General features: G+C 71.0%; 48 protein-coding genes and 4 pseudogenes. 31 read left to right on the top strand and 21 right to left on the bottom strand.

The window, feature by feature from the left end; all coding sequences use genetic code 11:
• Positions 1–288: 288 nt before the first annotated feature.
• On the bottom strand, positions 289–459 hold the full coding sequence (locus ABZV31_RS06640) for a hypothetical protein (RefSeq protein WP_355888985.1): 171 nt from the start codon (positions 457–459) through the stop codon (positions 289–291).
• 55 nt (positions 460–514) lie between these two features.
• Positions 515–940, bottom strand: coding sequence for an Hsp20/alpha crystallin family protein (locus ABZV31_RS06635; RefSeq protein WP_355888982.1), 426 nt, complete (start codon positions 938–940; stop codon positions 515–517).
• 235 nt (positions 941–1,175) lie between these two features.
• Here ABZV31_RS06635 and ABZV31_RS06630 point away from each other — a divergent pair, with 235 nt between their 5' ends.
• The 3 genes from ABZV31_RS06630 to ABZV31_RS06620 all read left to right on the top strand — a co-directional run bounded on the left by ABZV31_RS06630 (position 1,176) and on the right by ABZV31_RS06620 (position 2,772).
• On the top strand, positions 1,176–1,766 hold the full coding sequence (locus tag ABZV31_RS06630; RefSeq protein ID WP_355888979.1) for an HdeD family acid-resistance protein: 591 nt from the start codon (positions 1,176–1,178) through the stop codon (positions 1,764–1,766).
• A gap of 88 nt (positions 1,767–1,854) precedes the next feature.
• Entirely contained in the window at positions 1,855–2,265 is a 411-nt protein-coding gene (locus ABZV31_RS06625) for a hypothetical protein (protein WP_355888976.1), read from the top strand.
• Between the two features lie 84 nt (positions 2,266–2,349).
• On the top strand, positions 2,350–2,772 hold the full coding sequence (locus ABZV31_RS06620; protein ID WP_355888974.1) for an Hsp20/alpha crystallin family protein: 423 nt from the start codon (positions 2,350–2,352) through the stop codon (positions 2,770–2,772).
• A gap of 415 nt (positions 2,773–3,187) precedes the next feature.
• Here the strand turns inward: ABZV31_RS06620 and ABZV31_RS06615 are convergent.
• Positions 3,188–3,304, bottom strand: a pseudogene (locus ABZV31_RS06615) (MarR family transcriptional regulator); the annotation flags it as partial.
• 39 nt (positions 3,305–3,343) lie between these two features.
• Positions 3,344–5,023 (bottom strand): hypothetical protein, encoded by a 1,680-nt coding sequence (locus ABZV31_RS06610; RefSeq protein ID WP_355889040.1) that lies wholly within the window; start codon positions 5,021–5,023, stop codon positions 3,344–3,346.
• A 370-nt stretch (positions 5,024–5,393) separates the two neighbouring features.
• Between ABZV31_RS06610 and ABZV31_RS06605 the strand changes: the two genes are divergently transcribed.
• The 4 genes from ABZV31_RS06605 to ABZV31_RS06590 all read left to right on the top strand — a co-directional run bounded on the left by ABZV31_RS06605 (position 5,394) and on the right by ABZV31_RS06590 (position 8,213).
• Positions 5,394–5,783, top strand: coding sequence for a cell division protein SepF (locus ABZV31_RS06605; protein ID WP_355888971.1), 390 nt, complete (start codon positions 5,394–5,396; stop codon positions 5,781–5,783).
• A gap of 102 nt (positions 5,784–5,885) precedes the next feature.
• The gene (locus ABZV31_RS06600) at positions 5,886–7,136 is read left to right on the top strand and encodes an ATP-binding protein (RefSeq protein ID WP_355888968.1); all 1,251 of its coding nucleotides are present in this window, start codon (positions 5,886–5,888) and stop codon (positions 7,134–7,136) included.
• Entirely contained in the window at positions 7,133–7,525 is a 393-nt protein-coding gene (locus ABZV31_RS06595) for a nucleotide pyrophosphohydrolase (RefSeq protein WP_355888965.1), read from the top strand. The genes ABZV31_RS06600 and ABZV31_RS06595 overlap by 4 nt, the downstream gene beginning before the upstream one ends.
• Before the next feature lie 217 nt (positions 7,526–7,742).
• Positions 7,743–8,213 (top strand): DUF6099 family protein, encoded by a 471-nt coding sequence (locus ABZV31_RS06590; protein ID WP_355888962.1) that lies wholly within the window; start codon positions 7,743–7,745, stop codon positions 8,211–8,213.
• Here ABZV31_RS06590 and ABZV31_RS06585 read toward each other — a convergent pair.
• Entirely contained in the window at positions 8,210–8,332 is a 123-nt protein-coding gene (locus tag ABZV31_RS06585) for a hypothetical protein (protein ID WP_355889060.1), read from the bottom strand. The genes ABZV31_RS06590 and ABZV31_RS06585 overlap by 4 nt on opposite strands.
• Positions 8,333–8,637: 305 nt before the next feature.
• On the opposite strand from ABZV31_RS06585, the gene ABZV31_RS06580 reads away from it, so the two are divergent.
• The 4 genes from ABZV31_RS06580 to ABZV31_RS06565 all read left to right on the top strand — a co-directional run bounded on the left by ABZV31_RS06580 (position 8,638) and on the right by ABZV31_RS06565 (position 15,386).
• Positions 8,638–9,561, top strand: coding sequence for an LLM class F420-dependent oxidoreductase (locus tag ABZV31_RS06580; RefSeq protein WP_355888959.1), 924 nt, complete (start codon positions 8,638–8,640; stop codon positions 9,559–9,561).
• Between the two features lie 292 nt (positions 9,562–9,853).
• Complete coding sequence (locus ABZV31_RS06575; protein WP_355888957.1) at positions 9,854–10,798, top strand: hypothetical protein; 945 nt, start codon at positions 9,854–9,856, stop codon at positions 10,796–10,798.
• Between the two features lie 536 nt (positions 10,799–11,334).
• Complete coding sequence (locus tag ABZV31_RS06570; RefSeq protein ID WP_355888956.1) at positions 11,335–12,807, top strand: 3' terminal RNA ribose 2'-O-methyltransferase Hen1; 1,473 nt, start codon at positions 11,335–11,337, stop codon at positions 12,805–12,807.
• Complete coding sequence (locus tag ABZV31_RS06565; protein WP_355888954.1) at positions 12,804–15,386, top strand: polynucleotide kinase-phosphatase; 2,583 nt, start codon at positions 12,804–12,806, stop codon at positions 15,384–15,386. Before ABZV31_RS06570 ends, ABZV31_RS06565 begins: the two co-directional genes overlap by 4 nt.
• A 209-nt stretch (positions 15,387–15,595) precedes the next feature.
• Here ABZV31_RS06565 and ABZV31_RS06560 read toward each other — a convergent pair whose 3' ends face one another.
• Together ABZV31_RS06560 and ABZV31_RS06555 are read right to left on the bottom strand one after the other, a co-directional pair.
• On the bottom strand, positions 15,596–16,495 hold the full coding sequence (locus ABZV31_RS06560) for a hypothetical protein (RefSeq protein WP_355888951.1): 900 nt from the start codon (positions 16,493–16,495) through the stop codon (positions 15,596–15,598).
• Positions 16,492–17,713: pseudogene (locus tag ABZV31_RS06555) on the bottom strand (SPFH domain-containing protein). The gene ABZV31_RS06560 and the pseudogene ABZV31_RS06555 overlap by 4 nt, the downstream one beginning before the upstream one ends.
• Positions 17,714–17,844: 131 nt before the next feature.
• Between ABZV31_RS06555 and ABZV31_RS06550 the strand changes: the two are divergent.
• From ABZV31_RS06550 to ABZV31_RS06540, 3 genes are all read left to right on the top strand, one after another.
• Positions 17,845–19,074 carry an arginine deiminase gene (locus tag ABZV31_RS06550; protein WP_355888948.1) on the top strand — a complete coding sequence of 410 codons (1,230 nt, stop codon included), beginning with the start codon at positions 17,845–17,847 and terminating at the stop codon, positions 19,072–19,074.
• Between the two features lie 74 nt (positions 19,075–19,148).
• Positions 19,149–20,156, top strand: a complete 1,008-nt coding sequence (argF, locus tag ABZV31_RS06545) for an ornithine carbamoyltransferase (RefSeq protein ID WP_355888946.1) — start codon at positions 19,149–19,151, stop codon at positions 20,154–20,156.
• A 231-nt stretch (positions 20,157–20,387) separates the two neighbouring features.
• Positions 20,388–21,905 carry an amino acid permease gene (locus tag ABZV31_RS06540; RefSeq protein WP_355888944.1) on the top strand — a complete coding sequence of 506 codons (1,518 nt, stop codon included), beginning with the start codon at positions 20,388–20,390 and terminating at the stop codon, positions 21,903–21,905.
• Here ABZV31_RS06540 and ABZV31_RS06535 read toward each other — a convergent pair.
• Complete coding sequence (locus ABZV31_RS06535; protein WP_355888941.1) at positions 21,865–22,317, bottom strand: ATP-binding protein; 453 nt, start codon at positions 22,315–22,317, stop codon at positions 21,865–21,867. The genes ABZV31_RS06540 and ABZV31_RS06535 overlap by 41 nt on opposite strands.
• A 324-nt stretch (positions 22,318–22,641) precedes the next feature.
• On the opposite strand from ABZV31_RS06535, the gene ABZV31_RS06530 reads away from it, so the two are divergent.
• Both ABZV31_RS06530 and ABZV31_RS06525 read left to right on the top strand, forming a co-directional pair.
• Positions 22,642–23,469, top strand: a complete 828-nt coding sequence (locus tag ABZV31_RS06530) for an enoyl-CoA hydratase family protein (protein ID WP_355888939.1) — start codon at positions 22,642–22,644, stop codon at positions 23,467–23,469.
• 2 nt (positions 23,470–23,471) lie between these two features.
• Entirely contained in the window at positions 23,472–25,739 is a 2,268-nt protein-coding gene (locus tag ABZV31_RS06525) for a bifunctional salicylyl-CoA 5-hydroxylase/oxidoreductase (RefSeq protein WP_355888937.1), read from the top strand.
• 12 nt (positions 25,740–25,751) lie between these two features.
• On the opposite strand, the gene ABZV31_RS06520 is transcribed toward ABZV31_RS06525, so the two are convergent.
• Both ABZV31_RS06520 and ABZV31_RS06515 read right to left on the bottom strand, forming a co-directional pair.
• Complete coding sequence (locus ABZV31_RS06520) at positions 25,752–26,573, bottom strand: PaaX family transcriptional regulator C-terminal domain-containing protein (RefSeq protein ID WP_355888934.1); 822 nt, start codon at positions 26,571–26,573, stop codon at positions 25,752–25,754.
• A 15-nt stretch (positions 26,574–26,588) separates the two neighbouring features.
• Positions 26,589–28,211, bottom strand: a complete 1,623-nt coding sequence (locus tag ABZV31_RS06515) for an AMP-binding protein (RefSeq protein WP_355888931.1) — start codon at positions 28,209–28,211, stop codon at positions 26,589–26,591.
• A 161-nt stretch (positions 28,212–28,372) separates the two neighbouring features.
• On the opposite strand from ABZV31_RS06515, the gene ABZV31_RS06510 reads away from it, so the two are divergent.
• Together ABZV31_RS06510 and ABZV31_RS06505 are read left to right on the top strand one after the other, a co-directional pair.
• Positions 28,373–29,512 carry an acyl-CoA dehydrogenase gene (locus ABZV31_RS06510; RefSeq protein ID WP_355888928.1) on the top strand — a complete coding sequence of 380 codons (1,140 nt, stop codon included), beginning with the start codon at positions 28,373–28,375 and terminating at the stop codon, positions 29,510–29,512.
• Positions 29,509–29,907, top strand: a complete 399-nt coding sequence (locus ABZV31_RS06505) for a RidA family protein (protein ID WP_355888925.1) — start codon at positions 29,509–29,511, stop codon at positions 29,905–29,907. The genes ABZV31_RS06510 and ABZV31_RS06505 overlap by 4 nt, the downstream gene beginning before the upstream one ends.
• A 52-nt stretch (positions 29,908–29,959) precedes the next feature.
• Here the strand turns inward: ABZV31_RS06505 and ABZV31_RS06500 are convergent, their stop codons facing one another.
• On the bottom strand, positions 29,960–30,154 hold the full coding sequence (locus tag ABZV31_RS06500) for a DUF5999 family protein (RefSeq protein ID WP_355888922.1): 195 nt from the start codon (positions 30,152–30,154) through the stop codon (positions 29,960–29,962).
• 320 nt (positions 30,155–30,474) lie between these two features.
• Between ABZV31_RS06500 and ABZV31_RS06495 the strand changes: the two are divergent.
• A pseudogene (locus ABZV31_RS06495) lies at positions 30,475–30,863 on the top strand (DUF6299 family protein).
• 260 nt (positions 30,864–31,123) lie between these two features.
• Here ABZV31_RS06495 and ABZV31_RS06490 read toward each other — a convergent pair.
• Both ABZV31_RS06490 and ABZV31_RS06485 read right to left on the bottom strand, forming a co-directional pair.
• On the bottom strand, positions 31,124–31,459 hold the full coding sequence (locus ABZV31_RS06490) for a hypothetical protein (protein ID WP_355888920.1): 336 nt from the start codon (positions 31,457–31,459) through the stop codon (positions 31,124–31,126).
• 68 nt (positions 31,460–31,527) lie between these two features.
• Positions 31,528–32,058: pseudogene (locus ABZV31_RS06485) on the bottom strand (transposase); the annotation flags it as partial.
• 154 nt (positions 32,059–32,212) lie between these two features.
• Between ABZV31_RS06485 and ABZV31_RS06480 the strand changes: the two are divergent.
• Positions 32,213–32,554, top strand: a complete 342-nt coding sequence (locus ABZV31_RS06480; RefSeq protein ID WP_355888917.1) for a hypothetical protein — start codon at positions 32,213–32,215, stop codon at positions 32,552–32,554.
• Complete coding sequence (locus tag ABZV31_RS06475; RefSeq protein ID WP_355888914.1) at positions 32,544–33,032, top strand: GNAT family N-acetyltransferase; 489 nt, start codon at positions 32,544–32,546, stop codon at positions 33,030–33,032. Before ABZV31_RS06480 ends, ABZV31_RS06475 begins: the two co-directional genes overlap by 11 nt.
• A gap of 49 nt (positions 33,033–33,081) precedes the next feature.
• On the opposite strand, the gene ABZV31_RS06470 is transcribed toward ABZV31_RS06475, so the two are convergent.
• The 3 genes from ABZV31_RS06470 to ABZV31_RS06460 all read right to left on the bottom strand — a co-directional run bounded on the left by ABZV31_RS06470 (position 33,082) and on the right by ABZV31_RS06460 (position 35,428).
• Positions 33,082–33,339, bottom strand: coding sequence for a hypothetical protein (locus tag ABZV31_RS06470; protein ID WP_355888911.1), 258 nt, complete (start codon positions 33,337–33,339; stop codon positions 33,082–33,084).
• A gap of 339 nt (positions 33,340–33,678) precedes the next feature.
• Entirely contained in the window at positions 33,679–35,208 is a 1,530-nt protein-coding gene (locus ABZV31_RS06465) for a UDP-N-acetylglucosamine 1-carboxyvinyltransferase (RefSeq protein WP_355888908.1), read from the bottom strand.
• A gap of 64 nt (positions 35,209–35,272) precedes the next feature.
• Complete coding sequence (locus ABZV31_RS06460) at positions 35,273–35,428, bottom strand: DUF4236 domain-containing protein (protein WP_355888906.1); 156 nt, start codon at positions 35,426–35,428, stop codon at positions 35,273–35,275.
• Between the two features lie 254 nt (positions 35,429–35,682).
• On the opposite strand from ABZV31_RS06460, the gene ABZV31_RS06455 reads away from it, so the two are divergent.
• The 10 genes from ABZV31_RS06455 (at position 35,683) to ABZV31_RS06410 (ending at position 43,057) form a co-directional block, all read left to right on the top strand.
• Entirely contained in the window at positions 35,683–35,844 is a 162-nt protein-coding gene (locus ABZV31_RS06455) for a hypothetical protein (protein ID WP_355888904.1), read from the top strand.
• A gap of 490 nt (positions 35,845–36,334) precedes the next feature.
• On the top strand, positions 36,335–36,466 hold the full coding sequence (locus ABZV31_RS06450; RefSeq protein WP_355888901.1) for a hypothetical protein: 132 nt from the start codon (positions 36,335–36,337) through the stop codon (positions 36,464–36,466).
• 31 nt (positions 36,467–36,497) lie between these two features.
• Positions 36,498–36,776, top strand: a complete 279-nt coding sequence (locus ABZV31_RS06445; protein ID WP_351031713.1) for a hypothetical protein — start codon at positions 36,498–36,500, stop codon at positions 36,774–36,776.
• Positions 36,769–37,218 carry a hypothetical protein gene (locus ABZV31_RS06440; protein ID WP_355888898.1) on the top strand — a complete coding sequence of 150 codons (450 nt, stop codon included), beginning with the start codon at positions 36,769–36,771 and terminating at the stop codon, positions 37,216–37,218. The genes ABZV31_RS06445 and ABZV31_RS06440 overlap by 8 nt, the downstream gene beginning before the upstream one ends.
• On the top strand, positions 37,215–38,339 hold the full coding sequence (locus tag ABZV31_RS06435; RefSeq protein ID WP_355888896.1) for an acyl-CoA dehydrogenase family protein: 1,125 nt from the start codon (positions 37,215–37,217) through the stop codon (positions 38,337–38,339). Before ABZV31_RS06440 ends, ABZV31_RS06435 begins: the two co-directional genes overlap by 4 nt.
• Positions 38,340–38,582, top strand: coding sequence for a phosphopantetheine-binding protein (locus ABZV31_RS06430; protein WP_355888893.1), 243 nt, complete (start codon positions 38,340–38,342; stop codon positions 38,580–38,582). It begins immediately after the preceding gene.
• A complete protein-coding gene (locus ABZV31_RS06425) occupies positions 38,582–40,141 on the top strand; it encodes an amino acid adenylation domain-containing protein (RefSeq protein ID WP_355888890.1) in 1,560 nt (519 codons plus the stop codon). The genes ABZV31_RS06430 and ABZV31_RS06425 overlap by 1 nt, the downstream gene beginning before the upstream one ends.
• Before the next feature lie 14 nt (positions 40,142–40,155).
• Positions 40,156–41,442 (top strand): MFS transporter, encoded by a 1,287-nt coding sequence (locus ABZV31_RS06420; protein WP_355888888.1) that lies wholly within the window; start codon positions 40,156–40,158, stop codon positions 41,440–41,442.
• Positions 41,443–41,488: 46 nt separating this feature from the next.
• Positions 41,489–42,385, top strand: coding sequence for a phytanoyl-CoA dioxygenase family protein (locus ABZV31_RS06415; protein WP_355888885.1), 897 nt, complete (start codon positions 41,489–41,491; stop codon positions 42,383–42,385).
• 78 nt (positions 42,386–42,463) lie between these two features.
• Positions 42,464–43,057, top strand: a complete 594-nt coding sequence (locus ABZV31_RS06410) for a hypothetical protein (RefSeq protein ID WP_355888882.1) — start codon at positions 42,464–42,466, stop codon at positions 43,055–43,057.
• A 143-nt stretch (positions 43,058–43,200) separates the two neighbouring features.
• On the opposite strand, the gene ABZV31_RS06405 is transcribed toward ABZV31_RS06410, so the two are convergent.
• The 5 genes from ABZV31_RS06405 to ABZV31_RS06385 are packed head-to-tail and all read right to left on the bottom strand — an operon-like array spanning position 43,201 to position 48,500.
• Entirely contained in the window at positions 43,201–43,995 is a 795-nt protein-coding gene (locus tag ABZV31_RS06405) for a hypothetical protein (RefSeq protein ID WP_355888879.1), read from the bottom strand.
• 12 nt (positions 43,996–44,007) lie between these two features.
• Positions 44,008–44,646, bottom strand: coding sequence for a hypothetical protein (locus tag ABZV31_RS06400; protein WP_355888876.1), 639 nt, complete (start codon positions 44,644–44,646; stop codon positions 44,008–44,010).
• 28 nt (positions 44,647–44,674) lie between these two features.
• On the bottom strand, positions 44,675–45,652 hold the full coding sequence (locus ABZV31_RS06395) for an ATP-binding protein (RefSeq protein ID WP_355888873.1): 978 nt from the start codon (positions 45,650–45,652) through the stop codon (positions 44,675–44,677).
• On the bottom strand, positions 45,649–47,115 hold the full coding sequence (locus ABZV31_RS06390) for a Mu transposase C-terminal domain-containing protein (RefSeq protein WP_355889037.1): 1,467 nt from the start codon (positions 47,113–47,115) through the stop codon (positions 45,649–45,651). The genes ABZV31_RS06395 and ABZV31_RS06390 overlap by 4 nt, the downstream gene beginning before the upstream one ends.
• Positions 47,025–48,500 carry a TnsA-like heteromeric transposase endonuclease subunit gene (locus ABZV31_RS06385; RefSeq protein ID WP_355889035.1) on the bottom strand — a complete coding sequence of 492 codons (1,476 nt, stop codon included), beginning with the start codon at positions 48,498–48,500 and terminating at the stop codon, positions 47,025–47,027. The genes ABZV31_RS06390 and ABZV31_RS06385 overlap by 91 nt, the downstream gene beginning before the upstream one ends.
• Between the last annotated feature and the right edge of the window lie 286 nt (positions 48,501–48,786).

Raw genomic sequence — 48,786 nt, 5'->3', positions numbered from 1 at the left:
CAGCTACCTCGCCGGCCTCCACCTGCGCGCCTCAATGATCTGGATCAAGGACCTCACCCGGACCACCAATTGATCACGACTCAATACGCGCCCTAAAAGACCCTGTGCAGGCGGCGGTTGCCAGCGAGCCGCGCGGACATCACCCACGCCCCAGCCAGTAAGGGCTGGTCAGGCCTCTTGCCGACGGTCCCGCGGTGGAGATCCTTGCCGATGCCGGCTACCAGGGGCTGGGCGCCGCGCAGACCGGCGGCGTCGCGGCCGGACGGCGGGCCGCTCGGAGCCGCCGCCTCAGTGGCGCACCGTGCCGCTCATTGCTGCCTGCAGCCGCTGGTAGCGGTCGAGGTCCTGCCAGGTGTCATGGTCGGGCGGGCTGGGGTTGCGGCGTCCGGTGCTCCAGGCCCAGACGCTCGCGCTGATGCCGGTGCAGAGAGGGATGAGCAGCCACAGCAGGGCGCTCACGATCCAACTCCTTTCGTCGTCGGTGACCTGCCTTGCGTGCTGGACCAGGCGGCTGTCAGGCCGTGAGCTGCTTGCGCTCGCCGCCGGAGATGGCGATCTTGCGGGGCTTGGCGTGGGCGGCAACGGGGATGCGCAGGGTGAGGACGCCGTTGTCGTAGCGGGCGTCGACGGCGTCGGTGTCCAGAGCGTCGGACAGGGTCAGACTGCGGGTGAAGCGGCCGGTGAGGCGCTCGCTCAGCACGGGCCGGGCGCCTTCGGGGATCGGGGAGGGCCGTTCGGCGGTCAGGGTCAGCGTGCCGCGTTCGATGGTCAGGTCGATGCCCGCAGGGTCGATGCCGGGCAGGTCGAACTGCAGGTAGAGGGCCTCATCGTCGCGCCAGGCATCCGCCGGGATGACGGCACCGGCCGAGGAGGCGGTGGTGTGCGCGAGCTGATGCGTGAGGCGGTCGAGATCGCCGAGGGCACCGGTGCGCGCGAGCATGTCCCACTTCTCCCTTCACATTGCGGACGTCGGGCCCCAATCGGATGGGCCCGGCGGACAAGTTTCCGCCTCTTCATATAGTCGCTCGCAAAAGGATTGACAAGTGGCGACTAGGTGAAGTTGACAGTAGGAGGCTCAATCTCCTATCACGGAGAGTGAGTGAGTAGTCGCGCCGGCTCGCCGGGCGCGGAGGCGCCACGCGGTCGGTGCGAGAGGGCTCGAAGGGAGGTTGCTGGTGACGGAGAGCAGAAGGCTGGTCTTGCTGCTGGGCGCCCGGGGGGCTGCGGCGGTGGTGTTCGGCGTGCTGACGCTGGTGTGGCCGCAGCTGACGGTGTTGGCGCTGGCCTGGGTCTTCGGTGCGTATGCCCTGGTGGACGGTGCGGTGCTGACCGGCGCGGCGTGGCGGCACCGCCGGGAGCGGTGGCACGGCCTGGCGTATGCGGCGGCCGGTGTTCTGGGCATCGTGGTCGGCCTGATGACGGCATGGTGGCCGGGCGTGACGGCGCTGGCCCTGATGATCATGATCGGCGCCTGGGCGGTGCTCACCGGGGGTGCGGAACTGTGGGCCGCGGTGCGTCTGCGCCATCAGCTGCGGCACGCCTGGTTCCTGCAAGCCTCCGGTGCGGTGTCGGTGGTGGCGGGCGCGCTGCTGTGGCTGCGCCCGGATGCCGGGGCGGTGGCCATCGCGCTGGTCCTGGGCGTGTACGCGCTGATCACGGGCGGGATCTGGCTGGCCGCAGCCTGGCGGGAGTACCGCAAGCAGGGCGCGCGCCAGTCGCAGTCGTGGACGCGGCCGACGACGCCCGGGGCGCGCGTCGCCCACTGACACCGCTTCGCAGGGTTGCTCGGTCCGGCGCGCCGCAGGCCGCGCTGCCTGCGGGTGCGCCATGGGACCTGAAGGCAGGTGAGCATCGGTGACACGGCTGCACATCGACGGCGGTGATCTGGTGGTGCGTCTGCCCTGGCGGTGGGTTTTGGCGGCGCGGCGCCGCACGGTGCGTCTGCCGTTGAGATTCGTGGACGAGGTGCGGGTGGAGCCGTACTGGTGGCGGGCGGTGCGCCCGCGGCCCGGGCGCCGCTACCGGTTCCGCCCGGGACGCTGGTGCGTGGGCGAGCTGGAGCACGCCCGGGGTCGGGATGTCGTCGCCCTGCGCGCGAAGGGCCCCGTGCTGGTGGTGAGCACCTTCGGCCGCGACGCGCCCTACGCCCGCCTGGCGCTGTCGACCGACGACGCGGAAGCCGCCGCCGCATGGCTGCACCGCATCGCAGCCGAAAACGCGAAAACGCGAAAACGCGGAAACGCGAAAACGCGGAAAAAAAGTTGAGCCGACAGGTGTCAACTTTCCGCCTGTGAGGTATATAAGGAGTAGAGCGAGAGCAACCGAGTACGACGTGGAGGAGGGGTGCAGATGCTGATGCGTACGGATCCCTTCCGCGAGCTTGACCGGCTCGCCGAACGGGTCTGGGGCACGGTCGCCCGCCCGGTCGGCATGCCGATGGACGCCTGGCGTGAGGGTGACACGTTCTTCGTGGAGCTTGACCTGCCGGGTGTGACGCCGGAGTCGATCGATCTCGACGTAGAGCGCAACGTCCTGACCGTGAAGGCCGAACGCAAGCCGGCGTACGGCGAGGACACCGAGACGGTGATCACCGAGCGGCCCGCGGGGACGTTCAGCCGGCAGCTGTTCCTCGGCGAGACCCTGGACGTCGAGCGGATCGACGCTTCCTACGAGGCGGGCGTGCTGAAGCTGCGGATCCCGCTCGCCGAGCACGCCAAGCCCCGCAAGATCGCCATCAGCGGCGGCAGCGAACGCAAGGAACTCAACAGCTGACCTCGAACCCACTTCCCCTTCGCAGGTCACCCTCCAGGGCCCAGGCAGCAGCCTGGGCCCTGCCGCATTCCGGCGCCGAACTCCGGCGCCTTCCGGCGCAGCGCTCCGGCAGCACCGAGCACCTCACTGCCGCGCCGGGAAGCCGGGCGGGGCGCTCCAGACAGGCGACGGTGACCGCTTCGCCGTCCTGGCCAGCGAGGCGCGAGGTCACTACGTCGGGCCAACGCCCGTGGCTGGAGGAGGCAATCGGGGTACCTGGGCTCAAAGCCGACAGCGGATCCCGTGCCGGGCACGGTGCGGAGAAGCGAGGTGACGAGGAAGTACGACCCGACGAGTTCCTCGCCCGCGTACGCGAGCGCGGCGAGTACACCAGCCGGGATGAAGCCCAGAAGATCACTGAGCAGGTGCCCGACGTCGGCTGCTCGGTGAGCAGGCACAGGACGAGGAACTCGTCGCGGGAGACGCCGAGCCGGTCCCTGACGACGGAGCGCAGCTCCAGCTCCACCGCCCCCGTCGCGGCCAGCAACTGCATCCACCGCCCCGGCCGGCCTCAGACCCGACGGCCGCGTCCTCACTCGGTCTTCCGCACCGCCAGCCGTATGTCCTGGCTCGACAGCGTCTGCGGTGTGGCCGTGAAGGCGCGCAGGCGGATGCGGACGCTGGGGCGGGGGACGGCGAACCTTCCGTCCGGCGCCCGGAGTTCGATGCGGGCCGAGGTGTGCGCGGGGATCGTGGTCGGACCCTGCACGATCGACCAGAACCTGCTCATGCCCTGGCCCGTGGTGAGCATGAAGTGAGGCGTGAGGGCACTGTCGTCGGTGTTGGTGACCTGAAGGGTCAGCCGCGTGACGACCTTGGCGGAGGCCCGCTGCACCGCCGTGACCCGCATCTCCAGCGGAGGCTTCCCCGTCGCGGCCACGGTCGCGCTCACCAGCGTGGGGAGGACCAGGAGCACGACCGCGGCGATCCGGGCCGGACGCCGGTGCGGGCCGGACAGCAGGCGCGGCCGTGGCTGCCACGCCCTGGCGAACTCCGACGCGGGCGCGGTGATCGCGGCCGCCAGCCACAGCGGGGTCATCATCAGGTAGTAGCCGTCCTGGGAGCGGGTCGCCACGAAAAAGGCGCACCAGGGCAGGACGGTCGCCGCCGGGCCGAGACGCCGTACGAAGAGTACGAACAGGGCCAGCAGGGCCGCGGCCAGCAGCAGGCTGGCGTGCGAGTACCAGTCCAGCCGGTCGCTGCCGTCGGTGAAGTACAGCGAGATGTCCACCAGGCCCTGCCCGTGCAGCACCGCGCCCTGCGTCAGCGGCAGCGCGATGCCCGACAGCCAGGTGCCCGGCTCGTGCACGATGAAGTACGTGTTGATCAGCAGCCATACGGTGACGGCGACCCCGAGGACCCGGAGCACGACCAGCGTGGCCTGCCGGGCGCCCAGTTCACCGCGGCGCACCGCGTAGAGCCCGGCGAGCAGGAACGGCGTCAGGAACCAGGGGAGCTGCTGCGCCGCGCACGCCGCGCCCAGGCACGCGGCCCGGGCGATGCCGGCCGGGCCGAGCCGCCCGCCCTGCCCGATCCGGGGCCAGCGCACCACCACCGGAATGAGCAGCGCCAGGGCGAGGATCGCCGGGTAGCCCTGCCGGCCGTACGTCGGCAGGAACCCGAAGCCGAGGCACGCCATGGTCGCCGCCGACCGCCACGGCACCGGCAGCATCCGCCACAGCACCACCGCGCCGACGACGAGCGCGCCGGTGCTCAGCGCCGTCGCGGGCGCGCCGCCGTGCCCCAGCCACAGCAGTGGCGCGGTCAGCAGCATCGCCAGCGGGGGATAGCCGTAGGTGTAGTCGTAGCTGCCGTGCACCGTCGGGGTCAGCGCGACGCCGTGGGTGTGGAAGAGCCAGGGCCACGGCTGTCCGTAGACCACGTGCCCGGCGACAAGCTCTTTCGCGGCCTGCGTGGTGAGAACCGCCTCGTCGCCGCCCCGGTGGTTCATGGCCCACGCACACAGGGCGAGCGTCACGGCCGTCACCAGCACGCACAGGTCCAGGCGCGCCAGCGACTTCGCCCGGCGGACCACCAGGATCAGCACCCCGCACACCAGGATCGAGGCGTAGCAGAGCGAGATGACCCCGGCGACCGGGAGGCGGTGCGAGGCGGCCTGCGACCACACCGCCCGGGTGCCGATGAAGAGGCTGGCGTCGGCGAGCAGGGTCAGGACGCGGTGCCACTGAGCGGGGGGTTCCGGGGCGGACACCGCCGGCTGTGTCCGCCGACCGGGTGTCACCAGCTGCTTTTCTGCCAAGCGCACGACAGGAGACGCTAATCGGGCCCGGTGAGCGGGACATGGCTGGAGGTGAAGATTCCGGTGTGAGCGCGGTAAGAAGCCTCGTTCGGGCAGGAACCGGTCCAAGGCCCCGTCGGGGATGTTCCGCACATGTCCTGCCCCCGGCCGGTGTTCCGTACATGTCCCGCCCTGGCCGGTGCACGGCTCGTCCGCAGGGCCGCGCGGCAGTGGCGGGAGGGGACGGACGAGTCTGTCGCGCACCGTGTCGCTGTTGGGCCGAACGGGTGACAGACGTAAGAATGGTGCAGGCGATGAGTGCGAGTCAGGTCGGGGGGAGCCGGTGAACAGCCACGACGTCACCGATGAACAGTGGGAGGGGCTCGCCCAGGTCGTCCCGTTGCGCGGCCGCGACGCCTGGCCGTCCGCGGTGGACCACCGCGCGCTCCCGGACGCGGAGACGGAGACGCGCCGCCGCTTCGTCGTCCTCAAGGTCAACGTGTTCGCGGACGCCCGCGAGGTCGCCGAAACGCTGATGGCGGGCGCCCCGGTCCTGCTCGACCTCACCGGTGCCGAGACGGAGGTCGCCAAACGGGTCCTGGACTTCAGCACCGGGGTCGTCTTCGGCCTGGCGAGCGGGATGCACCGCGTCGACCGCAACGTCTTCCTGCTCACGCCGCCCGGCACCGAGGTCAGCGGGCTCATGGAGGGGGCGGCGGTTCCCGGGGCGTGAGCCGGGTCGCCGCCAGTGACCGGGGGCCGGCCCGTCCCCCGATCGTAGGAACGTCCCCGGGCGGAACGCTTCGCCCCGCCGACGGCGTCCTACCGTCCGGATATGACCGTGTCACCCGCGTCGTCACCCGCGTCGTCACCCGCGTCGTCACCCGCGTCCGCCCCCTCTCCGCTGCCGTCCCCGGCGCTCCCCGGGGATCCACTGCCGTCCCCGGGGAGTGCCGGCGACGACCAGGACCACCCGGACCGGCCGCGCGTCACCGAGCTGCGGCTGTCCTCCTTCGCGGTGCACCGCGGCGCCCGCTTCCCGCTCGGACCGCTCACCCTCTTCGCCGGGCCCAGCGGCTGCGGCAAGACCAGCGCGCTCAGGGCGTACGAGGCACTCGCCCGCCTCGGCGCCGGCGCCGAACTCGGCGCGGTCTTCCCGGACCCGGTCGCCTGCGTGCCGGAACGGGCCCGGCCCGACGTCCAGCGCCGCCGCGGCTTCCGCATCGGCTGTACGGCGAACGGGCCCGAAGGCCCGGTCCGGCTGGACGTCGCCGTCCAGGCCGAGCCCGAACTGCGCATCGTGGGCGAGCGGTTGACCGCGGCCGGGCTGGTCCTGCTGGAGACCGCGCTGCGCGACCCGGGACGGCGCGCCGTGCAGGCCGCCTGGCACACGGCCGGCTCGTCGCCGGTGACCCGCGCGCCGCTGCCAGACGACCGGCTCGGCACCGCGCTGCTGCCGCTGCGGGTGGCCGGGAAGACCGACGGGCAGCGGCAGGTCCTCGCCGCCGCCGAGCAGATGCTGGTCGCCCTGCGGTCGGTGTTCGCCTGCGATCCGCTGCCCGGCCGGATGCGCGAGCCCGTGCCCGTCGGGGCCGGACGGCTGATGCGGGGGTGCGACAACCTCGCCGACGTGCTGTGGCGCACCCGCACGGAGTGCGGGCGACGGCACGCCCGGCTCGTGGAGGCGGTGCGCGCCGGATGCGCCGGGCCGGTGGCGGACGTGCTCGCCGAGCCGACGGGCGACGGGAGGGTACGGGCGGTGCTGGACCGGGGGGACGGGGTGCGCACGGGGTTCGAGCGGCTGGGCGACGGCGAACTGCGGTACGCGGCGCTGGCGCTGGTCCTGCTGACCGGGCCGGGGGTGCTGGAGGTCGATCCGGTGGGCGAGGTGCCCGCGGCCATGCAGACGCTGACGGTGCTCGCCGACGGATTCGACCGGGCGCTGGACCCCCGGCAGCGGGCCGCGCTGCTGCGGCTGGCGGCGCGGATGTGCGAGCGCGGGCACATCCGGTTCGCCGGGGCGGTGAGTGACGCGTCGTGGGCCGCAGGGGTGCGCGGAGCCAGGGTGGTAGACCTGGTGCCGTGACAAAGGACTCCGAGCATCTGGACCTGGCGAAGCTGCAGCGCCGACTGGCCGAGTTCGCGGCCGCGCGCAACTGGCAGCCGTACCACACCCCCAAGAACCTGGTCGCCGCGCTCAGTGTGGAGGCGTCCGAACTGGTCGAGATCTTCCAGTGGTTGACGCCCGAGGAGTCGGCCCGTGTCATGGCCGACCCGGACACCGCGCACCGCGTGACGGACGAGGTGGCGGACGTCCTCGCCTATCTGCTGCAGCTGTGCGAGGTGCTCGGCATCGACCCGCTGGCGGCGCTGGACGCGAAGATCGACCGGAACGAGCGGAGGTTTCCGGTGCCGGGGGACTGCGAGGCCCGGCCGGGGGACTGCGAGGCCCGGCCGGGGGACTGCGAGGCCTAAGGGAGTGACCGTCGGCTCCGCGTAAGGGAGGCGCCACTGGGGAGCCATACGCTCCGTTTTCACTCTCCGGAGTTATTCAGCTGTCCGCAACCGATTTGTCGTCCACAGATTTCGGTCTTCCTCTGGCTTTTCGCCCCACACGCCTTCACTCTGGGTAGTGGACAACGGAGTTCGGGCGGACGTGCGAAGAGCACGTCGGGAGAGACGGGGACAGCGCATGGACGCGGTACGGCTCATCCTGGCGTGCAGGCGTGCCCTGGCGGGGAGCGGTGACGCCCCCGAGATCCTGGCGGAGGTGTGGCAGGCGCAAGCCCTGGCACAGGCGATCGGCAGCCGCCTCGCGGTCTCCGGGCCGCCCGAACTGCGGGGCGAGGCCCTCGGGCTGACCGAGCTGGCGGGCCGGGGCTGCGGCGTGCTGGACGCGCCGGACCTCGACCCCGGGGACCTGCGGGCGGCCCAGCTCACCGGACTGGACGACGCCCGCCAGGCGCTGCTGTGCCTCGGCGGTCTGCTCGGCGAGGTCGGCATCGCCCTCGTCGGCATCGCCAGCTCCGCGGCCGACGAGGGCACGTACTGGCAGTGCATGGAGGCGATCGACGCGGCGGACGAGTCGCGCGACCGGGTCCGCGAGATGCTGCGGAAACTGGCGGCGCGGGCGGAGGCGTTACCGGAGCGGGAAGCGGGCTAGACCCCGCAGCCGCCGGCGTCGCCCTCCTCGCCCGGTGCCCGCCCCGCGCTGCCGGCCGACTGCAGATCCGCGTCCAGCGCGGACAGGTCCGCGTTGAGCGCCGCCATGAGCTCCTCCATCTGCTGCAGCAAGCCCTTCGGCCGGGCGGAGCCACCCTGCTGGGGGCACGCACTCTTCGGACATGACGGCCTCCTCGGCCCCCGGCCCCCGGGGAGGCCGACGCGGCTGGCGGCCCGGCGGCGGGTGGGGCCGGGTGCGGGCGCCGGGCGGTCCGGCTCCGCTCGAGCCAACGATCACCACCGGGCCGGGACACCGGCCCGGGCAGGCCCCGCGCACGGGGTTGACAATTTTCACCCGACCAGGGACGGGAGGCGCGCCGGGTACTGGTGGGGTCGACGGGCAGGTCGGCGTGCAGGATGGAGGCATGGATCTTCGCATCTTCACCGAGCCCCAGCAGGGGGCCACCTACGACACCTTGCTCGCCGTGGCGAAGGCCACCGAAGACTTGGGGTTTGACGCCTTCTTCCGCTCCGACCACTACCTCCGCATGGGCAACGTGGACGGCCTGCCCGGCCCCACCGACGCCTGGATCACCCTCGCCGGACTCGCCCGCGAGACCAAGCGCATCCGCCTCGGCACGCTGATGACGGCCGCCACCTTCCGGCTGCCCGGCGTGCTCGCCATCCAGGTCGCCCAGGTCGACCAGATGTCCGGCGGCCGGATCGAACTGGGCCTGGGCGCTGGCTGGTTCGAGGAGGAGCACAAGGCGTACGGCATCCCGTTCCCGAAGGAGAAGTTCGGCCGTCTCGAGGAGCAGCTGGCCATCATCACCGGCCTGTGGGCGACGGAGGTCGGCAAGACCTTCGACTTCCACGGGAAGTACTACGACCTCACCGGGTCGCCCGCGCTGCCGAAGCCGGCGCAGGCGAAGGTCCCGGTGCTCATCGGCGGGCACGGCGCGACCCGCACCCCGCGGCTGGCCGCCCGGTACGCCGACGAGTTCAACATGCCGTTCGCCTCCATCGAGGACAGCGAGCGCCAGTTCGGGCGGGTGCGGGCCGCGGCCGAGGAGGCCGGCCGCCGGCCCGACGACCTGAAGTACTCCAACGCCCTCGTGGTCTGCGTCGGCAGGGACGACCAGGAGGTCGCCCGCCGGGCCGCCGCGATCGGCCGCGAGGTCGACGAACTGAAGACCAACGGCCTGGCCGGCTCCCCTGCCGAGGTCGTCGACAAGATCGGCCGCTACGCCGAGATCGGCTCCCAGCGGATCTACCTCCAGGTCCTCGACCTCTCCGACCTGGACCACCTGGAGCTGATCTCCACCCAGGTGCAGTCGCAGCTGCCGTAGCCGCCCCGGCCACCACGCCCGTCCGCCTCCGGCCGGCAGGCCCGACCTCCGTCTCCGGGGACCAGGCCTGTCCGTCTCCGGGCACCAGGCCCGACCTCCGTCTCCGGAGGGCACGGCCCGTCCGTCTCCGGAGGGCACGGCCCGGACCGGAGGCGGGCGGGACCGGCTGCGTCAGGATCTGGGCCGAGCGGCTCAACTCGACTTTCCGCCAAGGGAGTTCGTGATCCGCCCGTGACCCGGAACTATGGCCTCCGTCACAGTCCGGCGGGTCGGTGCCTGGTGGGCTGGCCGGATGCGACGATCCACCCCCCTCCTCCCGGCGCTCGCCGCAGGTCTCGCGCTCACCGGATGCGGACAGCGGACCGACGGGCCCCCGGCCGGTCCGCGGCCCACGGCGGCGGACGACCCCGCTTTACAGCCGCTTGACGCCTACGACGTGTCCGACGCCGACAACCGCACGATCGGCAGGGCCCGCTGGGCCTTGGCCAAGACGTGCATGCTGCGCCTCGGGTTCGACCGTATCGGGACCCTCGACGTCGATCCGCCGCCCGCCTGGCCCCGCCCTCCGGAGCGCCCCGGGGTCGTCGGCAGCATCCTGTACCTGTCCGTAGGCCTCCGCTACGGCGTCCAGGACCCGAAGCAGACGGCCGAGTACGGGTACCGGAGCGCGGCGGCCCTGTCCGGGCGCATGCCGGACCGGACGTGGTCGCTCGATGAATACCTTGCGCTCACCGGCCAGTTCCTGGGGGAGGAGCCGAAGAGCGTCCACGGCCACAGGGTTCCCCACCGCGGCTGCCTCGGCGAGGCGAACCGCAGGATCTTCGGATCCGATCCCGAGGACCGGCGGGATCCCGTGCTGGAACTGGAGGGCCGAAGCATCACGCCGGGCATGAAGGACCCGGCCTGGAAGGAGGCGGACCGGAAGTGGTCGGCGTGCATGAAGGCCGTCGGCCACCACTACGCCACGCCGAAGGACGCCGAGGCAGGCGCGCAGGCGCCGCGGCAGGAGCTCGGGGAGCGGCGCGACCCCGACGAGCCCTCCGCCCGGGAGAGGGAGACGGCGGTCGCGGACGCACGCTGCAAGCAGCAGACGGGTTACGTTCGCAGCGTTCACGCCGTCGACGTGCGCATCCAGCGACGGCTTGTCGCCGAGCACCGGACGAAGCTGGAGGAACAGCGCCGCTGGAACCTCGACGCCGCGCGCACCGCCCGCACGATCGTCGAGCATCAGGGGTGAAGCCCATGGCATCGAGACGCGTCACGGCAGCCCTCGTCGGTGTCGCCGTCCTGTCCCCGGCGGGCTGCGGCAGCCGCACGGGCGGCCCCAGGGGGGGTGTTTCGGCGTCCCGGACCGGTCCGGGTCCGTCCGCGGCGGGCGCGGGGGGCGCGGGGGGCGTGCCGAGTCCGCAGCCCCGGCGCCTCGACGCGGCACTTCGGGAACTGGAGGACAAGGCCTGTTCCCGGCACACCCGGGCGCCTGCTCCCCTGACCGTCCGGCACGGGCCGGACGCTCCCGAGGACCGCCACACAGGAGGACCGGCGCAGTGGAGGCGGACCCTCGCACAGGCGGACCGGCACACAAGAGGACCGGCACACAAGAGGACCGGCACACAAGAGGACCGGCACACAAGAGGACCGGCACATAAAAGGAAGGCGCCGGTCGGAGCCTTGTGCCAAGGTGAGAGCGTCGTCCGAGCCCCCAGGATCACCGTCCTCGGGGGCTTTCGCGTGTACGGCACCGCAGTCGTCCGTCCAGCCGGAGAGGCCCTCCGCATGTTCCTGACCATCAGTACCACCGGCACCCCCGAACGCCCGGCGACCGACCTCGGCTTCCTGCTGCACAAGCGCCCCGACAAGGCGCAGGCGTTCTCGACCTCCTACGGCACGGCGCACGTCCTCTACCCCGAGGCGGACGCGCGGCGCTGCACGGCGGCGCTGCTGCTGGAGGTCGACGCGGTGGCACTGGTCCGGCGCGGCAAGGGCAAGGGCCGCGGCGGCGCCCCCGACGCGGCGCTCGCGCAGTACGTCAACGACCGCCCGTACGCCGCCTCCTCGCTGCTCGCCGTCGCGCTGAGCGGTGTGTTCTCCAGCGCGATACGGGGCGTGTGCCATGCCAGGCCCGAACTTTCCGCGCAGGCACGGCCGTTGCGTATCGAGGTGCCGGCATTGCCCGCCCGCGGTGGCTCCGACCTCGTACGACGTCTCTTCGAGCCGCTCGGCTGGACGGTCACCGCCGACCCCGTGGCGCTGGATCCCGAGTTCCCGGAGTGGGGCGACTCGCGGTATGTGCGCCTCGTCCTGGAATCCGAGGCGCTGACTCTGGCACAGGCCCTGCGTCACCTCTACGTCCTGCTCCCCGTCCTCGACGACGCCAAGCACTACTGGGTCTCCTCCGACGAGGTCGACAAGCTGCTGCGGGCCGGCGAGGGCTGGCTGCCCGGCCACCCGGAGCAGAAGCTGATCACCAGCCGCTACCTGTCGCGCCGCTGGTCGCTCACCCGGCAGGCGATGGACCGCCTGGAACTGGTCCGGCTGGCCGAGGCCGACGACACCGACGTCGAGGAGATCGACAACGCCGTGGAGGCGGAGACCGGGGCGGAGGAGAAGCCGACGCCGCTCGCCGTGCAGCGCCAGGACGCGATCGTCGCGGCGCTGGCGGAGTCCGGCGCCGCCCGGGTCCTCGACCTCGGCTGCGGGCAGGGCCAGTTGGTGCAGGCGTTGCTGAAGGACCCGCGGTTCACCGAGATCGTCGGCGTCGACGTGTCGGTGCGGGCGCTCACCATCGCCTCCCGGCGCCTGAAGCTGGACCGGATGGGGGAGCGGCAGGCGGCACGGGTCAAGCTCTTCCAGAGCTCGCTCGTCTACACCGACAACCGGCTCAAGGGCTACGACGCTGCCGTGCTCAGCGAGGTGATCGAGCATCTCGACCTGCCCCGGCTGCCCGCCCTGGAGTACGCGGTGTTCGGCGCGGCCCGCCCGCGGACGGTCCTCGTGACCACCCCGAACGTCGAGTACAACGTCCGTTGGGAGACCCTCCCGGCCGGGCACGTCCGGCACGGCGACCACCGCTTCGAGTGGACGCGCGCGCAGTTTTGGACCTGGGCGGAATCCGTGGCCGAACGGCATGGATACCAGGTCGAGTTCAGGCCCGTCGGGCCGGACGACCCCGAGGTGGGACCGCCCACGCAGATGGCCGTGTTCCACCTGAAGAAGACCGGCAACGACAAGGAGGCGAAGGCGGCATGACCGAGATCAAGACCCAGCGGGGGCGGGTTCTGCCCGTCACCGACCTCTCCCTCGTCGTCCTCGTCGGCGCCTCCGGCTCGGGCAAGTCCACCTTCGCCCGCCGGCACTTCAAGCCCACCGAGGTCATCTCCTCGGACTTCTGCCGAGGCCTGGTCTGCGACGACGAGAACGACCAGAGCGCCACCCGGGACGCCTTCGACGTCCTGCACTACATCGTCGGCAAGCGCCTGGCGGCCGGCCGCCGTACCGTCGTCGACGCGACCAGCGTGCAGCAGGACGCCCGCCGCCAGCTGATCGACCTGGCCAGGAAGTACGACGTGCTGCCCATAGCCATCGTGCTCGACGTGCCGGAGGAGGTGTGCGCCGAACGCAACGCGGCCCGCACCGACCGGGCGGACATGCCGCGCCGCGTGATCCAGCGGCACACCCGCGAACTGCGGCGCTCCCTCAGGCACCTGGAGCGCGAGGGCTTCCGCAAGGTGCACGTGCTCCGGGGCGTCGATGAGGTGGAGAACGCCTCGGTCGTCACCGAGAAGCGCTTCAACGACCTGACCCACCTCACCGGCCCCTTCGACATCATCGGCGACATCCACGGCTGCTCCGCCGAATTGGAGGCGCTGCTCGGCAAGTTGGGCTACGTCGACGGCGTCCACCCCGAAGGCCGTTCGGCGGTCTTCGTCGGTGACCTGGTCGACCGAGGCCCGGACACCCCGGGCGTCCTGCGCCGCGTGATGTCGATGGTGACGTCGGGCAACGCGCTGTGCGTGCCGGGCAACCACGAGAACAAGTACGGGCGTTACCTCAAGGGCCGCAAGGTCCAGCACACGCACGGCCTCGCCGAGACGATCGCACAGATGGAGGGCGAGAGCGAGGAGTTCAAGCAGCAGGTAAGGGAGTTCATTGACGGCCTCGTGAGCCACTACGTCCTGGACGGCGGCAGGCTGGTCGTCTGCCACGCCGGTCTGCCGGAGAAGTACCACGGCCGCACCTCCGGCCGGGTGCGCTCGCACGCGCTGTACGGCGACACCACCGGCGAGACCGACGAGTTCGGCCTGCCGGTGCGCTACCCGTGGGCGGAGGACTACCGGGGCCGCGCGGCCGTGGTCTACGGCCACACCCCGGTCCCGCAGGCCACCTGGCTGAACAACACCATCTGCCTGGACACGGGCGTGGTCTTCGGCGGCAGGCTGACCGCGCTGCGCTGGCCGGAGCGGGAGCTGGTCGACGTACCGGCCGAGCGGGTCTGGTACGAGCCGGCCAGGCCGCTGCGCACCGAGGCGCCCGGCGGCCACGACGGGCGTCCGTTGGACCTCGGCGACGTGCACGGCCGGCGGGTCGTGGAGACCCGGCACGCGGGCCGCGTATCGGTCCGCGAGGAGAACGCGGCCGCGGCCCTGGAGGTCATGAGCCGCTTCGCGGTGGACCCGCGGCTGCTGCCGTACCTGCCTCCCACCATGGCCCCGACGGCGACCTCGAAGGTCGACGAATACCTGGAGCACCCGGCCGAAGCGTTCGCCCAGTACCGGGAGGACGGGGTCGAGCGCGTCGTGTGCGAGGAGAAGCACATGGGTTCGCGGGCGGTGGCCCTGGTGTGCCGGGACGCGGAGGCGGCGCGCGAGCGGTTCGGGGTCGGGGGCACCTCCCGCTCGAGCGCAGTCTCGAGTGGGGGAGGCCCGACAGGCTCGCTCTACACCCGCACGGGCCGCCCTTTCTTCGACGACCCGGCGGTCACCGAGGAGATCCTCGCCCGCCTGCGCACGGCGATCACCGAGGCCGGCCTGTGGACGGAACTGGACAGCGACTGGCTGCTGCTCGACGCCGAGCTGATGCCGTGGTCGCTGAAGGCGTCCGGGCTGCTGCGGACGCAGTACGCGGCGGTGGGCGCGGCCTCCGGAGCGGCGTTCCCGGGCGCGCTGGCCGCGCTGGAGGGCGCGTCGGCCCGCGGTGTCGACGTGGCGGACCTGCTGGCCCGCCAGCGCGACCGGGCCTCGGACGCCGCCGCGTTCACGGCTGCGTACCGCCGCTACTGCTGGACCACCGACGGCCTGGACGGCGTCAGCCTGGCGCCGTTCCAGATCCTGGCGGTCCAGGGCCGCAGCCTCGCCGCCCTGCCCCACGACGAGCAGCTCGCCCTGCTCGACCGCCTGGTCGAACACGACGGCACCGGCCTGCTCCGGACGACCCGGCGCCTCTACGTCGACACGGCCGACCCGGAGTCGGTCCGAGCGGGCGTCGACTGGTGGCTGGAGATGACCGGCCGCGGCGGCGAGGGCATGGTCGTCAAGCCGCTCGGCGCCCTGGTGCGCACCGAGCAGGGCCGCCTGGTCCAGCCGGGCATCAAGTGCCGCGGCCGCGAGTACCTGCGGATCATCTACGGTCCCGAGTACACCCGTCCGGACAACCTCGCCCGGCTGCGCCAGAGGTTCCTGAACCACAAGCGGTCGCTGGCGATCCGCGAGTACGCGCTCGGCCTGGAGGCCCTGGACCGTCTGGCCGAGGGCGAGCCGCTGTGGCGGGTGCACGAGGCGGTGTTCGGGGTGCTGGCGCTGGAGTCGGAGCCGGTGGATCCACGACTGTGAGCCGGTGGATCCCCGGTGGTGAGCCTGTGCGTCCGTGGTCGTGAACCGGTGGATCCCCGGTGGTGAGCCTGTGCGTCCGTGGTTGTGGGCCGGTGGATCCCCGGTGGTGAGCCTGTGCGTCCGTGGTTGTGGGCCGGTGGATCCCCGGTGGTGAGCCTGTGCGTCCGTGGTTGTGGGCCGGCGAGCCCCCGCCTGTGACGGGGATCCCGTCAGCCCACCAGCCGCAGCCGCTCCGCGCACACCCCCACCCGGACCGTCTGCCCCCACGTCAGCTCCACGGCGTCCTGTTCCATACCGTCCCCGAAGGCGACCAGCCGTTCGGACTCGACGGTGAGGCGCAGGGACGTGGGGGCCGGCACTTCGCCCGCCACCAGTGACGTACCGGTGGCCGGTGACGGCCAGGCCTCGCGGACGAACCACAGCAGGCGGTCCTCCGTGGGACCCGGGAGCGGCGGGGCACCGCCCCGCTCCTGCCACACCGACCGGATCCAGCCCGTTGCCCCCGTGCCGGTCCCCACCAGCACTCCGGACGAGGCCTGTGCCTCGACGACACCCCTGTCGTCGTCGAGGCACAGGCGGTACCGGGCGGTCTGGTGACCGGGTGCTCCCAGATAGATCTCGTTGAGGGCGACGAGCCGCTGGGTGTCGTCGGCGACGGCCTCGACCATCGTGAGCTCCTCGACGCCGGTGCTCCCCTCGAGCGCCGCCGGCAGCAGCGCCGCCGCGTCGCGCGGCCGGTGCCGCACCAGGACCCCCGGATTCCGGCCCGGATCCGCGTCGATGCCCACCACCGGCTGCCCCGCGAGGTACTTGGCGACGTTCGCCACCAGCCCGTCCTGTCCGACCACGACCACGACGTCCTCCGGCGTGAACAGGAAGCGGTCCAGGTCCGACCGTTCCACACGGTTCTGACGCCATGTCAGGGGAACCGCCGAGGTCACCTCGGCCAGCGCCCGCCGGGTGCGGTGGTGGCGTTCGGCGACCTCCCCGATGTCGCGGCCCCGGGAGGAGAGGAAGAAGGCGGCCTGGCCGTGCGTGCCGTGCCGGGCCACCAACTCCTCGTACTCCGTGATGCGGTGGACCAGCACGACCCGCGGTGCCAGGCTCACGCCTCCGTCTCCGTCTCCGCCTCCGCCGAGGCGCCGCCCAGCTTCGCGAGCAGCCCGGTCAGCACGTCCGGCGAGATCGTCACGCTGTCGATCCGCGGGAGGTTCTCGGCCAGGCGCGTCCCGGTGAGGGCGTGCAGCGTCGCGACGTCGGTGTCCGCGTGCACCCGCAGCCACGCCGCCTGTGCCTGCGCCCGCGCCTCACCCACCTCGCGCGCGCTCTCGGCCTCCGCGCGGGCGAGCCGTACTGCCTTGGCGGCCTCCGCCACGGCCAGCCGCTCCGTGCGCGTCGCCTCGGCGTCGGCCAGCCGTACGGAGCGTGTCGCCTCCGCCGCGGCGAGCCGCTCCGTCCGTGCCGCCTCGGCCTCGGCCAGCCGTACCGTCCGTGCCGCCTCGGCCTCGGCCAGCCGTACCGTCCGTGCCGCCTCGGCCTCAGCCAGCCGTACCGTCCGTGCCGCCTCCCTCGGCCCGTACCGCGTCCGCCGCCGCGTTCTCCTCGGCCTCGCGCCGGACGTTCGTGCCGCGCTGCTCGACCAACTGCTCCTCGCGGCGGGCGAGTTCGATCCGGCTCGCCAGCTCGTTCTCGGCGATCGCCCGCTCCCGTTCGACGGCCACTGCCCGCCGCTCGTACGTGGCCCGGTCGGCCTCCTGCTGGATCTGTTCCCTGGCGGGGGTGCGCAGCGCCCGCTCGACCTCCGGTTCCGGGCGCAGCGCCACCACGCGGACGGCCACCACCTCGATGCCGGTGGCCGGGCGCCGGGACTCCGCGGCCAGACCCGCCGCGACGCGCTCACGCACCGCGGTCACCCCGTCGGCGAGCGCGGCCGACAGCGGCAAACGGGCCAGCACGGCCAGCGCGTGCTCCTGGGCCGTCTCCATGAGCAGTGTGCCCAGTTGCTCAAGGGGTGTGCCGCGCCAGACTCCGGTATCCGGGTCGATCGAGAAGTCGAGGCGGGCGGCGGCGAGAGCCGGGTCGCTGATCCGGTAGGTGACCGTCGCCTGCACCGCCACGTCCTGGAAGTCCGACGTACGGGCGTGGAAGGTCATGGCCAGCTCGCGGTCGTCGACCGGGACTTCGGACAGTGCCGCGGTCAGCGAGCGGAACCAGAAGCTCAGTCCGGGGCCGTCGTGCACCAGCCTGCCCGAGCGGTGGTGCCGGATGTGCGCCGTCGGCGCGCTGCGCAGGTGGCGCCAGCCCAGGCGCCGCGTGATGTCGGCCATATGGTCCCCTCGTCTCCCTTTTCGTCATAGAGACGATAATCGCCCGGGGTACTTGTCGTGGACGAAAACAAGAAGATGCAGAAACGGCCAAGAAGCGGGTGAACCCGGTCGCCGATGGTCAGGATGGAGGCATGGGATTCCATGTCGACTCCGAGGCCGGGCGGCTGCGCCGCGTCATCCTGCACCGGCCGGATCTCGAGCTCAAAAGGCTCACCCCCACCAACAAGAACGCCCTCCTCTTCGACGACGTGCTGTGGGTGCGCCGGGCGCGCGCCGAGCACGACGGGTTCGCCGACGTGCTGCGCGACCGGGGGGTCGCCGTACACCTCTTCGGCGACCTGCTCACCGAGACGCTGGAGATCCCGGCGGCCCGGTCGCTCGTCCTGGACCGCGTCTTCGACGAGAAGGAGTACGGGCCGCTCGCCACCGACCACCTCCGGGCCGCGTTCGAGACCCTGCCGGCGCGGGAGTTGGCGGAGGTCCTCGTGGGCGGCATGACCAAGCGTGAGTTCCTCCAGGCGCACGCGGAGCCGACGTCCGTGCGGTTCCACGTCATGGACCTGGACGACTTCCTGCTGGGCCCCCTGCCCAACCACCTCTTCACCCGGGACACGTCCGCCTGGATCTACGACGGCGTCGCCATCAACGCGATGCGCTGGCCCGCCCGGCAGCGCGAGACCGTGCACTTCGAGGCGATCTACCGCTATCACCCCCTCTTCCGTGACGAGACGTTCCACGTGTGGTCCGAGGGGCAGGCCGACTATCCGTCCACCATCGAGGGCGGGGACGTGCTCGTGATCGGCAACGGCGCGGTGCTCATCGGCATGAGCGAGCGCACCACGCCCCAGGCCGTCGAGATGCTCGCGTACAAGCTGTTCGCCGCCGGGTCGGCCCGGACGATCGTCGCGCTCGACATGCCCAAGCGGCGCGCCTTCATGCACCTCGACACCGTGATGACCATGGTCGACGGCGACACCTTCACCCAGTACGCGGGGCTCGGCATGCTCCGCTCGTACACCATCGAGCCGGGTGTCGGTGACAAGGAGCTGAAGGTCACCGACCATCCGCCGGAGCACATGCACCGCGCGATCGCCGCCGCGCTGGGGCTGAGCGAGATCCGGGTCCTGAGCGCGACCCAGGACGTGCACGCGGCCGAGCGCGAGCAGTGGGACGACGGCTGCAACGTCCTCGCCGTCGAGCCCGGTGTCGTCGTCGCCTACGAGCGCAACTCCACCACCAACACGCACCTGCGCAAGCAGGGCATCGAAGTCATCGAGATCCCGGGCAGCGAGCTCGGGCGGGGCAGGGGTGGCCCCCGCTGTATGAGCTGTCCGGTTGAGCGGGATGCCGTGGGGGCGTGAGCCGGGCCGCATAGAAATTCTGAGCATCGTATAGAATTTCAGGGTCTCTGTCCCTCACCCGTTGGAGCGCCCCCATGGCGACAGTCCCGACCGCCCTCGCCGGCCGCCACTTCCTCAAGGAACTGGACTTCACCGAGGAGGAGTTCCGCGGTCTGATCGAGCTGGCCGCCGAGCTGAAGGCCGCCAAGAAGGCCGGGACCGAGACGCCGTACCTGCGGGGGAGAAACATCGCGCTGATCTTCGAGAAGACCTCGACGCGCACGCGCTGCGCGTTCGAGGTCGCCGCCGCCGACCAGGGGGCCTCGACGACGTACCTCGACCCCTCCGGCTCGCAGATCGGGCACAAGGAGTCCGTGAAGGACACCGCCCGCGTCCTCGGCCGGATGTTCGACGCGATCGAGTACCGCGGCGACAGCCAGGCCGCCGTCGAGGAGCTGGCCGCGCACGCCGGCGTGCCCGTCTACAACGGGCTCACCGACGACTGGCACCCCACCCAGATGCTCGCCGACGTGCTCACCATGACCGAGCACAGTAGCAAGCCGCTGAAGGAGATCACCTTCTCCTACCTCGGCGACGCCCGCTTCAACATGGGCAACTCTTACCTGGTCACCGGCGCCCTGCTCGGTATGGACGTCCGCATCGTCGCCCCGAAGTCGTACTGGCCCGTCCAGGAGATCGTCGACCGGGCCCGCGAGCTCGCCGAGTCGAGCGGCGCCCGCCTCACGCTCACCGAGGACGTGGCCGAGGGCGTTCTGGGCGCCGACTTCGTCGCCACCGACGTCTGGGTCTCCATGGGCGAGCCCCAGGAGGTCTGGGACGAGCGCATCGAGGCCCTCGCGCCGTACGCCGTGACCATGGACGTGCTGCGCGGCACCGGCAACCCGGACGTGAAGTTCCTGCACTGCCTGCCCGCCTTCCACGACCTCGGCACCAAGGTCGGGCGGGAGATCCACGAGCGCCACGGCCTTGCGTCCCTCGAGGTGACGGACGAGGTCTTCGAGTCGGCCCACTCGGTCGTCTTCGACGAGGCCGAGAACCGGCTGCACACCATCAAGGCCATCCTCGTCGCGACGCTCGCCTGACCAGGGCCAGGTATTTCCCGTCTGATTTCCCGTCTGACCATTGACCAGGCATTCGACCAGGCATTCGACCAGGCATCCCGCCCGGCCAGAACCAGGCCTTGTCCTGACCGGCGGCCCGGAACCACCCCATCCGCGGCCGTCGCGCGACCCTCCCTCAAACTCTCGGCTTCGCTCGAGCAGGGGGCACCCCCATCGTCGCACCCGCACCACCAGAAACGAGCACCACCCCGTATGCCCGCTCCCGGAACCAAGCCCCGCACCACGCCCCGCACCAAGCCCCGCACCAAGCCCCGCATCAAGTCCCCGGCCCTCCTCGTCGCCGAATCCGGCGCCGACCGCGCAGGCCACGGCCTCAAGCGCACGATGGGCCTCTTCCAGCTCGTCTGCTTCGGCGTCGGCGCGATCGTCGGCACCGGCATCTTCGTCGGCCTGTCCGACTCGGTCGCCCAGGCCGGCCCGGCCGTCGTCGTCTCCTTCGTCCTTGCCGCGATCACATGCGTCTTCACGGCGTTCGCCTTCGCCGAGCTGGGCGGCGCGATCCCGGTCTCCGGATCGTCGTACTCCTTCGCCTACGCCGGTCTCGGCGAGTCCACGGCCTTCCTGGTCGGCTGGTGCCTGCTGCTCGAATACGGCGTGTCCGTCTCGGCGGTCGCGGTGGGCTGGAGCCAGTACGTCAACGAGTTGCTCGACAGCCTCGCCGGATGGCAGCTCCCGGCCGCCCTCTCCGCAGGTCCCGGCGACGGCGGGCTCGTCAACCTCCCCGCCGTGATCGTCATCGCCATGGCCTCCGTCCTGCTCGTGCGCGGAGTGCGCGAGAGCGCCCGGGCGACGGCCGCGATGGCCGTGCTCAAGCTCGCCATCCTCGTCGCGTTCTGCGCCATCGGCTTCAGCGCCTTCAAGGACGGCCACCTCACCCCGTTCTCGCCGGCCGGCCTCGGCGGCATCGGCGCGGGCACCACGGCCGCGTTCTTCTCGTACATCGGCTTCGACGCGATCACCACGGCCGGCGAGGAGGCGAAGAACCCGCGCCGGGACATCCCAGTCGCGATCCTCGTCTGCATGGGCCTGGTCACCCTGCTGTACTGCGCGGTCGCCCTCGCCGCGATCGGCGCCGTCGGCGGCGACCAGGTCGGCGGCCGGCCCGCCGCGCTGAGCCACGTCGTCAACGAGGTCACCGGCTCCTCGATCGGCGGCGCGGTGATTGCTCTCGGCGCGGTCGTCGCCATCGCCTCGGTCGTGCTCGCCGTGATGTACGGCCAGACCCGCATCCTGATGTCGATGTCCCGCGACGGGCTCGTCCCGCGCGTCTTCGAGAAGGTTTCGCCGTGCACGTCCACCCCGGTCGCCGGCACCCTGATCGTCGCGGTCGTCTTCGCGCTCCCGGCGGCCTTCGCGTCGCTGGACGCGGTGGTCAACCTGTGCACCATCGGCACCCTCGCCATCATGGCCGTCGTCAACGTCGCCGTGATCGCGCTGCGCCGCCGCGAGCCGGGCCTCGCCCGCAGCTTCCGGGTGCCGCTCTACCCCGTGGTCCCGCTGCTCGGCGTCGGCTTCTGCCTGTACCTGATGTACGAGACCGGCTGGACCACCTGGATCCAGTTCGCGGCGTTCCTCGCGGCCGGGCTGCTCGTGTACGTCGGTTACGGGCGCCGGAACTCCTGCCTCGCGGCGCGGGCGGAAGCCACGGAAGCCACCGAGGTCACGGACGTCACGCCGGACGCAGCTGAGGCGGAAGCGCAGGCAGTCTGAACCACACCGCCTTGCCCGACTCGGTGGGCCGGTGGCCGCAGGAGGAGCTGAGGGCGCGGATCAGCAGCAGGCCGCGCCCGTGCTCCTGCCAGGGGTCGGGCGCCGTGAGGCCGGGGCGGGTGAGGCCGCCGGGCGGCGCCGGGTCCGGGTCGTGCACCTCGACGTGGCAGCCGCTCGGCAGCAGCTCCACCACCAGCTCTATCGGGCCGCGGCCCGCGGTGTGCTCCACGGCGTTCGCGACCAGTTCCGCCGTGAGCAGCTCCGCGGTGTCGCAGTCGGCCGTCTGCTCCAGCTCGGCCAGCGCCGTACGGACCAGGGCGCGGGCCACCGGCACGGCGGCGGCCGTGTGCGGCAGCGCGACGCGCCAGGAGGCGGAGGCAGAGGGGTGTTCGTACAAGGTGCGTCCGTTCATGGAGCAAAGCGTCCCAGTGATCAACATCAGGCTGCCCTGCTTTCAACGAGAGGAATGGTACGGGGGCCGCCGCCAGCGGCTCTCGGCGGGTTCCGTCCGGGACCTTCGACCCCGGCACCGGCCGGTTTACCCAGGTGAACGGGCGGCCCACCGCGGCGGCGCCGGTCGTTACCTCGCTATCGACGACCCGTGACGATGTGACGGGTCTCGGCCACATCGTGACGGTGTTATCGCGGATTCATGACGACAGTCATAGATCGGTGATAACTTCATGAGGGAGAGCTCAGCGAGGCAGTCCGGCAGTCCCCCTAGGAGGCGCACGTCATGAGTCCCTTCACCGGCTCCGCCGCCCGCACCTCCGACTGGCGGCACCTGCGCGTCGAGCTCACCGACGGCGTCGCCACTGTCACCCTCGGCCGCCCCGAGAAGCTCAACGCGCTCACCTTCGGTGCCTACGCCGACCTGCGGGACCTGCTGGCCGAGCTGTCCCGCGAGCGGTCCGTCCGGGCCCTGGTGCTGGCCGGCGAGGGACGCGGCTTCTGCTCCGGCGGCGACGTCGACGAGATCATCGGCGCGACACTGGCCATGGACACGGCCCAGCTCCTCGACTTCAACCGGATGACCGGGCAGGTCGTGCGGGCCGTACGGGAGTGCCCGTTCCCGGTGATCGCGGCGGTGCACGGGGTGGCGGCGGGGGCGGGGGCCGTGCTGGCGCTGGCGGCGGACTTCCGCGTGGCGGATCCTTCGGCGAGGTTCGCGTTCCTCTTCACCCGGGTCGGCCTGTCCGGGGGCGACATGGGCGCGGCCTATCTGCTGCCCCGGGTCGTCGGGCTCGGGCACGCGACCCGGCTGCTCATGCTCGGCGAGCAGGTGCGGGCGGCCGAGGCCGAGCGGATCGGGCTGATCAGCGAGCTGGCGGAGGAGGGGCGGGCCGACGAGGCCGCGCAGGCGCTGGCCCGCCGCCTGGCCGACGGCCCCGCCCTCGCCCACGCCCAGACGAAGGCCCTCCTCACCGCCGAGCTGGACATGCCCCTGTCCGCCGCGGTCGAACTGGACGCCTCCACCCAGGCCCTGCTGATGAACGGCGAGGACTACGCCGAGTTCCACGCGGCCTTCGCGCAGAAGCGGCCGCCGAAGTGGCGCGGGAGGTAGCCATGAGGGTCGCGGTCATCGGCGGCGGACCCGGGGGACTGTACGCCGCCGCGCTGCTCAAGCGTCTCGACCCGGCCCGCGAGGTCACCGTCTGGGAGCGCAACGCGCCCGACGACACCTTCGGCTTCGGGGTCGTGCTGTCCGACGAGACCCTCGGCGGGATCGAGCACGCCGATCCGGTGGTGTACCAGGCCCTCCAGAAGGACTTCGTGCGCTGGGACGACATCGACATCGTGCACCGGGGCGCACGGCACACCTCCGGCGGCCACGGCTTCGCCGCGCTCGGCAGGCGGAGGCTCCTGGAGATCCTGCACGAGCGCTGCCGGTCGCTCGGCGTCGAGCTGCGCTTTTGCACCGAGGCGCCGTACCCGGCGTGGCTGTCGGAGACGTACGACCTCGTCGTCGCGGCCGACGGCGTGCACAGCGCCACTCGCGAGGCCTACGCCCACGCGTTCCGGCCCCGCGTGGCCACCCACCGCTGCCGCTACATCTGGCTCGCCGCCGGCTTCGCCTTCGACGCCTTCCGCTTCGAGATCGCCGAGACCGAGCACGGCGTGATGCAGCTGCACGGCTACCCCTATGCGGCCGACGCCTCCACCGTGATCGTCGAGATGCGTGAAGAAGTGTGGCGCGCGGCCGGTTTCGAGGAGCTCGACGAGCAGGAGTCGATCGAGCGCTGCGCCAAGATCTTCGCGGACGCCCTCGGCGGACGCCCGCTGCGCTCCAACAAGTCCGCGTGGACCACCTTCCGCACGGTGGTCAACGAGCGCTGGTCGTACGGCAACGTGGTCCTCCTCGGCGACGCCGCCCACACCGCCCACTTCTCCATCGGCTCCGGCACCAAGCTCGCCGTCGAGGACGCTCTCGCGTTGGCCGCCTGCATGGAGGAGCAGGACTCGCCGGAACAGGCGCTGACCGCCTACGAGGAGGAGCGCAAGCCGGTCGTCGCCTCCACCCAGCGCGCGGCCCGGGCCAGCCTTGAGTGGTTCGAGAACCTGGGCCTGTACCTCGACCAGCCGCCCCGCCAGTTCGCCTTCAACCTGCTCACCCGCAGCCGCCGCGTCACCCACGACAACCTGCGGCTGCGCGACCCCCGCTTCACCGAGGCCGTCGAGCGCGAGTTCGGCTGCCCGCCCGGCACGCCCCCGATGTTCACCCCGTTCCGGCTGCGCGGACTGACCCTGCGCAACCGGGTCGTCGTCTCGCCCATGGACATGTACTCGGCCACCGACGGCGTCCCCGGCGACTTCCACCTCGTCCACCTGGGCGCCCGCGCCCTCGGCGGCGCCGGGCTGGTGATGACCGAGATGGTGTGCGTGAGTCCCGAGGGGCGGATCACCCCGGGCTGCGCCGGCCTCTACACCGGCAGGCAGGCCGAGGCCTGGAGGCGGATCACCGGCTTCGTGCACCGGCAGGCGCCGGGCACCGCGATCGGCGTGCAGCTCGGCCACAGCGGACGCAAGGGCTCGACCAGGCTGATGTGGGAAGGCATGGACGAACCCCTCGAAGACGGCAACTGGCCGCTCGTGGCCGCCTCCCCGCTGCCGTACAAGCCGGGCAGTCAGACCCCGCGCCAGCTCTCCCGCGCCCAGCTCACCGATATCCGCGAGCAGTTCACCGCCGCCGCCTGGCGCGCCGCCCGCGCCGGCTTCGACCTGCTCGAACTGCACTGTGCCCACGGCTACCTGCTCTCCGGCTTCCTCTCCCCGCTGACCAACCACCGCACCGACGCCTACGGCGGCTCGCTGGAGAAACGGCTGCGTTTCCCGCTGGAGGTCTTCGACGCCGTACGAGCGGTGTGGCCGGAGGAGCGGCCCATGACCGTGCGCATCTCCGCCACCGACTGGGCCGAGGGAGGCACCACCGCCGAGGACGCCGTAGAGATCGCCCGCGCCTTCGCCGCGCACGGCGCCGAGGCGATCGACGTGTCGACGGGGCAGGTGGTGGCCGAGGAGCGGCCGGAGTTCGGGCGGTCGTACCAGACGCCGTTCGCGGACCGCATCCGGCATGAGGTGGGCATCCCGGTGATCGCCGTGGGCGCGATCTCCTCCTGGGACGACGTCAACTCCCTGATCCTGGCGGGGCGCACGGACCTGTGCGCGCTGGCCCGCCCCCACCTCTACGACCCGCACTGGACACTGCACGCGGCCGCCGAGCAGGGCTACGCCGGCCCGGGCGCCGTATGGCCGGCGCCCTATGGGGCCGGCAGCCGCCGCCCGCAGACCGGCCGCACGGATGCCCCCAAACCCCGGCTCACGCTGGGAGGTTGAGGGCACGGACGGTCACAGGCCGACGAACTGCGCCCCCGCGTCCCGCAGCCGCTCGTGCAGCCCCTGGAACACGGCGGCCGAGCGGGCCCCCGGCCAGCCGGCGGGCAGCAGGCGTGCGGGCAGGCCGGGGTCGGTGTAGGGGAGGTGACGCCAGGAGTCGAGGGCGAGGAGGTAGTCGCGGTAGGCCTCCTCGGGCGGGGTGTCGGCCCGGTTCTGCCAGGCGTGCAGCACGCGCGCGTGCCGGTCGAGGAACGCCTCGTGCTGCTTGGCGATCGAGGCCAGGTCCCACCAGCGCGCGACCGCTTCGGCGGTCGGCGTGAAGCCCAGGTGCTCGCCGCGGAAGAAGTCCACGTACGCATCCAGGTGCAGCCGCTGGAGGGTGTGCCGGGTCTCCTCGTACAGGCGGGCCGGGGCGATCCACACGCCGGGCGCCGCCGTGCCGAAGCCCAGTCCGGCCAGCCGCGAGCGCAGCACGTGCCGCTTCTGCCGCTCCGACTCCGGCACGGAGAACACGGCGAGCACCCAGCCCTCGTCCTCGGGCGGCACCGCGGCGTAGATGCGGCGGTCGCCGTCCTCGAGCAACTGCCGTGCCTCCGGGGACAGTTCGTACCCGGCCGCACCCTGCGCCGTCCGCGCCGGCACCAGCAGCCCGCGCCGCTTGAGCCGGGACACCGACGAGCGGACGGAGGGCGCGTCCACCCCGACCGCGGCCAGCAGCCGGATCAGCTCGGCGACGGGCACGGGGCCCGGCGCGAAGCGGCCGTACGCGCCGTAGAACGTGACGATGAGGGACCTCGGGGCGGGCTGCGCGTGCTGCTCGGACACGTTGATCATTTTAGGTCGTCGGCATCACTGCTGGTCACCAAGGCTGCGTAGCCGGAACCGCTGGAGCTTGCCGGTCGCCGTGCGCGGCAGCGCGTCCAGGTGGACGATCTCGCGCGGACACTTGTACGGCGCCAGCTCGGACTTGAGATACGCGCGCAGCGCCCCCGCGTCCTGCGGCGCGCCCTCCTTCAGGACGGCGTAGGCCACCACGACCTGACCGCGCGCCTCGTCGGGCCGCCCGACGACCGCCGCCTCGACCACGTCCGGGTGGCGCAGCAGCGCGTCCTCGACCTCGGGGCCCGCGATGTTGTACCCGGCCGAGATGATCATGTCGTCGGCGCGAGCGACGTAACGGAAGTAGCCGTCGGGCTCGCGGACATAGGTGTCGCCGGTGACGTTCCAGCCGCCGCGCACATACGCGTGCTGCCGCGGGTCGGCCAGGTAGCGGCAGCCGACGGGGCCGCGCACGGCGAGCAGTCCGGGCTCCCCGTCGGGCACGGGATCGCCGTGCTCGTCCTGCACGCGCGCGTGCCACCCCGGTACGGGCACTCCCGTGGTGCCGGGCCTGATGTCCTCGTCGGCGGCGGAGATGAAGATGTGCAGCAGCTCGGTGGCGCCGATGCCGTTGATGATGCGCAGGCCGGTGCGCTCGTGCCAGGCGTGCCAGGTGGCCGCGGGCAGGTTCTCGCCGGCCGAGACGCAGCGCCGGAGCGACGAGGTGTCGTACGCGTCCAGCTCGTCGAGCATCGCGCGGTACGCCGTCGCCGCGGTGAACAGCACCGAGACCCGGTGCTCGGCGATCGCCGGCAACAACTGCTTGGGACCGGCCTGTTCGAGCAGCAGCGCGCTGGCACCTGCGCGCATCGGGAAGATCACCAGGCCGCCGAGCCCGAAGGTGAAGCCGAGCGGAGGACTGCCCGCGAAGACGTCGTCCGCGCGGGGCTCGAGTACGTGCTGCGAGAAGGTGTCGGCGATCGCCAGCAGATCACGGTGGAAGTGCAGGCAGCCCTTGGGGCGGCCGGTGGTGCCCGAGGTGAAGGCGATCAGCGCGACGTCGTCGGCCGCGGTGTCCACGGCCGGGTACGGGGTGCCGGGCGCCGGGCGGGTCAGGAGGTCGTCGGGGGCGTCACCGCCGTACGTGGTGATCCGCAGCCCCGGTATCTCCGCCTTCGCGAGGTCGTCGACGGCCCGGATGTCGCACAGCGCGTGCCGCACCCGGGCGATCTCGCACATCGTGCTCAGCTCGTGCGGGCGCTGCTGGGCCAGCACGGTGACGGCGACGGCGCCCGCCTTGAGGACGGCCAGCCAGCAGGCGGCGAGCCACGGGGTGGTCGGGCCGCGCAGCAGGACTCGGTTGCCGGGGACGACCCCGAGGTCGCCGGTGAGGACGTGCGCGATGCGGTCGACGCGGGCACGGAGATCGCCGTACGTCCAGACGTCCCCGGAGGCCGTACGGAACACCGGGCGCCCCGGCTCGGCGTGGTCCAGGAGTTCGGCGGCGCAGTTCAGCCGGTCGGGGTAGCGCAGCTCCGGCAGGTCGAAGCGGAGCTCGGGCCACTGGTCCGGGGGCGGGAGGTGGTCGCGCGCGAAGGTGTCGACGTGGGCCGAGGTTGCCGGCCGCCCGGTGTCGTCCCTGCTGGGGTCCATGGCGGTTCGCCCCCTTGCCTGGGTGGGCGTCGTGGTGGGCTCGCACAGGGAGCGTATCGTGTTGGTGACGACAGTCAAGTGGGCGCGATATCGTCGAGGGGCGGCCGTACCCGCACGAGAGCCCGGGGAGCCCGGGGAGGCCACGGGAGAGAGGACCGGCGATGCCCGCATTCTCGCTCGAAACGGAACAGACCGCCTGGTGCGCCGAGCTGCGCACCCTGGCCGCCGACCACCTGCGCCCGCTCGCGGAGAAGGGCGAGCCGGGCCGGGTCAACCGCCCGCTCGTCGCCGAACTCGGCCGGCTCGGGCTGCTGGAGCGGCTGTTCACCTCCGGTGCCCTCGACCTCTGCCTGATGCGGGAGTCCCTCGCCCGCGCCTGCACCGAGGCCGAGACCGCCCTCGCCCTCCAGGGCCTCGGCGCCCACCCGGTCCACGCCCACGGCACCCCCGCCCAGCGGGACCGCTGGCTGCCACGGGTGAGCGAGGGCAGCGCGGTGGCCGCGTTCGCGCTGAGCGAGCCGGGAGCGGGATCGGACGCGGCGGCACTCACCCTCACGGCACGACCCGACGGGCCCTCCCGCTGGCTGCTCACCGGCGAGAAGTGCTGGATCTCCAACGCCCCCGAAGCCGACCTCTACACCGTCTTCGCGCGCACCACACCCGGCGCCGGATCCCGCGGCGTGACCGCCTTCCTCGTCCCCTCCGACCGCCCCGGTCTCACCGGCACCGCACTCGACATGCTCTCCCCACACCCCATCGGGGCCCTCCACTTCGACGCCGTCCCCGTCACAGCGGACGACGTCCTCGGCGAGGTCGACCGCGGCTTCCGGGTCGCCATGGGCACCCTCAACCTCTTCCGCCCCAGCGTCGGCGCCTTCGCGGTCGGCATGGCACAGGCGGCGCTGGACGCGACCCTCGCCCACACCGCCCGGCGGGACGCCTTCGGCGGCAAGCTGAGGGACCTTCAGGCCGTCGCCCACCAGGTCGCCGAGATGGCCCTGCGCACCGAGGCGGCCCGCCTGATGGTGTACGCGGCGGCGACGGCGTACGACGACGGCGCCCCGGACGTCCCCCAACGCGCCGCCATGGCGAAACTGCTCGCCACCGAGACCGCGCAGTACGTCGTCGACGCGGCCGTCCAACTGCACGGCGCCCGCGCCCTGCGCCGCGGCCACCTCCTCGAACACCTCTACCGAGAGGTGCGCGCACCCCGCATCTACGAGGGGGCGAGCGAGGTGCAGCGGGGGATCATCGCCAAGGAGCTGTACAAGGAGCCGGACGCCACTGGGGAGGCACGGTGACCACCGAGCGCGTCAACCCGCCCGAGCTGGCCCCGCCCACGGGCTTCTCGCACGCCGTCGTCGCCACCGGCTCCCGCGTGCTGTTCCTGGCGGGCCAGACCGCGCTGGACGCGGACGGCAAGGTGACCGGCGGGACGCTCCAGGAGCAGTTCGAGCGAGCCCTCACCAACCTCCTCACAGCCCTGCGGGCCGCCGGCGGCACGCCCGCCGACCTCGCCCGCGTCACCGTCTACGCCACGGACGTCGCCGCCTACCGCGCCCACGCCCCCGAACTGGGCCGCATCTGGCGGCGGCTGGCCGGCCGCGACTACCCGGCGATGGCGGTCGTGGAGGTCGTACGCCTGTGGGACGAACAGGCGAGGGTGGAACTCGACGGGTTCGCGGTGCTGCCCTGACGCCCGCCCCGCATGGCGACATGCCCGGAACAGTCCCGGAACGTTCCCGTGGTCAGGCGGCCGTGGCGAGCCGCTCGGCGGGCACCCGGTGCGGCGCGACGACCCGGCCGTCGGGCAGCAGCTCACCGGTGTCGTCGAAGACGATCGCCCCGTCGCACAGCAGGGTCCAGCCCTGCTCGGGGTGGGCGGCGACGACGTGCGGAGCGTGGGCGTCGGCGGCGGGGCACGAGGACTGGTGGGAACACATGGCGCACCTCCACGTCGGTGGGACCGGTCGGCAGGACCATCCCCATGGAGAGACCATGCGCCCGCCGCGCCCTCATCGGAACGGCCCGCCGCGAAGCGTGACAACACGCGGACATCACACGGACGGTTCCACGACGGTCGCAGCGGACCCGCCACCGAAGGGGTGAGGATCACGGCCGCGGACCCGAGCGCGAGGTACCTGTGAAAGCCCCCGCTTCAGGAGGTCTCCGCATGTCCTTGTGACCTGCCCTCGCCGCGGCCACGTGACCTGCCCTCGCCGCGGCCACGTGACCTGCCCTCGCCGCGGCCACCGGTGCCGCGCTGCTCCTGCTGTTCGCCCCCGCGGCGCCCGCGACCGCCGACCCGTACGACACCGTGACGGCCGACCCGACCGGCCGCATCGCCGCGGACGGCACCGTCACCCTCTCCGGCACCTACCGTTGCACCGGCAGCACCGGACCGGCGTTCCTCAGCTCCTCCGTCGCCCCCAGAACTCCTCGATGCTCCGGCACGCCCTCGGCGGCACCCGCGCCCTGCGCGACGGGTTCGACCACGCCTGGCAGAACACGGGCAGGACCTCATCGGACGCCCTCAAGCCCGGTGCGGCCCACGTCGAGGCGACCCTGATGGAACTCCGCCCCCAGGACGGCCTGCCGGTGTCCGGCTTCCACGCGGTGCAGCAGCGGGACGTCACCTCCACCGAGGGCTGAGAACCGCCGGCTCGGATGTCGTGCATGCGAAGGTGACCGAGGCGGGAAGGTGCTACCTCCGGGCACAGCCATCATCCCGACGACCTCGCGTACGCGGACAGTGGTGCGAACGGGCGGGCGCACAGCCCGATGCCGCCCAGCGAACGACCCGTCACTCGCGGGATCGCCCAGACCTCGTTGCACAGAACCGGCGGGCCCTGGGGCCCGCAAACAACTCCACTACTGCGGGCTGCCTTTCCCCGCCGACCAAATCACCACGGTCACCAGGACAGGATGCGCGGTGTCGGGTCCTTGTCGCAGTCCGCCGGGAAGCCGGCATACGTCTGCCGCGTGAGAGGAACATCGGGATACAGACCGTCGCTGTCCGGCAGGTGTGTGTTACGAGGATGGATGTGCTTCTTCATGACGCAGCCCGTGGAGTTCGTGACGAGGACGGAAGCATCGCAGCGGACCTGATCCCAGAACGAGATCTCCGGCTTCACCAGCGGCCTGAAACCGGCGAGAGCCGGGTTCTCGGCCTTGAAGTTCAGGAAGATGCCGCGATCGAACGACTCCTTCGTTCCGGTCGTGGGCTTGGTCCATGTGTTCGTCTTCACCGCGGCCGCCCAGTCTGGTCGGCGAGGCCGGGCCAGGTAACGGGCGCGTCCCACGTGCCGTCCCAACTGCCGCCCTCGCGGACCTTCTGGGTCAGTGCGTCGACCCAGACGAACGCGTAGGGCCCCTGGTCCAGCGGACGGTTGCGGAACGCGGCGACCTGCTCGTCCAGGTGCCGGGCCATCGCACTGACCTGGGACTTCGACAGCTGGGTCACGCCGAGGGACTCGGCGAGCTTTTCGACCCGGCGGGTGGAAACGCCCAGCAGGTAGGCGGTCGCGACCACCGAGATCAGGGCCTGCTCGGCCCGTCGGCGCCGCTCCAGGAGCCAGTGTGGGAAGTAACTCCCTGTCCGCAGCTTGGGGATGGCGAGTTCGACCGTCCCGGCCCGGGTGTCCCACTCCCGAGTGCGGTAGCCGTTACGGTGGTTGACTCTCTCGTCGCTGACCTGGCCGTACTCGGCCCCGCACAGGGCGTCGGCCTCCGCCGACATCAGCGCGTCGGCGAATGTCTTGATCATCGCCCGGAGCAGATCCGGACTCGCCGAGGCCAGGTTCTCCTCCGCGAGGGCGTGCAGGGGCACACTGTCAGGTGCGGTCATCGTGCTGATTCTCCTTCAAGATCTTCGTCGTTCTCGAAGGATCAGCCGGTGGCCGTTCTCATATCCGGGCCCCCACTCCGACGCCGAGGCAACCCCCCGGATCAGGCGAATCCGTACACCACTTCCCAGGACGCAACCCGGTTGAATCCACCCCGTGCCCTACGGCGACCGTGGGTTCTTCCAGGGCTGCACCGCGACGATGGTCAGCCGGGCAGCATCTCCGGCTGAGCGGCACGGCGTTGCGGAGAAGCTGAGGAACTATCTCGACGAGCTGGTCACCGCCAAGGAAAAAGCACCGGGTGACGACCTCTCCGGGAAGTTCCTGGCCTCCGCGCAGCGCTCGCAGCAACTCAAGTGGGAGATGGCAGTCGGCGTCGCGGAGGGGATCGTGCAGGCCGTGGCCTCCGCGAACTGCCACAATGAACACTTCGGCGATGCGTTCGGCATCACCGACGCGCGCGGCCGTGAGGAAGCGCGGGCAGCCCGTGACCGTTGATCTCCGTCCCTTTACCGGTGACGACATCGCGCTGCTGCTGTCCTGGGTGGGCAGCAGCAGCGCGATGCGCCTGTGGGCCGGGGACGCCTTCCGCTGGCCCTTGGACGAGGCGCAGCTTGCCGCATACCTGGCCGAGACACGCACACCGGGTCGCCGCAGTTGGACCACGTGGGACGGGCGGGGGCAGGCCGTGGGGCACGCGTCGCTCCGTGTCGACTTCCCGGCACGCAGCGGTCGGCTGGGCCGGGTGCTGATTGCGCCGCAGGCGCGCCGACGCGGGCTGGCCGGCGAGATGCTGCGACAGGTCTTGGAGGTCGCCTTCGGAGATGTGGGCCTGCGCCGGCTGGAGCTGGGGGTCTACAGCGACAACGTCGCGGCTGTCCGGCTATACGAGCGAATGGGGTTCGTCGCCGACGACCAACCCGGCGCAGACGAGTGCCGGCAGCGGGTGGTCCATATGACGCTGGACGCTCAGTGACCGGTAGGCAGGTCCCGGGCATCGGCCCACACGGCGTCGAAGGCGGTGATCAGCCGTGCGACCTCGCGCGGGCGCCGCAGGACGCGCGGCGTCCGGCCGCCCGCCGCGTCCCGTCGGCCGGCCTGACGACCACATTGCGGTCGAGGATGAGCACCCAGTCCCCCGGAGCGTCGGTTATCCCGATATGGGCTCCGCGCTGCACCAGTTCCTGCACGTAGTCCCGTGCCTCCAGGTCGTCGAGCGCCGCCGCCTGCACGATTTTCCGTACGGCGACGCCCTTGCGCAGGGCCCGGCGGCCCAGGGGCATCGCTGCCGCGATGCTCCCATGACGGGGTCGGCGAAGTCCGCCGGCCCCGGCAGGTCGCTGGCGAAGCGGACCGAACTGCGCGGCCCGAGCGCATCGTTGCCCGCGAGGCTCACGGGATTGGAGTGATAGGCGAGACCGGCCACGGGAACCAGGGCCTCGAGCCCGGCACTCTGGGCGTAGGCGAGCAGGGTGACTTCGTCCGGGTCCTCGTCGGTCGCCTTGGCCGCGGCGAACTCTGCGAAGCCCCGTGCGTGGTCGGCCGGCAGTACCAGCGTGCCGCCGCGCCCCCTCCTGACCCGCATTCTTGCAGGTCGGACAGGGTGCGGCGGCATTCGCCATTCAGATGTCCCGGAAGGTCTCGATCTGCGCCCCGATCGAGTTGAGACGCTCGGCGAGGTCCTCGTAACCGCGGTTGATGACGTACACGTTGCGCAGCACGGACGTGCCCTCGGCCGCCATCATCGCCAGCAGGACGACCACGGCGGGGCGCAGTGCGGGCGGGCACATCATCTCGGCGGCGCGCCAGCGGGTCGGGCCCTCGACCAGGACCCGGTGGGGGTCCAGCAGCTGCAGGCGCCCGCCGAGGCGGTTGAGGTCCGTCAGGTAGATGGCGCGGTTGTCGTAGACCCAGTCGTGGATGAGCGTCTTGCCCTCCGCGGAGGCCGCGATGGCCGCGAAGAACGGGACGTTGTCGATATTCAGGCCCGGGAACGGCATCGGGTGGATCTTGTCGATCGGCGCCTCCAGCTTGGAGGGCCGGACGGTGAGGTCCACCAGCCGGGTGCGGCCGTTGTCGGCGACGTACTCCGGGCTGCGGTCGTGGTCCAGGCCCATCTCCTCCAGGACCGCCAGCTCGATCTCGAGGAACTCGATGGGCACCCGACGCACCGTCAGCTCCGACTCGGTGACGACGGCGGCGGCCACCAGGCTCATCGCCTCCACCGGGTCCTCGGAGGGGGAGTAGTCCACGTCGACGTCGATGGTCGGCATGCCGTGCACGGTGAGCGTGGTGGTGCCGATGCCCTCGACCTTCACGCCCAGCGCCTCCAGGAAGAAGCACAGGTCCTGGACCATGTAGTTGGAGGACGCGTTGCGGATGACGGTGACGCCGTCGTGGCGGGCGGCCGCGAGCAGTGCGTTCTCGGTCACGGTGTCGCCGCGCTCGGTCAGCACGATCGGCCGGTCCGGGCGGACGGACCGGTCCACCTCGGCGTGGTATTGGCCCTCGGTGGCCGCGATGTCCAGCCCGAACCGGCGCAGCGCGATCATGTGCGGCTCGATGGTCCGCGTCCCGAGGTCGCAACCGCCCGCGTACGGCAGCTTGAAGCGGTCCATTCGGTGCAGCAGCGGGCCGAGGAACATGATGATGGACCGCGTGCGGCGGGCGGCGTCGGCGTCGATGGCCTCCAGGTCGAGGTCGGCCGGCGGCACGATCTCCAGGTCGGTGCCGTCGTTGATCCAGCGGGTGCGGACGCCGATCGAGCCCAGCACCTCCAGGAGGCGGTACACCTCCTCGATCCTGGCCACCCGGCGCAGCACCGTGCGCCCCTGGTTGAGCAGCGAGGCGCACAGCAGCGCCACGCACGCGTTCTTGCTCGTCTTCACGTCGATGGCGCCGGACAGCCGACGACCACCGACCACCCGCAGGTGCATCGGGCCCGCGTAGCCCAGGGAGACGATCTCACTGTCCAGGGCTTCACCGATTCGGGCGATCATCTCAAGGCTGATGTTCTGGTTGCCGCGCTCGATGCGATTGACGGCGCTCTGGCTGGTGCCGAGCGCCTCGGCCAGCTGGGCCTGTGTCCAGCCCCGGTGTTGCCGGGCGTCACGGATGAGCTTGCCGATGCGTACGAGGTAGTCGTCTGCCATGGGGTTGAGGCTATCTCAGATATGAGATGGTGCCTCCTGGGGGGTCCATTGAGGTGATGGACCGTCAGTGGCGCCTACTGCTACGGGTGCGACGCCACCCGAAAGATCCGGGCAAATCCATTGATATCGCACTACGTCCCGTACTGCTGTGCGTGTGCCGCGGGCCGTTCCTGCCGCCGGTGGTGATGGACCAGGAGCGCTTGTTGATGTTCAGCCGCACTCAGGGGAGGAACCGAAAACGCTTGCGGAACGTGAGGGGCATGCGGTGCCTCCTTCCAGGCCTCGTGGGGCATGCCAGGTCCCCTTCGGATGCCCCGAGTTGGCGGACTGATGGGTGTACGCCCCGAGTTCGCCCCTTGTTCGCCCTGATTTCGCCCCGAGTTCGCCCCTGGTTCGCCCCGTGTCCGCGTGCGAGGCGACCGGGTGGCGGCCCGGGTGCCCCGGCGTGGAACCCGTCGGGGCACCCCTCCCCGGATGCCCGCGCCCACGGGCCGCAGCTTCGAGAGCGAGGCGATCCGGATCTTCACGATCCGGATCTTCACGCCGCCGACGGCCGGGACCTCCGGGATCCGCGCGGTCGGTGACCGGCGCGGCCTCTTCCTGTGGCTCGGCCGGGACTGGCCGCAGGCCGCCTGACGTCGGGCTCTCGGCTCCCCGCAGAGTCGGCGCGCGCCACGGCAAGTGGCCCGTCGCAGTGAAGGTTGAGCGATTCTCAGCGAAGGTTGAGCGGTCCCTACGGAGCCCGCAGTGCCCAGGTGAGCGATCAGAGGCCCGGTGCGAGGACGCCGGCAAGCTCGATCGTGTGCGCGGGTGGCGCGGTGAGGCGGTCGACGTCGGCCCGACGATCCGCACGGCCGTCGGGACCGCTTCTCTCAGACGAGGTGGCGCTGGTCCAGGCTCTTGGGTGCGATGGCCGGGTACGCGAGAAGACGCCGCCGGGGAGCGGGTTGGGGCGGATCGGCGGGGGCGGGGACGAGTTCGCGCACGCCGAGATCGACGGGTCGCGCGCAGGTCGTACATCTTCGGTACGAACTCTTCCTCGCCCAGCAAGGACTCGTACTTCGCTCTCGAGCACCTGCGCCCGATCATGCGGAGCCTGAGGGGCCATGAGAGCGCCCGCGCGGCCATGCTTCGCGATGAGCGGGGCCATGGGTTCGTCAAGGACGCCGACTACGACTCCCAGCTCAGGGACGCCATCAGCCGCTGGGAGACCTACCGGGAACTGCACTCCTCCCGAAGCGTCAGCGCCTCTGAATGACGACAGGCCTTATCCGAGTGAGGAGTACGCCGTGCCCGAGGTAGAAGTCGTCCTCTCGACCCCGCTCGCCCAGTTCGCCGACGGCGAGAGCAAGTTCCGGGTGCCCGCCGGCACCTTCCAGGAGATCATCGACAAGGTCTACGAGCGGCATCCGACACTGCGCGTGCGCATGGAGGACAAGTCCGGCGCCCTTCTGCCCTTCGTCAGTGTCTACATCGGTGAGGACAATATCCGTGATCTCGGATCACTGGATGTCGCGGTGGCGCCGAACAGCACGGTGATGATCATGTCGGCGGTGGCCGGTGGCTGAAGCCAAACCGTCGCGGACCATCCGCGAGGCCACGGTCGCGGACGCCCGGGCCATCCGTGAACTCTACGGATTCGGCGACGTCGAGGAGTTCGCGGCACGACTCGCGGACCCGCCCACAGCACCCGGGACGACGCACTATGTGGCCGAGTCCGACGGTGAGATGGTCGCGGCCTTCGCACTCACCGCCCTCGGCCGACTGCGCCCCGGCGGAAGGGACCGGCTGATGCTCCACGAGATCAAGCTACGGCCGAGCGTCCGAGGGGCCGGCGTCGCGGAGGACATCCTAGCCTGGCTGGAGACCGGCCGCGCCGTGGGCACCGAGAGGGAACTGCTCGCACTGGCCCCGCTGGGGCAACGTCCCGCAGCCTTCGACCAGTTCGGGCTGTCGGAATCCCATCAGGCGTTCAAGTGGGCCGTCGTGGAAGGAGACAGGCGCACATGATGGAGCGCGCGACATCGCCACACAGCGCGGAGTTCGCCGACTGGCTGGCCGGGCTGCGGGACTGGGCCGGCAAATCACCGGAGGGTGCCACCGCCTGGCGTGAGGCGGCCGGTCAAGGGCTACTGGCCCTGCCCGTACCCGCAACGGCGGGCGGTACCGGCACCGGCTACGAGGCTGCCTGCCTCGCCCTGGAGGCGTTCGCTGAGGAGAGCGGTCGAAGCGGCCTGCCCTTCGCGATGGCGGCTCAGATGTGGGCGTGTCAGGAACCGCTGCTCGCATTCGGTACCCCAGACCAGCACTCCAGGTACCTGACGCCGCTCATCGAGGGAAGGGCCGTCGGCGCCTTCGCAGCCACGGAGTACGACTCGGGCTCGGACCTGTTGTCGCTGCAGACCCGCGCCGAGCGGGACGCCGACGGGCGGTGGCAGCTGAACGGCTCCAAGACCTTCGTCACCAACGGGCCCACCGCCGACGTCTTCGTGATCCTGGCCCGCACCGCCGAGGGCAGTGCCCTCTCCGGGCTGACCGCCTTCCTCGTCCCTCGCGGCACCCCGGGCCTGCGGATCGGCAAGGACATCGACAAGGCCGCCCTGGAAGGGGCTCAGCTCGGTTCGCTGCTCCTGGACGACTGCATGGTCGACGACAAGGACCAGCTCGGCGGAACCGGCTGCGGGTTCGCCGCGCTCATGCATGCGATGCGCCACGAGCGTGCCTTCATCCTGGCTCCGGTCCTGGGGCTCATGGCCCGGGCGCTGCGTCGCGCAGTCGAACACGCGCGGGCACGCAAGCAGTTCGGGCAGCCGCTCAGCACGTACGACACGATTCGACAGCGCCTGGTCCGGATGCACCTGAGTCTGATGAGCGCGCGCGAGGTGCTGTATGCCACAGCTCGTGCAGCGGATGAGGACTCCCTGGACCATGGCCGGTCGTCGCTGACGAAGCTACACGTGAGCACCGCGTTCAACCGGTTCTGCCACGAACTCCCCGATGTGTACGGCGGTTACGCGCTGCTGCCCGAGACAGAGGCCATGACGCTGACGGCCGACGCGGTGGCCAGCCGGTACTACTCCGGAACCTCCGACATGCAGATGAAGATCATTGCCGAAGGGCTGGGTTTGTAGATGACACAGGACACTGTGCTCGAGTCCGTCGTTGCCGCGGTGCGGGAGGTGGCGCCGGGCGCCCGGGTCTCCGAGGACACCCAGCTCATAGCTGAGCGGATCATCGATTCCCTGTCACTGCTGAGCCTGGTCGCGCTCCTCGAGAAGGAATTCCCCGTCACCATCCGGGACGCGGAGGTGGTGCCGGCCAACTTCGAGAGCCCGACCGCCATCCGCGCGTTCTTGAAGACCAAGGGCTGCTGATGGCTCCCGGACGATCCCTTGTGGACGACCTTCGCGCGACCGCCGCGCGCCACGGCGACCGTCCCGCCGACATGGACGGGACGATCACGCTCACGTACGAGGCACTGGACGCCGGCGCGGAGCACATCGCGGGGGCCCTGCGAGAGCTGGGCGTCCGGCCTGGGGACTGCGTCGTCTGGCACGGGGCGAAGAACGCCCTCGCGGTGGCGACCGTCCACGGCATCCTCCGCTCCGGGGCCGGCTACGTGCCCGTCGATCCGGACGGCCCCATCACCAGGGCCGAACTCATCGTCGGGCGCAGCCGCCCTCGGGCACTGGTGGCGGACGCCGAAGCCCGGGACCAGTGGCGTACGGTCATGCCGCAGCTCGTCTGGCAACCCCTGACCGCCAGCTTCGAAGGGGCCGACGCGCTGTGGTGCGCGATCCCGCAGGACGCACCGCGCGCGCCGGTCGCTGATCTCGCCTACGTACTGCACACCTCCGGCAGCACCGGCGTTCCCAAGGGCGTGGTGCACACCCATGCGAGCGCCTCGGCCTTCGTCGACTGGTCGGTCCAGGAACTCGGGCTCACCGCGCGTGACGTCATCATCAACTCCGCACCGTTGCACTTCGACCCCACGACGCTGCACCTCTTCGGTGCCGCCCGGGTGGGTGCCGCGGTCGCGCTGATGCCCGCGTCGGCGGCACCGTTTCCCGCCGCCTACATCGACTTCTGCCGGCAGGTCGGCGGGACCGTCTGGTACGCCGTGACGTCGACCCTGGCCTGGCTCACCCGCCGGGGCAAGGACCTGCTGCCGGAGCTCGGGACACTGCGTGCGGCGGTGGTCGGCGGCGAGGTGCTGCAGCCCGACGACGTGAACGTACTGCTGTCGGCCGTGCCCGGGCTGCGGCTGCTCAACGTGTACGGCCCCACCGAGAGCAACGTGTGCACGTTCCATGAGGTCCGCGGTATGCAGCTGGCCCATGCCGTCATCCCCATCGGGCGGGTGCTTCCCGGCGCCGAGATCGCCGTGGTGGACGAGCGACTGGAACCGGTGGAGCCGGGCTCTGCGGGCCAACTCCTGGTCCGGGGCGCCATGCTGATGGAGGGCTACCTCGATCCCGACCAGACGGCCCGGGCGTTCGTCCGGACCGCGGACGGGCGGTCATGGTACGCCAGCGGCGATCTCGTCCGGGAGACGCCGTCGGGAGAACTCGAGTTCATCGGTCGCGAGGACGCACAGATCAAGTCGCGCGGCTTCCGTGTCGAACTCGGAGAGATCGAGCGGCACCTTCGCGCGCTCGGCGGCGTCCGAGAATGCGTCGCCGTGGCGACACCGGACGCCGTCTTCTCCAACCTGATCACCGCGTTCGTCACCGCGGACCACCCCGACGACGTCAAAGAACTGCCCGACCTGCTGCGCGCCCGGCTCCCGCACTACATGATCCCGCAGCGCATCCTGCTGGTCGCGGACGAACTGCCGCGGAACTCCAACGGGAAGGTCGACCGCAAGGTGCTGGCGGAGTTGGCAGCACGACCGACGCTGGGTGAGATCCCCAGCCTTACGATCATCCGCTGACGGAGGGAAGAACCGTGACGCTCCCGCCTGCCCTCGCCGCCGACGACGACGCCACCGAGGTCCTCAAGGTCCCCAACTTCCGGCGCCTGTGGGCCGCGAACGGTTTTAGGTACGCGGCCTCCGAGGTCGCCGGGTTCGCCCTGCCCGTCACCGCGCTCCTGCTGCTGCACGCGCGTCCGCTGGTGATGAGTCTGATCTTCGTCTGCAGCCGGGCGGGATTCCTGACGGTTGGTCTGCCCGCCGGCGTCTGGATCGACCGCTGGCGCAAGAAGCCGGTGATGGTCTGGGCAGACGTCGCCTACGCCGTCGCCTTCGGCAGCATCCCGGTCGCCTATTTCCTGGACGTCCTCACCGTGGCCCAGTTGATCGTGGTGGCCCTGGTGGTCAGCATGGCCGGGGTCTTCTTCGAAGTGGCCCACAGCAGCGTGCTGCCGTACGTGCTGCCCAGACGGCGAGTGGCAGACGGCAACGCCCGGCTGCAGACCTCCCAGACCACCATTCAGGCGATCTCCCCCAGCGTCGCGGGCGTGGTGACACAGAGCATCGCCGCACCTGTTCTCTACTGCTTCGTCGGGCTCTGCCACCTGATGTCGCTCCTGCTGGTACGACGTATCCACCCGTCCGGGGACGTCGCGCGAGGCAGGACCACGCCCGAGCGCAAGTTCCGCCGTGAGATCGCGGACGGTATGGGCGTCCTGTTCAAGCAGCCCCTGCTCCGCCTGCTCCTCAACCAGGCCGCCATGAACAACATCGGCGCGGGCATCATCCTGGCCATGCTGCCGGTCTTCCTTCTCAAGGAGATCGGCATCTCGACCTGGATGTTCGGCCTGCTGTCCACGCTCGGCGCCCTGGCCGGGTTCGCTGCCTCTCTCCTGGCTCCACGACTGCGGCGCCGGTTCGGTGAGATCCGGATGACGCTCATCTTCTCCGCCCTGGCACCGTTCGCCGTGGTGGCGGCTCCCCTCGCCGGCGTCTTCCGAGGCGTCGCCGTGCCGCTCATAGCGCTGGCGGAGGTCCTCATCGGCGTCGCCATCGTGGGCCGGTCGGTGTCCACGGCCGGACTGCGGGCCCGGGTGACCCCGAACGAGTACATGGGCCGGGTCACGGCCGCATACAGCGTCGTCGTCCAAGGGGCCACACCTCTGGGGGCCCTCGCCGGCGGCCTGATCGCCAACCACTGGTCCACCGGCACGGCTCTGTGGGCGGGAGCCGTGGCCATGGGCGTGCCGCTCGTTCTGCTGCTTCTGTCCCCCATACGCCGCCACAGCAGACTCCCCGAAGAGTGGGAGGTCCGCGGCTGAAGCCCGCAAGCACACACAGAAGTACCGTGATCAACTGGAGACACGCATGACCAACGCGCTGGAACAGGCCGCTGCCGACTACGCGGAGCACGGCTTCGCCATCATTCGCAACGTCATCCCCGAGGACCTCCTCGAAGAAGCACGCGAACACGTCGACTGGCTCACGGCCAAGTACCCGCAACTACGTCCCGAGCACTTCCACCACCCGCTGATCCGCAACGACGCGTTCTGGGTCCGTCTCATATCGGACCCGCGGCTCGTGGACATCGGTGAGTACTTCCTCGGCCCCGACCTCGCCTGCTTCACCGCGCACTACATCTGCAAGCCGCCCTACGACGGCCAACCAGTGCTCTGGCACCAGGACGGCGCGTACTGGAAGCTCGCACCGATGAACGCTCTCACGGTGTGGCTGGCCGTCGACGAGAGCACCACCGAGAACGGCTGTCTGCGCATGATCCCCGGCAGCCACGAACTGCCCTTGTACGAACCGAACCTGCGCACCGACAAGCCCAACATGCTGTTCTCGGAAGCCGACGGCGGACTGGTACGCCAGTGGGCCGAGGAGCGGGGCATCGTCGACATCGAGCTGAACCCCGGGGACGTCTCGATCCACCACCCCCACCTGCTGCACTGCTCGGAGGCGAACACCTCACCGAAGCGGCGCTGCGGGCTGGACATCGGGTACATCGCCACCTCCACCCGCATCGAGAGCCAGGGGCTCTACCTGGATCCGGTCCTGGTGCGCGGCGAACCCGTCGAAGATGTGAACAACTACCGTCCGCTGCCGCGGTACTCGCCCGGCGAGACCATTGCGTTCGCCGGCCACGAGACGTGGAACGACCAACCCGGCGTTACCTCCGGCTCCGCCTCCGTCGTCGAGACCCCCATCGTCACGACCGAGCGCATGATCGCACGCCTGAAGGAAGGCACCGTCGCCCGGTGAACCCGGGACACGGGCACCGGGCGTGACCGTGCTCGGCGAGAGCGACGCCGCGGGACCTGGGAAAGGACCAAGGAGAGCATGCAGAGAGTTGTCTACCTGCGGGACCGGCCGGACGGCCAGCGGATGAAAGACGTCGTGTACGTCCATCCGCCGCGTTACAAGGGCGAGGAGTTCCAGAACCCCGCTGGACTGCCGCGCCCGGTGGTGGGCGGGCTGCCCTTTCCCTGGGTCACCCCCATGGGCGACGGCCAGCCGCTCTTCCGCGAGATCGAGCGGGTGAAGGCGGAGCTGTGCCGCCGGCTCTGGGGCTGCCAGGTGTGCGAGAACGATCTGGGCACCACGGCGTGGTTGGCCCTTCAGGAGCCGCGGGACGGGTCGGCGGTGGTGTCCTCTGCCGCCATCCATGCCGAGTGCCTCCGGATTGCGGTGGACTACTGCCCCGTGCTGGGCAACCCGAGCATGGGATACGTGTTCACGGAGGCGTACGAGGACGACATCGTCGCCGTCTCCGACACATCACCGGACCGGAACCCGCATACGCCCACGGCGCGGTGGCATCTGCGTCCGGTTGTCGAGACCTCGCGACCCAACCGGGTCCGCAGGTTCCATTCGCTTGCCGAAGTCAAAGCAGCAGGCCGGGGGTCCGCCTCCGAAGAGACGAATACCTGTTGACCTGCGCGTCCGCAAGATCCGCGACGTGGTGGTGTCTGGCCCCGCTCAAGGGTTCGCGGTGGAGCAGATGGAGCACGGTGTCCTTCGTCGGGTTCTGCGTCGTGTCGGCTTGGCGGGTTCGCCGCCCCGGCTGCTGGTGGCGGTCAGGGTTCGTGGGCCAAGTGTTCTTGGGTGAGTCGCTCCTTTTTGCGTCGGTGGTAGAGGTATGTGCGGCAGGTTGCTGAGCATGTGAGGCGTATCTGGTTCTTGCGCCCTGGCAGCAAGGGGCCCGAGCAATAGGCGCAGATCGTCGGCTGTTCTCGGGGCGGTGCCTTTGGATCGGGTGTCGGCAGTGGGGATTCGCCTCGTTCGATCCGGCGACGTAGGTAGGCCCGGTGGCTGCAGATCTTCGAGCACCAGCGTCGTCGGCTGCCGGGGCCGAGTGGGGTGTCGCACTCGTCGCAAGTGGGCTGCGTCGCCAGAGCTTCGGCCCGTTCCCGCTGCCGTTGCCTGTAGCCCCTCTGACGGCAGCTCGCCGAACACCAGCGACGCGTTTCTCCATGGACGGCGATGATCAGCTTCTTGCCACAGAACAGACACGTCACGGTCTGCTGCTTGTCCGGTTTCGGGTGCCGCCGCCGGTAGACCTTCTGTCGGCAGGCCTGTGAACAGGTCTGTTTGTGACTGCTGCCGACGGTGGACTTGCCGCACTCTGCGCAGTGCGTGCGGTCGAGGATCTCGCGCAGGGCGTCCGGGTCACGGCCAGTCACAGCGGCCAGGCGGCTCCAGCTGGGGTGGCCGCGGTGCAGTGGCGGCTCGCAGAGAAAGGTTCGCAGGTGGTCGGCCTTGAGATGGTTGACGGCGGCCAGACGCGCGATGAAGGACCTCGCGCGCTCTCCGGCGACGGGGCGGACCTGGACGGGGAGCCGGACCAGCGGACGGTAGTCGGGGGAAGGCATCAGCAGGCGGTCTCAGCAGGTCGGTGGGGTCGGGTCGCGGTAGCCGGTCCGCTGGTTGCGGACGTAGGCGTTGAGCGTGGAGAAGGAGATCGAGATGCCGTGGTCGTCCATGAGCGTCTTCCAGATCTCCTTCGCGCTCACGTTCCGCGTGATCATCGGGATGACGATGTGCCGGACCGAGGCGATGACCGGGGTCTTCCGGTAGCGGCTCGGGCGTTCACGGGCGGGCGGCATCACGGCGGTCAGGGCCGCGCGGACGATGCGCCGGCTGACGCCGTGCCGCTGGGCGAGATGCCGCAGCGAGAGACCGGCTTCCGCGTCCTTGCGGATGGCTCGATAAAGCAGGTAGGTGCCCCGGGGCAGTCGCTGGTACTGGCCGGTGACGGTGGTCCGCCGACGGGCAACAACGGCGTCCGTCAGGGCCAGGTTGAGGTGGTCGGCCGGATGGCCGGTGAGGACGGCGAGGCGGTCGAGACGGGGCTTTCCGGTCCAGTTGGGCGGACCACAGGCGATCGCGTGCAGGGCACTGGGCCGAAGGTGGTTGGCCTTGGCCAGGCGCCTGATGTAGTTCTCGGTGCTCTCGTCCAGGTGCGGACGGATACGCATGGGAAGCGGAGCCGCGGGACGTTCGTCGGCGATACCGGACGACATGGCGGGGCGATGCCTTTCTGCGCGGTGGTCAGCTGGATTCCGAACTGTGGTCAAGAGGGACCGCTTGGAGACTCGCCTTCGTGATCTTCTCGCTGCCGGTCAGGATTGCGTCTAGGGCAGCGCCTCTGATCAGGTGGGACAGGGAGCCGATCATGCCGTCGGTGCGGTCATGCAGATACCGGTCGAGAGCGGTGAGGCTGCCGGGCTGGTGGTCGTGCAACCGCAGCGAGTCTTCCAAGGTGGCCACCAACCCCTGCCATTCCGTGTTGTAGGGCAACGGCGCGGTGGGGACGAGAGTGAAACGTCCGGCGATCTGCTCGCCGCGGGTGCCGTCGAACAACCCCGCCCGCTCGACGTTGATCCCTGCGTAGACGAACGTGGCGGGAATACGCTCGGAGAAGTACTTCAAGGTGTCGGAGACCTCGGCGCCGGACCTGGTCGTCAGCGAGATGTTGTGCAGCTCGTCGACGAGGACCAGGCCCAGGATGTCGGTGATGTTCGAGCGGACGCGGACCGGCAGGCCGAGGAAACGGGCGAACTCCACCGCCACCATCCGGGCCGTCGCGGCGGGCGGGACGGTGATGTAGACGGCCGGGATGCGGTCGCTCACTCCGGGATGGCGGGCTCGGTCGAGGAGCTCGTGGGCCCGGCCGAGCTGGGTGATCGCGGTGGTCTTCCCCGTGCCGGCCGGACCGGAGACGATCAACCCGCGCCGGGCGCTGACCGCGTGCCGGTTCAGCAGGACCAGGCGGCGGCCGCAGGTGACGGTGTGCTGGACGGTTGACGTCGCCACCACCAGCAGCCGGGTGTGATGGTCCAGTCGGTCCTCGTCGTAGCGGGTCAGCTCCGCCGGGCTGAGTGCTGCCCGCTCGGCCGCACTCAGCAGCGCGGGTATGACGGGCTGATCGTCGACGAAGGACCGCCAGCCGGACAGGCTCGTCAGATGCCGCTCGGGCTCGCGCGGACCGTTGGCGAAGGGGGCGAGCGGGTCGTGCGGTGCGGTCATGAACGCTTCCAGGGATCGGCGAGAGGATCGAACAGGCCCAGCGGGATCACCTTGGCCAGCGGCGTCTCTTCCTCCGCCACGGCTTCAGGAGCCGGGTCGGGCTCGGTGACAGGCGCCGGCGTTGGAACCGGCGGGGTCGCCTTGGTGCGGGCGGCCACCTGCTTCTCCCGCCGCGTACGTTTCTTCGGCTTGCCCGCCCCACCCTGTTCCGGACCCGCATGGGCCCGCGTCAGCAGAGCTGCGGCGGCCTCCGCGATCTCCGCCTCGGTGCCCTTGGGCAGGCCCTGGGCAGCGTGGTCCCAGGCCAGTTCACCGAAGGGAACCGGGGTGTGACGCAGGTGCTTCCAGGTCGCCCCGATCCACTCGCCCTCGCCGTGGTGATTGCGTACCCAGATCCGGGAGATGTCGTAGGGGTCGTGATGGACCTCCCACAGCCCCTTCTTCTCCGCGACGCCGGAGTGCTGACGGCGGATCAGGCCCGGCCCGTCGTAGGTGCGGCGCTTGATCCTGATGCCGTAGTCGTTCACCGCCCGCCAGGTCGACGGCAGCAACTCGACGTAGTCCTCGGCGCTCAGCGCGACCGGGACGTAGCCGCAGGCCTCGACCAGCGCGGCGTACTTCTCGTTCGGCGTGAACGAGCGGCCCGGGTGCAACGGGTCACGCAGACCATCGTGTTCGCGATTTTGCCACGTCGCGACGAGCCATTCGTCGAGAAGCTCCTGCAGTTCAGGCAGCGACCACAGGGGCTGCTTGTCCAGGTTGCGGCCGCGGTGGTCGGTGCTGCGGCCGGTGTAGCCGGCGACGAACTGCGCGAAGAGCGTGCCGACGGAGTCCAGCATCTTCTCCACGTGCCCCTTCTGGAACGGGGACGCCTTGTGCGTGGGCTGGAAGTCGATCTCCAGGAAGCGGCAGGACGCCTTGAAGTTCCGGGAGATGAACACCTTCCCGTGGTCACAGACGATCATCTCCGGCACGATCACCGGCTTCGCAGCCGCGTGCTCAAGGCGCTCGTCGATGTCCAGCAGCCGACGATAGGGCAGCACCGACCTCGACATCCGCAGGGCGTCCACCCAGCCCGGCCGCATCACCTCGGGGGTGAGTGCACGGGCCAGCAGCATGCTCGCGTCAACCGACTTCGTGGTGGGCCGCAGCACCGCCGCGGGCACCGTCCTGGTCGCGACATCGACCATGCCGGTGAGCTCGATCTTGCCCACCACCCCGTCGTCCAGGCGGACCAGCACGTCCAGCGGGGTGGAGTCGATCTGCACCACCTCGCCCGGCGCGAACACCGTCCACTGCCCGAACGGCGTCTTCGCCCCGTGGGCGCGTGAGCGGCGGTTGCGGGCCGTCGCCGAGACCGGTTTGCCGTAGGTCAGCTTGGCCAGCAGCCGGTAGAGCGTTGACTGCGACGGCAGTTCCACCGCCTCGCCGTTCTCCCGCAGGATCTCGCCGGTCCTCCAGATGACGTAGGTCCCGGTGCGGGTGGAGTCGTCGACTCCCTCCTTGAGCGCCTGCCGCATGGCCTCGACCACCGCGGCGTCGACCGACCCGAACTCCGGCTTCTTGCGCACCGGTCGGCGGTCGGCGAGCCCCAGCAGCCCCTCGGCCTGGTAGCGGCGCCGGAAGTTGCCGACGTACTCACGCTGACCCGGTAGCCCGCGGCCGTCAGCTCCGCCGCCTTCGCCCGCTCCCGCGCGGTCAGCGAATGGCGGGCCGGATCGTACTCAGGCCGCGGTCCGGCATCCTCATCCCGATTCGGATCGACGCCGTGCAGAACTTCCAGGATGTGATCCTCCCACCACAGAGCCTTCTCCCGCGCGTGCTCCGGAAGCGCCTCCAGCAGCGACACCGGCGGCAGCGGCATCCGCACCGGGCTGCCGAGCACCTCGAAGCCCTCATCCCTCAGCAGCACCGCCAGCGGAACCTCCCGCAGCGGCTCGTCCTCGGCAGCCAGTTTCACCGCACGGGCGGACACCGCGAGCACCGCCCGCTCCTGACCGGCAAACCGGACCCGATCGCCCACTCCTACCGTCGCCGGCCTCGACAGCCTGCGCATCTGGCTCCCCTCACCGCGTGTGTCCCGTCTCGGACGCAGCAGACCATGCCCCCGGTCTCCCTGCTGCCGCCCGACCACAGGACCTTCAGACGTGTGCACCACCGTGCCACTACTCAGCAGAGCATCACCAAGGTCAGCGCGAAGGACCCCCGCCCAGAGCAGGTGGAACAGCGCGGGCAGGACCCGCAGGACATCTCCCACCTCCTCGGCTCCCGCCCGCAGCCCATGAGGCTGCCGGAAGACCTCCACCAGACGCTCGACGACATCGCTCTCACGGCCGCACCGCCCGTGCCGGTAGCGGGCCAGCCACCGCAGATTCGCCATGAACACCGGATCCGGGACACCGGCGTGAGCAAACTCCCAACCCACCGCCGAACAGGCCCGCTCGGTCGCGACGAACGCTTCCGCGGTCCGCTCGTCGACATCGTCCTCAGCCCGGACATCGACCACGCGGGCTCGACCGTCGGTCAGCCGTACGAAGTAATCCGGCGCGTGCCGCCGCTTCTCTTCCTCCTCGCGCCAGTGCAGCCAGAACGGCTGTGAGGCGATCCCTACCACATCCGGCGCGAAGTCCAGCAGGATCAGCTGGTCCCGCTCCAGCCACGACTCGTAGCCCACATGGCCGCCGGTCGTCACCGCGTAGTACCAGCCCGCGAAGCTGCGGTCACCCTTGTTCCACCGGAACCCGCGTACGGGCGGTACGTCCTCGAACCGGACACCCCACCCAGAGCCCAACGCCGTGCGACGACGCCGACCGCTATCGAAGAAGTCCAGGTCAAAGGCGCCCAGCACAGGATCGCCGTACGCGCGTACCGGTTCCCCCACCGTCTCCCCAGACAGTCAGCCGTAAACGATCACTCAACCTTCGGTGAGAAAACCTAGCGGTCACCAGCCTTCGGTGACAATGCTCAACCTTCGCCGCGAGAGATCACACGGCAAGCCCGGGCATGACCATCCGGCTCCCATGTACTAGAGTTATCTCGACATCGAGATATCTGCCGAGGCGCACCGCAGCCGTCACTCCGGTAAGGGCTACCTAACTTAGCCTTACCTTAGCGGATCGGCCGAGACGGCGTGG

The sequence above is a fragment of the Streptomyces sp. NPDC005202 genome, assembly GCF_040608235.1.
GTDB lineage: Bacteria > Actinomycetota > Actinomycetes > Streptomycetales > Streptomycetaceae > Streptomyces.
Note: the sequence above shows the minus strand (reverse complement) of the source record. Positions and strands in the feature narration are given on the sequence as shown.

Excerpts from the sequence above, each read along its gene's own strand:
- ABZV31_RS06635 (WP_355888982.1), bottom strand. The coding sequence starts at position 940 with ATGCTCGCGCGCACCGGTGCCCTCGGCGATCTCGACCGCCTCACGCAT.
- ABZV31_RS06620 (WP_355888974.1), top strand. The coding sequence starts at position 2,350 with ATGCTGATGCGTACGGATCCCTTCCGCGAGCTTGACCGGCTCGCCGAA.
- ABZV31_RS06600 (WP_355888968.1), top strand. The coding sequence starts at position 5,886 with ATGACCGTGTCACCCGCGTCGTCACCCGCGTCGTCACCCGCGTCGTCA.
- ABZV31_RS06590 (WP_355888962.1), top strand. The coding sequence starts at position 7,743 with ATGGACGCGGTACGGCTCATCCTGGCGTGCAGGCGTGCCCTGGCGGGG.
- ABZV31_RS06585 (WP_355889060.1), bottom strand. The coding sequence starts at position 8,332 with ATGGAGGAGCTCATGGCGGCGCTCAACGCGGACCTGTCCGCGCTGGAC.
- ABZV31_RS06580 (WP_355888959.1), top strand. The coding sequence starts at position 8,638 with ATGGATCTTCGCATCTTCACCGAGCCCCAGCAGGGGGCCACCTACGAC.
- ABZV31_RS06575 (WP_355888957.1), top strand. The coding sequence starts at position 9,854 with ATGCGACGATCCACCCCCCTCCTCCCGGCGCTCGCCGCAGGTCTCGCG.
- ABZV31_RS06570 (WP_355888956.1), top strand. The coding sequence starts at position 11,335 with ATGTTCCTGACCATCAGTACCACCGGCACCCCCGAACGCCCGGCGACC.
- ABZV31_RS06565 (WP_355888954.1), top strand. The coding sequence starts at position 12,804 with ATGACCGAGATCAAGACCCAGCGGGGGCGGGTTCTGCCCGTCACCGAC.
- ABZV31_RS06550 (WP_355888948.1), top strand. The coding sequence starts at position 17,845 with ATGGGATTCCATGTCGACTCCGAGGCCGGGCGGCTGCGCCGCGTCATC.
- argF (WP_355888946.1), top strand. The coding sequence starts at position 19,149 with ATGGCGACAGTCCCGACCGCCCTCGCCGGCCGCCACTTCCTCAAGGAA.
- ABZV31_RS06540 (WP_355888944.1), top strand. The coding sequence starts at position 20,388 with ATGCCCGCTCCCGGAACCAAGCCCCGCACCACGCCCCGCACCAAGCCC.
- ABZV31_RS06535 (WP_355888941.1), bottom strand. The coding sequence starts at position 22,317 with ATGAACGGACGCACCTTGTACGAACACCCCTCTGCCTCCGCCTCCTGG.
- ABZV31_RS06530 (WP_355888939.1), top strand. The coding sequence starts at position 22,642 with ATGAGTCCCTTCACCGGCTCCGCCGCCCGCACCTCCGACTGGCGGCAC.
- ABZV31_RS06525 (WP_355888937.1), top strand. The coding sequence starts at position 23,472 with ATGAGGGTCGCGGTCATCGGCGGCGGACCCGGGGGACTGTACGCCGCC.
- ABZV31_RS06520 (WP_355888934.1), bottom strand. The coding sequence starts at position 26,573 with ATGATCAACGTGTCCGAGCAGCACGCGCAGCCCGCCCCGAGGTCCCTC.
- ABZV31_RS06515 (WP_355888931.1), bottom strand. The coding sequence starts at position 28,211 with ATGGACCCCAGCAGGGACGACACCGGGCGGCCGGCAACCTCGGCCCAC.
- ABZV31_RS06510 (WP_355888928.1), top strand. The coding sequence starts at position 28,373 with ATGCCCGCATTCTCGCTCGAAACGGAACAGACCGCCTGGTGCGCCGAG.
- ABZV31_RS06500 (WP_355888922.1), bottom strand. The coding sequence starts at position 30,154 with ATGTGTTCCCACCAGTCCTCGTGCCCCGCCGCCGACGCCCACGCTCCG.
- ABZV31_RS06470 (WP_355888911.1), bottom strand. The coding sequence starts at position 33,339 with ATGCCCCTGGGCCGCCGGGCCCTGCGCAAGGGCGTCGCCGTACGGAAA.
- ABZV31_RS06465 (WP_355888908.1), bottom strand. The coding sequence starts at position 35,208 with ATGGCAGACGACTACCTCGTACGCATCGGCAAGCTCATCCGTGACGCC.
- ABZV31_RS06455 (WP_355888904.1), top strand. The coding sequence starts at position 35,683 with ATGCCCGCGCCCACGGGCCGCAGCTTCGAGAGCGAGGCGATCCGGATC.
- ABZV31_RS06450 (WP_355888901.1), top strand. The coding sequence starts at position 36,335 with ATGCTTCGCGATGAGCGGGGCCATGGGTTCGTCAAGGACGCCGACTAC.
- ABZV31_RS06435 (WP_355888896.1), top strand. The coding sequence starts at position 37,215 with ATGATGGAGCGCGCGACATCGCCACACAGCGCGGAGTTCGCCGACTGG.
- ABZV31_RS06430 (WP_355888893.1), top strand. The coding sequence starts at position 38,340 with ATGACACAGGACACTGTGCTCGAGTCCGTCGTTGCCGCGGTGCGGGAG.
- ABZV31_RS06425 (WP_355888890.1), top strand. The coding sequence starts at position 38,582 with ATGGCTCCCGGACGATCCCTTGTGGACGACCTTCGCGCGACCGCCGCG.
- ABZV31_RS06415 (WP_355888885.1), top strand. The coding sequence starts at position 41,489 with ATGACCAACGCGCTGGAACAGGCCGCTGCCGACTACGCGGAGCACGGC.
- ABZV31_RS06410 (WP_355888882.1), top strand. The coding sequence starts at position 42,464 with ATGCAGAGAGTTGTCTACCTGCGGGACCGGCCGGACGGCCAGCGGATG.
- ABZV31_RS06405 (WP_355888879.1), bottom strand. The coding sequence starts at position 43,995 with ATGCCTTCCCCCGACTACCGTCCGCTGGTCCGGCTCCCCGTCCAGGTC.
- ABZV31_RS06400 (WP_355888876.1), bottom strand. The coding sequence starts at position 44,646 with ATGTCGTCCGGTATCGCCGACGAACGTCCCGCGGCTCCGCTTCCCATG.
- ABZV31_RS06395 (WP_355888873.1), bottom strand. The coding sequence starts at position 45,652 with ATGACCGCACCGCACGACCCGCTCGCCCCCTTCGCCAACGGTCCGCGC.